This is a genomic window from Paraburkholderia sp. C35, from assembly GCF_003121405.1.
In the GTDB taxonomy this organism is placed as follows: Bacteria; Pseudomonadota; Gammaproteobacteria; order Burkholderiales; family Burkholderiaceae; genus Paraburkholderia.
Genome location: NZ_QBUY01000080.1, coordinates 1 through 42,289 on the forward strand (window position 1 = coordinate 1; position 42,289 = coordinate 42,289).

Genomic DNA, 42,289 nt, shown 5'->3' on the forward strand with positions numbered 1-42,289 from the left:
TCATGCCTGATGACCATAGCGAGTCGGTCCCACCCCTTCCCATCCCGAACAGGACCGTGAAACGACTCTACGCCGATGATAGTGCGGATTGCCCGTGTGAAAGTAGGTAATCGTCAGGCTCCTTACCCAGACAAGACCCCGCCCTCAAAAGCGGGGTCTTGTCGTTTAGGCTGCGTGAATTCGAGTTTGCGGCCTTCGCGCCATGCAGGCCTCGACTGTCGCAGCGACTCTGCTCCGGTTTCGGCCCAATCGCATCTGATCTTCGAAAAAAGGGTGCTCGCAGACGAGCGCGCCATCCTGACTCCACCAAATCTGACCCGCAGCTGTCATTCCGGCCTAGTGCGCCCTTCGCCGATATCTCAAGCGCTCTGCATTCTGTCAAATGCACGGCGAGCGCTCATCGAAGAAACTGCAAGCCCTCACCGATCACTTCTGTTCCAAGAACCTCTGCGCCAGTCGCACCCAATACGTGGCTCCGACGGTTAGCAACTCATCGTTGAAATCGTAGCTAGCGTTATGCAGCATGCACGGCCCGGCCCCATGGCCTGAATCGCGATGTCCACCATCGCCGTTTCCCAGAAACGCGTAGCAGCCTGGCTTCGCGAGCAGCATGAACGAAAAGTCCTCTGCACCCATGGTCGGCTCGACGGAATCGTCGACGTTTGCATCGCCGACGACTTCCTTCATCACCATCGCGGCGAATTCTGCCTCCTTCTTGCTGTTGATCGTCGGGGGATAGTTACGGTGGAAGGACATTTCGACTGAGCAGTCATACGCCTCAGCAGTCGCTTGCACGATCTTGCGCATGCGCGACTCGATCAGATCGAGCGTTTCCGTCGTAAATGTCCGGACGGTCCCGGCAAGCCACGCGCGATCCGGCACGACATTGACGGCATCGCCGGCGTGGATCTGGGTGATCGACAGGACAGCCGTGTCGATTGGCTTCTTGTTCCGCGTGATCACACTTTGCAGTCCATTCGCGATCTGCACCGCCGTGAACACGGGGTCGCGTCCGTTGTGGGGCAAAGCCGCGTGCGAACCGATACCCTTTATCTCAATGCGAAATTCATTGCTGGAAGCCATAATTGGCCCGACCGTGACGCCGAAATTACCCTCCGGCATACCCGGCCAGTTATGAATGCCGAACACGGCATCGACGGGAAAGCGGGTGAACAATCCATCGTCGATCATTGCCTGAGCGCCGGCGCCGCCTTCCTCGGCCGGCTGGAAAATGAACACGATGGTGCCGTCGAAATCACCATGCTTCGCCAGATGCCGCGCCGCGCCAAGCAGCATGGCGGTATGTCCATCGTGGCCGCAAGCATGCATCTTTCCTTCGTTCTTCGAGCGATGATCGAAGGAATTGAGCTCCTGGATCGGCAGTGCATCCATATCCGCGCGCAGGCCAATGGACTTCGCGCCCGTACCGCGCTTGAGCACGCCTACCACGCCGGTTTTTCCGATACCCTCATGCACCTCGATACCCCATTCAGCCAGCGATTTTGCGACCAATGACGCTGTCTGGGTTTCTTCGTATCGCAATTCTGGATTGGCGTGAATTGTTCGTCGAAGAGTCTGAATTTCGCCGCGCGCGGCTTGGATTTCAGGGATCAGTTTCATGATGGATTAAGTGTCTGACGGTGTGCAGTAGCGTCCGCAGAGTCGATTCCGGACGAGGTCGAAATCAATTCTACGCCCATCCCCATTTTTGACCGTCATGTGTCAGATCCCATCGCCGGAACGTAATAAAATCAATGTCTTCATCCCGTGCAGTTCTTCGATACCAACATGAACGCTCCCGCAGAATTCGCCCGTGCCGTCTGTCCGCACGACTGTCCTGATACTTGCGCGATGCGCGTGACGATCCAAAACGGTCGTGCGATCAAGGTCGTTGGCGAACCTGATCACCCGCCGACGCAAGGCGTGCTGTGCACCAAGGTCAGCCGCTACGCAGACCGCGTGCATCATCCGCGACGCCTGACGACGCCCATGCGACGTGTCGGGCGCAAGGGTGAGGGCAAATTCGAGCCGATCAGCTGGGACGAAGCGCTGCGCCTCGCCGCTGATCGCCTGTCGGAAATTGCGCAGCGCGCGCCGGAAGCGATCGTGCCGTACAGCTACGCCGGCACGATGGGCTTCGTTCAGGGCGACAGCATCGCGCAGCGCTTTTTCCACAAGCTCGGCGCGTCGCAGCTGGACCGCACCATTTGCGCGGCGGCCGGCGCGGCAGGCCTCAAATACACCTACGGCGCGAGCCTCGGCATGCTCACGGAGTTTTTCTCCGAAAGCGAAGTCATTCTGATCTGGGGCGCGAATCCGATCGCCTCGAACCTGCATTTCTGGACGCGCGCACAGGAAGCGAAGCGCAATGGCGCGCGACTGATCGCAATCGATCCGTACCGTTCGCTGACGGCGGAAAAATGTCATCAGCACATCGCGCTGAAGCCGGGCACCGACGGCGCGCTCGCGCTCGGCATGATGCACGTGCTGATCACGGAAGACATGCTCGATCACGCCTATATCGCTGACCATACGCTCGGTTTCGATCAGCTCAAGGCGCGTGCGATGGAATACCCGCCTGCACGTGTTGCGGAAATCTGCGGAATCGATGAACAGGTCATCGTCGATCTCGCGCGTCTATACGGCAGCACGAAGAAATCCGCGATTCGACTGAATTACGGGATGCAGCGCGTGCGCGGCGGCGGCACTGCCACGCGAGCGATCGCCTGCTTGCCTTCGCTGACGGGCGCGTGGCGCGAACGGTCGGGCGGTGCGTTGCTTTCGTCGTCGGGCTGGGCGCCCGTCGATTCGCACGCGTTGTCGCGCCCCGATCTGATGCCCGGCTGGCCGTCCAGGCAGCCGCGCGTCGTCAATATGAATGCGATCGGCGACGCGCTGTGCCATGCCGGCGATGCTGTCTTCGGCCCGAAGATCGAAGCGATCGTCGTCTACAATTCCAATCCCGTCGCGGTGGCACCTGACTCCGAGCGCGTCGCCGCCGGCTTTGCGCGCGAGGATCTGTTCACGATCGTGCTCGAACATTTCCAGACCGACACAGCCGATTACGCCGACCTATTGCTGCCCGCTACGACCCAGCTTGAGCACCTCGACGTGCACAAGTCTTACGGTCACACGCACGTGATGGTCAATTTGCCGGCGATCGCGCCAGTCGGCGAAGCGCGGCCAAACACGGAAATCTTCCGGGGTATCGCGCGCGCGATGTCCCTCGACGAACCGGCGCTCTATGAAAGCGACGAAACGGTGGCGTCATCGGCGTTTCGTTGGGATGATCCCTTGCTGCAAGGCTTCAATTGGGAGACGCTCAAGCGTGATGGCTGGGCGAAGCTGAACGTGCCGGATGCGCCCTTTGCCAACGGCGGTTTCCGCACGCCGTCGGGCAAGTGCGAGTTTTACAGCGAGCGTCTCGCGCAAGCGGGCCTCGAGCCGGTGCCGGATTATCTGCCGCCGTACGAATCGGCGGACGGCTCACCTGAACTCGCTGCCCGCTATCCGCTGGCCATGATTTCGCCACCGGCGCGAAACTTCCTCAATAGCACTTTCGTGAACGTCGAAAGCCTGCGGGCGACCGAAGGGCAGCCGCACCTCGACATCCACCCTGACGACGCGCGCGGACGCGCGATCAATGACGGCGATCAGGTGCGTATCTTCAATGATCGCGGCTCGATGCAGGCGCAGGCTCGCGTTACCGACAAGGCGCGCGTCGGTCTGGTGGTCGGTCTGTCCATTTGGTGGAAGAAGCTCGCGCCCGATGGTCGTAACGCCAATCAGGTCACGAGTCAGGCGCTGACTGATCTCGGCGGCTCCGCTACGTTCTACGACTGCCTCGTCGAAGTCGAACGGGCTTAAGTCGTCTGTTGCATGCGCAGCGGACACTTCCGCTGCGCCCTCTGCTGCCTGGTCCGCGCTTTCGAGTGCATCGTCTAACTGGGGGCTTATCCCGAATGTCGACGCCCATGCGCATGCTACGATGCGTTTTTTAGCACGACCATTCGAAAATCACGGAGGAGACGCCGTATGGAAAAAGTCTGGCTGAAATCGTATCCGCCCGGCGTGCCCAAAGACATCGATCCGACCCAATACGAATCGATCACCGAAATGCTGGAGGAGAGTTTCCGCGAAAATCGCGCGAAACCTGCCTTTGCCTGCATGGGCAAGCAGATCACGTACGGCGAGCTCGACAGCCTGTCGACCCGGCTTGCCGCCTGGTTTCAGTCGAAGGGCATCGCGCGCGGCGCGCGCATCGCGATCATGATGCCCAATGTTCTGCAATATCCCGTCGCGCTCGCCGCCAATTTGCGTGCGGGTTACGTGGTGGTGAACGTGAATCCGCTGTACACGCCGCGCGAGCTGGAGCATCAGCTGAAGGACAGCGGTGCGGAAGCGATTATCCTGCTCGAGAATTTCGCGGTGACGCTGCAGGCGATCGTTCGCAACACGGCCATCAAACACATTGTGGTCGCGGCGATGGGCGACCTGATGGGTGCGAAAGGTCTGATCGTCAATTTCGTCGTGCGCAGCGTCAAGAAGATGGTGCCGGCGTGGAGTCTGCCGGGTCACGTTCGCTTCAATGACGCCGTGTCCGCAGGAGCGCGCAGCCAGTTCACGCCCGTGAAGCAACGTCCCGACGACGTCGCGTTTCTCCAGTACACGGGTGGCACGACGGGCGTCGCAAAGGGCGCGACGCTGCTGCATCGCAATCTGGTCGCGAACGTGCTGCAGTCGCATGTGTGGGTCGAACCGGCGCGCAAGAAGCGCGGCGATATCGACCAGTTCGTCACGGTTGTCGCGCTGCCGCTCTATCACGTATTCGCGCTCACCGTGTGCGGCCTGCTGACGATCCGTACGGGCGGCCTCGGCGTGCTGATTCCGAATCCGCGCGATATCGCCGGCATGATCAAGTCGCTGCATGGCTACAAGATCACTACTTTCCCGGCCGTGAACACGCTGTACAACGCGATGCTCAATCATCCTGATTTCGCGAAGCTCGACTTCTCGAATCTGCTGGTCGCGAACGCGGGCGGTATGGCGGTGCAGGAAGCTGTCGCGAACCGCTGGTACGAGCGTACGCATGCACCGATTGTCGAAGGCTATGGTCTTTCAGAAACGTCGCCATGTGTGACCTGCAATCCGACCACGGTCACTGAATATAGCGGCACGATCGGCCTGCCGCTGCCGTCGACGGAAATATCGATTCGCGACGACGACGGTAACGAACTGCCGGCTGGCCAGGCGGGCGAATTGTGCATTCGCGGGCCGCAGGTGATGGCGGGCTACTGGAACCGCCCGGACGAGACCGCGAAAGTGATGACGTCGGATGGCTTCTTCCGCTCGGGCGACATCGCGACGGTGAATGAAGACGGCTTCGTGAAGATCGTCGACCGGAAGAAAGACATGATTCTCGTATCTGGCTTCAACGTCTATCCGAACGAGATCGAAGATGTGGTCGCGAAACATCCTGGCGTGTTCGAAGTGGCCGCCGTCGGCGTGCCGGACGAGCACTCGGGTGAGGCGGTGAAGCTGTACATCGTGAAGAAGGACGATGCTATTACCGACAAGGACATCTTCGCCTACTGCAAAGAACAGCTGACGGGCTACAAGCGGCCGCGCACGGTCGAGTTTCGCAAGGAACTGCCCAAGAGCAATGTCGGCAAGATTTTGCGGCGCGAATTGCGCGATGGAAGGGCCTGACGCAGATCGCTCGAATCAGCGTTTGGAAAGCATTCAGACGGGGAGACCGAGGGCGCGAAGACGGGGATAAAAGTCAGCGCATTACATCAGAGACGGCTCGACGGTTCACACCGTTGGGCCGTTTTTGTTTGTCCAGACGGGACACGACGGGACACGATAAAGCGGTTCGCGGAGGCACCAATAAAAAAGGGCGCCCTAAGGCGCCCTCGAGGGTAACTACGCTTTCACAACTTATTAGAACTTGTGACGGATACCGATGCGAGCCGTGAACTGGTTGTCGTTCGACGAAGCCGACAGGCCGTTGATCGCTGCGACAGCCGACTTGCCCGTCGAGTCCGTGCCCGAAGCGTGCTGGTACACACCCGTGATGTACACGTCCGTGCGCTTCGACAGGAAGTAATCGACGCCAGCCGAACCTTGGTGGTACTTGGCCGAATCGTTGCCGTTCAGGCTGCTGCCGCGCGTGTAGTCGTACGCTGCGCCAACCAGCAGGGCCGGGGTCAACTGATACTTGAAGTTGATTTCGCCGTTGTTGAACGTAGCCGTCTGGCCCGTGAACGTCGCGCCGCCGATGTCGTAGAACTTCACGTTCGAGTACGTTGCACCGATCGTTGCTGCGCCGATCGTGTACGCGCCGCCTGCACCGATAACCTGGTACGTATGAGCCGATGCGTAGCCCGAGTAAACCGGCGACGTGACAGTCGACAGCGTTGCCGTTGCCGTGTTGTTGCCGAACAGCGAAACGTTCGGGTTACGAACGTTCAAGTAACCAGCGCCCAAGACCAACGGACCGTTGTTGTAGCCAACGCCAGCCGAGAAGATCTGGTTACGCGAGTAGTCGCCAGCAACGCCGCCCAGGCTGTACAGACCGCCGAAGGTCAGGCCAGCGTAGTTTGCGCTCGTGAACTTGATCGCGTTGTTGACGCGGTACGCGTTGTTGAAGTTGTCCAGATCGCCCGGGTGAGCAGCGATGTAGCCGCCCCACTGGTCGCCTGCTTCGAGCGGGCCGACGTAGTCGACGACGGAGTCGTACTGACGACCCAGCGTGACCGTACCGAACTGGCTGCTCAGGCCGACGTAAGCCTGACGACCGAACATCAGGCCGCCTTGACCCAGCTTGCCGCTGTTCACGTCAAAACCGTTTTCCAACACGAAGACTGCCTTCAGGCCACCGCCCAGGTCTTCCGTGCCACGCAGACCCCAACGGCTGCCCTGCAGAACGCCGCTCGACAGGTTGTACAGGTGGCTGCCGCCCGAGTTGGTGTTGATGTTAAAACCTTCATCAATAATGCCGTACAGCGTCACGCTGCTCTGAGCGTGAGCGACGCCAGCAAACGCGCCCAATGCTGCGAGAGCGAGAAGCGACTTTTTCATCGAAAGATCTCCAAGGAATTGCGAATTATTTTCAAGCGAGGCAAGTATTTATGTGCGTTGCGACCTCGCGTAACTTCATTCAGAAGTTGCCGTGTAATGTAACAGCGACACCTAAGCGCACAAAGAAAAAGCAGGGCGGCAATCGGACCGCTGTTTCGTTTACGCAACATGATCTAAAATCCAGAATCGGCCATCGGGAACGCTTCGGAATTTTCTTTGCCATCGGCCGCAAAGCCTTGTTGGACAAGGGTTTGCGCGAAGCGGTCGGCGCGCCGGATCGTGGAGGCCACAATGTTGCTTGATGAGTTGATTAATGAGTTCGATCGGGGTTTACGCTCAATGACCGGGGTGTCGCGTATGTCGCGACCGCTACCCGTTCCGCCCGCATCTATTGAGCATGTCGAACTGACTGATGAAGAGCGTGCGCATGCAGCAGGACTGATGCGCGTGAACCACGTCGGTGAAGTGTGCGCACAGGCGCTGTATCAGGCGCAAAAACTGGCGACGCGTTCGCCCACGCTTAAAGAGGCATTCGAGCACGCTGCGCGCGAGGAAGAAGATCATCTCGCATGGACTTACAAGCGGCTGGAAGCACTCGATTCCCGTCCAAGTCTGCTCAATCCACTCTGGTATGCTGGCGCCCTCGCGATCGGTTTTGCGGCAGGCCGGCTTGGTGATCGGGTTAGCCTGGGTTTCATGGCGGAGACGGAGCGTCAGGTGGAGCTTCATCTGGATGGCCATCTCACTACGCTGCCCGAAGGCGATCACGAATCGCGTGCGATCGTCGAGCAGATGCGTATCGATGAAGCCGCGCATGGCAAGGCCGCGACGGACGCCGGCGGTGTCGAGTTGCCGTTCCCGGCGCGTGCGCTGATGCGGGCCGCGTCGAAGATCATGACCCGCACGGCCTATCGTGTTTAATCCGCGTTTGACCCACGTTTAACCCGGCCCATAGTTAATCTGTACGAAGTGGGAGGCGCACCTCGCGCCGCCCTGGAAATTCGCTCCAAACCTGCACATTTCCCGCGCTTTTCGTCCTCCAAGAACGCTTTCATTCCACGCTCTTCCCTCGGACTTTTCACGTATCACCTTCACAAGGTTCGTTAGTTCATTCATTTATAACGATTTTCTGTTTTTAGGCGCTACCTGAGCAGACGTCGCTAAGTCCTTGTTCTAGCAAACAAAATTCGTCAAAAAACCACGTGTCTCCCTTGACCGGTGTTGGGGGTTACTCTAAAGTGGGAGACAGTGTGAGAAAGTGTATTTTTGTGTGATCCAACGCGCTTTCTCCAGTAAATTTCCAGAATCGGGCGACATTTTTCGGCGCCCTGACAAAAGGGGAGTGAAGTGTTCCAAGGGGCGTCAGCGCTGACACTCGATGCGAAGGGGCGGATGTCCGTCCCGTCTCGCTATCGGGATGCGCTGCAAGGACAGGCAGAAGGCCGGGTGACCATCACGCGTCATCCGGACGGCTGCCTGTTGCTTTTTCCGCGCCCCGAATGGGAAGTCTTCCGCGCCAAGATCGTCGCACTGCCAATGGAAGCGAAGTGGTTTCAACGTATTTTTCTCGGCAGCGCCGCGGACGTCGATCTGGATACGGCCGGCCGCGTGCTCATCGCGCCGGAGTTGCGTCAGGCCGCCAAGCTGGAAAAAGAAGTGATGTTGCTGGGAATGGGAAGCCGGTTCGAGATCTGGGACAAGGAAACCTACGACGCGCAGGAACAGGCGGCGATGTCGCAGGGCATGCCCGAGTCTCTGAAGAACTTCACTTTCTGACCGCAGGTAAAAGATATGGCGCCTGCGATGGGTAACGGATTGCAGCATCGCACGGTGCTGCTCGATGAAGCGGTGAATGCGCTCGTCACGCGCACGGACGGTATCTATATAGATGGCACGTTCGGGCGTGGCGGACATAGCCGCGCGGTACTGGGAAAGCTGGGTGAAGCGGCGCGTCTGATCGCGTTCGACAAAGACCCGCTGGCTATCGCCACCGCGCAGCAAGTCGCCGATCCGCGCTTCGAGATCGTGCATGAGAGTTTCGCATCACTGCGCGACGCGATGAGCGAGCGCGGGGTAGGGCGTGTGTCGGGTGTGTTGCTGGATCTGGGCGTGTCGTCGCCGCAGTTCGACGACCCGGAGCGGGGTTTCAGTTTCCGCGCCGACGGCCCGCTCGATATGCGGATGGACCCGACGCGCGGCGAGTCTGCTGCTGACTGGCTGGCGCGGGCCACGGTGCAGGAAATGACGGAGGTGATACGAGATTATGGGGAAGAACGGTTTGCTTTTCAGATTGCAAAGGCGCTTGCTGCTCGCCGGGCAGAGTCCGACCGTCTTGGGCCTCTCGTCACCACGGGCGAGCTTGCCCAAATCGTGGCAAACGTCGTCAAAACCCGTGAGAAGGGTAAGGACCCGGCAACCCGCACCTTTCAAGCTATACGGATTCACATCAATCAAGAGCTTGCGGAGCTGCAAGTCGTACTAGAAGCAGCATTGTCGTTGCTGGAGCAAGGGGGGCGGCTGGTCGTGATCAGCTTTCATTCGCTCGAAGACCGGATCGTCAAGCGGTTCATGCAGACGCACTCGAGTGCGCCTGCCGTGGATCGCCGTCTGCCGATCCGCGCTGTCGATCTCCCCAGCCCGCCGCTCAAACTGATAGGCCGTGTATTCGCCAGCGACACTGAAGTCGCCGAGAACCCGCGCGCCCGTTCCGCCGTGATGCGCGTTGCGGAGCGGATCGCGCCATGAACCGTCTCAACATCTTCCTGCTGATCGTCGTCATGGGTTGTGCGCTTTCCGTCGTCAACGCGACCAATCAGCAGCGCCAGTTCTTTATCCAGTTGCAGCGCGCCCAATCGCAGGAGCGCCAGCTGCAGCAGGACTACTCACAGCTTCAATATCAGCAGAGCGCGCTGTCGAAGACCTCGCGCATCGAGCAGATCGCCACTGACTCTCTGAAGATGCAGGGCGCCACCACGGGCCGCACGCAATATCTGACGCTCGACGCCGGCGCTGCCAAGGCTGAAGACGCACCGATTCCCGTTTCGGCGCCGAACCCGGCGTCGGCCACGAAAGCGCGCGGGGTGACGCGATGAAGAAATCGTCGAACAAGAACAAGAGCGTCGCGTTCTCGGCGAATCCGATTCTGTCGGTGCGCCTGCCGATGTGGCGTTCGAAGCTCGTCGTCTTCATGCTGTTCATGGCGTTCGTCGCGCTGACGGCGCGCGCGTTCTGGATCCAGGGTCCGGGCAACGGGTTCTATCAAAAGCAGGGCGAAAGCCGCTATCAGCGCCGCCTGGAACTGCCCGCCACGCGCGGCAAGATTCTCGACCGTAACGGCCTCGTGCTCGCGACCAGCCTGCCCGTGCGCGCGATCTGGGCGATTCCCGAATCGGTGCCGGACGATCTCGGCGCCGACAAGCTCGCCGATCTCGCCAAGCTGCTCGACATGACGCAGCCGGAACTGCGCAAGAAGCTGTCGGAAGACAAGACCTTCGTCTACGTGAAGCGCCAGGTGCCTGTGGACGTTGCCGCGAAAGTGGAAGCGCTCAACATTCCCGGTATCTATCAGCGTAACGAATACAAGCGCTTCTATCCGGAAGGCGAGATCACGGCTCACCTGATCGGCTTCACGAACGTCGAAGACGAAGGCCAGGAAGGCGTCGAGCTCGGCGACCAGAAAATGCTTGCAGGCATGTCCGGCAGCCGTCGCGTGATCAAGGACCGTCTCGGCCATATCGTCGAGGACGTGGACGAGCAGGTCGTGCCGCACAACGGAACGGACGTCGATCTCTCCATCGACAGCAAGATCCAGTACATCGCGTACACGAACCTGAAAGCGGCCGTGCAGAAGTTCAAGGCCAAAGCGGGCGCGGCGATGGTGATCGACGTGCAGACGGGCGAAGTGCTCGCGCTGGTCAATTATCCGACCTATAACCCGAACGATCGCTCGCACCTGACGGGCGATCAGCTGCGCAACCGCATCCTGACGGACACGTTCGAACCTGGCTCGATCATGAAGCCGTTCACGGTGTCGCTCGCACTCGACCTGCATCGCGTTACGCCGACTACACTGGTGGATACAGGTGGCGGCCGCTTCGTGCTGGACGGCGCGCCGATCACCGACGATTCAGGCTTCGGCGTGCTGACGGTGGGCGGCGTGATCCAGAAGTCGAGCAACATCGGCGCGACCAAGATCGCGATGCAGTTGCGTCCCGAAGAGATGTGGAACATGTACACCAGCATCGGTCTCGGCCAGGCGCCGAAGGTCGGTTTTCCGGGTGCGGCGGCGGGTCGTTTGCGTCCGTGGAAGAGCTGGCGCCGTATCGAACAGGCAACCATGTCGTACGGCTATGGCCTGTCGGTGTCGCTGTTCCAGCTGGGCCGCGCCTATACGGCGATCGCACACGACGGCATGGTCATGCCCGTGTCCATCTTCCGCACGCCGAAAGACCAGCCCGTGGTTGGCTCGCAGGTTTTCTCGCCGACTACCGCGCGTGAAGTTCGCACGATGCTCGAGTCCGTGGTGTCGGCGCAAGGCACGTCGCCGGATGCGGCGGTGCCGGGTTATCGCGTGGGCGGCAAGTCGGGTACGGCGTACAAGCACGTGGGCCGCGGCTACGACCACAGCAAGTATCGCGCGTCGTTCGTCGGCATGGCGCCGATGCCGAATCCGCGCATCGTGGTGGCCGTGTCCGTCGACGAACCGACGGCGGGCAGCCACTTCGGCGGCCAGGTGTCGGGCCCCGTGTTCTCGTCGATCGCCGGCGATACGCTGCGCTCGCTGAATGTGCCGCCCGATCAGCCCGTCAAGCAGATGGTCGTATCGGACGAAGTGAATCCCGCCGCGGCTGCGGCAGCATCGCAGCCTGCCGCGAATGGTGCGAAGAAGCTGCCGACGCACGCCGCACCGAAAAAGCTGCAGATTTCAGACAACACGAAGAACCGCCCCGGAGTAGTTAGATGAGTGCGCTGCGTTCTTCTCATCCGGCGCAACAGCAGATTGCTGACGCGCTAGCCTGGCTGCGCGCACACGTGCAGCCAGGTGCACATTTGCACGCCGATACCCGCAAGATTGCGGCTGGCGACGTGTTTCTCGCGTACGCCGTCGATGGCGCGGACAACCGCGCGTTCATCGCGAACGCGATCGAGCGCGGCGCGGCCGCTGTGCTGGTGCAATCGGATGGTTTTGCCGGCGATATCGATGCCGCGACGACGCTCGCCGTGCCGCATCTTAACGAACTGGCAGGCACGATTGCGAGCGCGTGGTACGGCAATCCGAGCGACGCGATGCGCGTGATCGGCGTGACGGGCACGAATGGCAAGACCTCCTGCACGAACTGGATTTCGGCCGCGCTGACGGCGCTCGGCCAGCCGTGCGCGATCATCGGCACGCTCGGCAGCGGCATGCCGGGTCACCTCGTGCACACGGGCTTTACGACGCCCGACGCGCCGCAACTGCAGCACAGCCTCGAACAGTTGCGTGCTGCGGGCGCGAAAGCGGTGGCGATGGAAGTGTCGTCGCATGCGCTGCATCAGGGACGCGCGAATGGCACCGCGTTCAGCGTCGGCGTGTTCACCAATCTCACGCAAGATCATCTCGACTATCACGGCACCTTCGAAGCGTACGAAGCTGCGAAGGCACGCCTGTTCGCATGGCCGGAACTGAAGTCCGCCGTCATCAATGCCGATGACGAAGCGGGCCGTCGACTGATCGCGAGCACGAAAGGCCGCGCGAAGACGATTGCATACTCGCTTCAGCCGCACGCCGATGTGCAGGCCGACGCATCGATCGTCGCGTCGAAGGTGCGCGCGACGCCGACGGGTACGGCATTTCATATCGCGTCGGACTGGGGCAATGCCGACATCGAGGTCAACACGCTTGGCCTGTTCAATGTCAGCAATCTGCTCGGCGTGCTCGGCGCGCTGCTCGCCTCCGATGTGCCGTTCGACGCAGCCGTCGCGCAACTGACGAAGCTCGAATCGGTGAATGGTCGCATGGAGCGACTCGGTGGTCGCTTGCAGAACGATGAACCGCTCGTCGTGATCGACTACGCACACACGCCCGACGCACTCGAACAAACGCTGAAGGCGCTGCGCCCGATCGCGGACGCGCGCAGCGGCAAGCTGGTGTGCATGTTCGGCTGCGGCGGCGACCGCGATGCGACCAAGCGTCCGCTGATGGGCGCGATCGCGGAGCGCTGCGCCGACGGCGTAGTCGTCACGAGCGACAACCCGCGCAGCGAAGATCCGCAAAAGATCATCGATCAGATCGTGGCTGGCATGAAAGACGCGTCGAAGGCGCGCCGTATCGAAGACCGTGCGAGCGCGATCTTGCAAGCGGTGCGTTGTGCCGCGCGCGAAGACGTCGTCGTGCTGGCGGGCAAGGGTCACGAATCGACGCAGGAAATCATGGGCAAGAAGCGCGCGTTCTCGGATCAGGATCACGCACGGCTCGCGCTCGCGGCTCGCGCGACGCATGCACGCGGAGGTGCCGAATCATGATGTTCACGCTGCGTGAAGCCGCCGCGATGATTCCGGGCGCAACGGTGACGGGCGATGATTCGATCCGTTTCGAGCGCGTCTCGACGGATAGCCGCACCTGCGGTCCCGGCGATCTGTTTGTCGCGCTGAAGGGCGACCGTTTCGACGCGCACGATTTTCTCGCCGACGTTGCCGCGCGCAATGTGAGCGCCGTGCTCGCGGCGCGCACGCCGGACAACTTCAATGTGCCCGTGTTGCGCGTGACGGGCGACACGCGTGTCGCTTTGGGCGCGCTCGCTAACGGCTGGCGCCGCCGTTTCGATATGCCCGTCGTTGCCGTGACGGGCAGCAACGGCAAGACGACTGTTAAGGAAATGATCTCGTCGATCTTCGCGGCGGCTGTCGGCGAATCGGCGCGTCTTGCAACAGCGGGCAACTTCAACAACGACGTTGGCTTGCCGCTGACGCTGTTCCGTCTGAGCGATGTGCACAAGCTGGCCGTCGTCGAACTCGGCATGAATCATCCGGGTGAAACGGAACTGCTCGGCAAGATCGCCGCGCCGACCGTCGCGGTGGTCAACAACGCGCAGCGCGAGCATCAGGAATTCATGGCGACGGTCGAAGCCGTCGCGCTCGAACACGCAAGCGTGATTCACGCTCTGGCAAAAGATGGCATCGCCGTGTTTCCCGCAAACGATACGTACGCCGGCATCTGGCGCGTCGCGGCAACGGGCAACCGCATCATCGATTTCGCGCTCAATACCGACGAACGCACGACGGAAGCTGCTGTCCAAGGCTCGCTCGATGGCAATCAGTTGAGCATCGATACGCCGGAAGGTCATGTCGACGTCACGCTGCAAGTGCTCGGCGCGCACAACGCGCACAACGCACTGGCGGCGACGGCAGCGGCGCTCGCATCGGGTGTGTCGCTCGACGCGATCAAGCGTGGTCTCGAAGCATTTGGTGCAGTGAAGGGCCGCTTGCAGGTGAAGCGTGCCGTGCTCGGCACGATGGCCGGCGCAACGGTGATCGACGATACATACAACGCGAATCCCGATTCGATGCTCGCTGCCATCGACGTGCTCGCTGCACGTCCATCGCCGCGCGTGCTGGTGATGGGCGACATGGGTGAAGTCGGCGACAACGGTCCGGCGTTTCATCGTGAAGTCGGTGCGTATGCAAAGGAACGCGGCATCGACGCGCTGTACGCGATGGGCGACGCGTCGCGCGACGCCTGCGCCGCCTACGGTACCGAAGCACACCACTGCGACGACGTGAACACGCTCGTCGCGCAATTGCAGCAGGCCGGTTATGGCTCGGCTGCAACGTATCTCGTGAAAGGCTCGCGCTTCATGAAAATGGAGCGCGTGGTGGACGCCGTAACGAGTCCACAACCCGCTGCACCGGGCGCGACGCCCGGCGCACACTGAAAGAGAAGGACAGAAGCATGCTACTGGCGCTGGCGCAATGGCTGCAGAACGACGTAGGCTTTTTGCGCGTGTTCAGTTATCTGACGTTTCGTGCTGTCGCGGCGACGATTACCGCGCTGCTGATCGGTCTCGTCTGCGGCCCGTGGGTGATCCGGAAGCTGGCGCAGATGAAGGTCGGTCAGGCGGTGCGCAAAGACGGTCCGCAGACGCACCTGGTGAAATCGGGTACGCCGACGATGGGCGGCGTGCTGATCCTGATCGGTATCGCTGTGTCCACGCTGCTGTGGGCCGACCTGACCAACCGCTTTATCTGGATCGTGATGCTCGTCACGTTCGGTTTCGGCGTGATCGGTTGGGTCGACGATTACCGCAAGGTGGTCTACAAGGACCCGCGCGGCATGTCGTCGCGTGAAAAGTATTTCTGGCAGTCGCTGATCGGCCTGTTCGCGGCGGTGTATCTCGCGTTCAGCGTGTCGGAAGCGAGCAATGTGCGCGTGTTCGATCTGTTCATGGCGTGGGGGCGCAGCGGTTTGTCGATGGGCCTGCCCGCGCGCGCTGACTTGCTGCTGCCGTTCCTCAAGTCGATGACCTATCCGCTCGGCGTGTGGGGCTTCATCGCGCTGACGTATCTGGTGATCGTCGGTTCGAGCAATGCGGTGAATCTCACCGATGGTCTCGACGGTCTCGTGATCATGCCCGTCGTGCTGGTCGGTTCGTCGCTGGGTGTGTTCGCGTATGTGATGGGTAGCGCGGTCTATTCGAAATACCTGCTGTTCCCGCACATCGCAGGCGCGGGCGAAATGCTGATCTTCTGTTCGGCGATGGGCGGAGCAGGGCTGGCTTTCCTCTGGTTCAACACGCACCCGGCGCAGGTGTTCATGGGCGACGTCGGCGCGCTGGCACTCGGCGGCGCGCTTGGCACGATTGCTGTGATCGTGCGTCAGGAAATCGTGCTGTTCATCATGGGCGGGATTTTCGTCGCCGAAACCGTTTCGGTGATGTTGCAGGTCACGTGGTTCAAGTTCACGAAGGCTCGCTTTGGTGAAGGCCGCCGCATCTTCAAGATGGCGCCGCTGCATCACCACTTCGAACTGTCGGGCTGGAAAGAGACGCAGGTTGTCGTGCGTTTCTGGATCATCACGCTGATGTTGTGCCTGTTCGGTTTGTCCACGCTCAAGCTGCGTTAAGCCGCATTTAAAGCCGCACCAGAAGTCACACTTAGAGCCGTAAAAAGCAAGGGGAAGCAGTCGATGTTTGGCGAGAAGTTTCGGGATCGGCAAAAGCCGATGGTGCTCGTGCTGGGACTCTGTGAATCGGGTCTCGCGATGGCGCGCTGGTGCGCGCGGCACGGCTGCCGCCTGCGTATCGCCGACACGCGCGAAGTGCCGCCGAACCTGTCGGCGCTCGAAGCGCATGGCATCGACGGCAACTTCGTTGGTGGGCCGTTTTCCGAAGTGCTGCTGGACGGTGTCGAACTGGTGGCGATCAGCCCCGGTCTGTCGCCACTCGCCGCCGATCTCGTGCCGCTGATTGCCGCCGCACGCGAACGCGACATTCCCGTGTGGGGCGAACTCGAATTCTTCGCGCAAGCGCTGCGCACGCTTGGGGAAAGCGGCTACGCACCGAAGGTCATCGCGATCACGGGCACGAACGGCAAGACCACGACGACGAGCCTGACCGGCTTGCTGTGCGAACGCGCGGGCAAGAAGGTCGCCGTTGCGGGCAACATCAGCCCGGCTGCGCTCGACAAGCTCACGGAAGCCATCGACAACACCGCGTTGCCCGATGTCTGGGTGCTCGAACTGTCGAGCTTCCAGCTTGAAACCGCGCACACGTTCGAGCCGGATGCAGCCGTGATCCTGAACATCACGCAAGACCATCTCGACTGGCACGGCGGCCTCGATGCGTACGCGGCAGCGAAGGGCAAGATTTTCGGCAAGAACACGGTGCGCGTGCTGAATCGCGACGACGCGCGCGTGATGGCACTCAAGCCTTCCGAGCAAAGCGGCGCGCAACTGGTGACGTTCGGCGCGGGTGAGCCGACGCGCGACGGCGATCTCGGTCTGCTGCGCGACAACGGCATGATCTGGCTCGTCGATGCGCACGACCGCGATGCAACCGACGAACCCGTGCCGACGCGCCGCCGCAAGAGCGAATCCACGACGCCGCCCGACATCGGCCTCAAGCGTTTGATGCCGGCTGACGCTTTGCGCATTCGCGGCTTGCACAACGCAACGAATGCACTCGCCGCGTTCGCGCTCGCACGTGCGATCGGTCTGCCGGGCGCGCCGTTGCTGCACGGCCTGCGCGAGTATCGCGGCGAGCCGCATCGCGTGGAACTGATTGCATCGATCGACGGCGTCGATTTCGTCGATGACAGCAAGGGTACGAACGTCGGCGCGACCGTTGCCGCGCTCGACGGCCTCGCGCAACGCATCGTGCTGATCGCTGGCGGTGACGGCAAGGGTCAGGAATTCGACCCGCTCGCCGAGCCGGTGATGCGCTGGTGCCGCGCCGTGATGCTGATCGGCCGCGACGCGCCGCAGATTCGCGCGGCACTCGCGCACACGGGCATCGCAATGACCGATCACGCCACGCTCGAAGAAGCCACGCGCGCAGCCAGCGCCGTCGCGCAACCGGGTGACGCAGTTCTGCTGTCGCCCGCGTGCGCCAGCTTCGATATGTTCAAGGGTTACGCGCATCGCGCCGCTGTGTTCAAGAGCGCGGTCGAAGACATCGCTGCCGAACGGGGGACGATGATATGAGCTGGACAGAACGCTTCGGATCACAACTCGGCAAGCAGCGCGGCTCGGCAGGCGGCGCCGCGGCGACTGAGCGCGGCCCGCGTTCGGGTGGCCTGTCGAGCGCCGTCAGCGGCGTGCGTCCGCTGCGCTCGCGCATGCTCGATTACGACCACTCGCTGCTGTGGGTCGTCGTCGCGCTGCTCGGACTTGGCATCGTGATGGTGTATTCGGCGTCGATCGCGATGCCGGATTCGCCGAAGTACGCGTCGTATCGCGATTACGCGTTTCTGGTGCGCCAGATCATCTTCGTGGTGATGGGTTCGGTGGCGGGCGTGATTGCGTTCCGCATCCCTATTTCGACGTGGGACAAATACGCGCCGAAGCTGTTCCTGATCGCGCTCGTCGCGCTGGTGATCGTGCTGATTCCGCACATCGGCAAGGGCGTGAATGGCGCGCGCCGCTGGATTCCGCTTGGCATCACCAACATGCAGCCGTCGGAAATCATGAAGCTCGCCGTGACGATCTACGCGGCGAACTACACGGTGCGCAAGCAGGAATACATGCACAGCTTCGCCAAGGGCTTTCTGCCGATGGGTTTCGCCGTCGGCGTGGTCGGCATGCTGCTGCTGCTCGAGCCTGACATGGGCGCGTTCATGGTGATCGCCGCGATCGCGATGGGCGTGCTGTTCCTCGGCGGCGTGAACGGGAAGATTTTCGGCGGACTGGTAGCGACGGCAGTCGGTACATTTACGTTGCTCGTGTGGGCGTCGCCGTGGCGCCGCGAGCGGATCTTCGCGTACCTCGATCCGTGGGACGACCGTTATGCACAGGGCAAGGCGTATCAATTGACTCACTCGCTGATCGCGTTCGGGCGTGGCGAATGGTTCGGCGTCGGCCTGGGTGGCAGCGTCGAGAAGCTCAACTATCTGCCCGAAGCGCACACCGACTTCATCCTTGCTGTGATCGGCGAGGAACTCGGTTTTGTCGGCGTGCTCGTCGTGATCCTGATGTTCTACTGGATCGTGCGCCGTTCATTCGAAATCGGCCGTCAGGCGCTCGCACTCGACCGCACGTTTGCGGGTCTGGTGGCGAAGGGCGTCGGCATCTGGTTTGGCGCGCAGACCTTCATCAACATGGGCGTGAATCTCGGTCTTCTGCCGACCAAGGGTCTGACGTTGCCGCTCGTCAGTTACGGCGGCTCGGGCATTTTGCTGAACTGCATCGCGGTTGCGGTGCTGATGCGGGTCGATTACGAGAACCGTGTCCTGATGCGCGGGGGCAAGGTATGACGATGCAACAACGCACGCTGATGGTGATGGCAGGCGGGACCGGGGGACACGTGTTCCCGGGCCTCGCTGTCGCGCACCTGATGCAGGCGTGGGGCTGGCGCGTCGTGTGGCTCGGCAATCCTGCGGGCATGGAAGCGACGCTCGTCCCGAAACACGGCATTCCGATGGAGTACGTGCAATTCGGCGGCCTGCGCGGCAAAGGCATGAAAACGAAGCTGATGCTGCCGGTGAACCTGCTGCGCGCATGCATGCAGAGTCTGTCGGTGCTGCGTCGGGTGAAGCCCGATGTGGTGCTCGGCATGGGCGGCTACATCACGTTCCCGGCGGGCGTAATGACGGCTTTGAGCGGCACGCCGCTGGTGCTGCACGAACAGAATTCGATTGCGGGTCTTGCGAACAAGGTGCTCGCGAAGCTCGCCAAGCGTGTGCTGGTCGCGTTCCCGAACGCCTTGCCGAATGCCGAATGGACGGGCAATCCGATTCGTGAGGAACTTGCGCGCACGGCAGCACCCAAAGCACGCTACGCGGCGCGTAGTGGTCCGCTCAATGTGCTGGTCGTGGGCGGCAGTCTCGGCGCGGCGGCATTGAACGAAGTGGTGCCGCGCGCACTGGCGCAACTCGCGCCGGAGCAAAGGCCGCGCATCGTGCATCAGGCGGGCGCGAAGCATATCGACGCGTTGCGCGCGAACTACGAAGCAGCCGGTATCGCGGCGAGCGACGACGTGCAACTCGTGCCGTTCATCGACGACATGACGAGCGCCTACGCGAACGCGGATCTCGTGATCTGCCGTTCGGGCGCGATGACAGTCGCCGAGATCGCGGCGGTGGGCGTAGCGGCATTCTTCGTGCCGTTCCCGTTTGCCGTCGACGATCACCAGACAACCAATGCAGCGTTTCTCGCCGACAACGGCGCGGCGCTGCTCGTACAACAGCGCGATCTGTCGGCGGAAAAACTCGCCGACTGGTTGCGCAAGCAAACGCGGGCTTCGCTCGCGGAGATGGCCGAGCGTTCGCGCTCGCTCGCGAAACCCGATGCCACCGAGCAGGTCGCGCAGATCTGCGCCACGGTGGCAGGCGTGACCCCGAGCCTGAGCCCGGAAGGAAAGCAGCAATGAAACATATCGTCAAACACATTCACTTCGTCGGGATCGGCGGCGCGGGCATGAGCGGCATCGCCGAAGTGCTCGTCAATCTCGGCTATCAGGTGAGCGGTTCAGATCTGTCGCGCAACGCCGTGACGGAGCGCCTCGCCGCGCTCGGCGCGCGTATCGCGATCGGTCACGACGCAGAAAACATCGAAGGCGCGAATGCGGTCGTCGTATCGACGGCGGTGCGCAGCGACAACCCGGAAGTGCTGGCCGCGCGTCATCGCCGTATTCCCATCGTGCCGCGCGCCGTAATGCTCGCGGAACTGATGCGTCTGAAGCAGGGCATCGCGATTGCCGGCACGCATGGCAAGACCACCACGACGTCGCTGGTTGCGAGCGTGCTCGCAGCGGGCGGGCTCGATCCGACTTTCGTGATCGGCGGACGTCTGATCAGCGCGGGCGCGAATGCGCGTCTCGGCACGGGCGATTTCATCGTCGCCGAAGCGGACGAATCGGATGCGTCGTTCTTGAACCTGTTCCCGGTGATCGAAGTCATCACGAACATCGACGCCGATCACATGGACACCTACGGCCACGATTTCGCGCGGCTTAAGCAGGCGTTCATTGAATTTACGCACCGTCTGCCGTTTTACGGTATTGCCGTGCTGTGCGTCGACGATCCGAACGTGAAAGAGATCCTGCCGTTCGTGTCGAAGCCGATCATCCGTTACGGTCTCGCGCCCGATGCGCAGGTGCGCGCAGTGAACGTCGTGGCCCGCGAAGGCAAGATGCATTTCACAGCAATGCGTGAAGACGCAGCGCCTATCGACATCGTTTTGAACCTGCCTGGTTTGCACAATGTGCAGAACGCATTGGCCGCAATTGCAATTGCGACTGAACTTGAGGTGAAAGATGCCGATATCCAGCGAGCACTCGCGGATTTTAATGGCGTCGGCCGGCGGTTCCAGCGCTATGGCGAAGTGAGCGTAACGGGCGGCGGCGCCTACACGCTCGTCGACGATTACGGTCATCACCCGGTTGAAATGGCAGCGACGGTTGCTGCCGCGCGCGGTGCGTTCCCCGACAAGCGTCTGGTGCTGGCGTTCCAGCCGCACCGCTTCACGCGCACGCGCGATTGCTTCGAAGATTTCGTGAAGGTGCTGTCGACGGTCGATGCGCTCGTGCTGACGGAAGTCTATTCGGCAGGCGAAGCGCCTATCGTCGCTGCGGACGGCCGTGCGCTCACGCGCGCGATTCGCGTGGCGGGCAAGGTCGAGCCGGTGTTTGTCGAAACAGTGGATGAAGTGCCGGACGCGCTCAGTTCGATCGTGCGCGACGGCGATGTGGTGATCACGATGGGCGCAGGTTCGATCGGCAGTGTGCCGGGTCGGCTTGCCGGAAACGAAGGTGTGAAATGAGCGGTATCGATCCTAAATCTTTCGGAAAAGTTGCTGTGCTGCTCGGCGGTGTATCGGCCGAGCGCGAAGTGTCGTTGAATTCCGGTCGTCTCGTGCTGCAAGGTCTGCGCGATGCGGGCGTCGATGCACATCCGTTCGATCCGTCCGAGAAGCCGCTCGCGGCATTGAAGGACGAAGGCTTCGTGCGCGCGTTCAACGCGCTGCATGGCGGTTACGGCGAGAACGGCCAGATTCAGGGCGCACTCGATTTCTACGGCATCCGTTACACGGGCAGCGGCGTGCTCGGCTCGGCGCTCGGTCTCGACAAGTTCCGCACCAAGCTCGTGTGGCAACAGCTCGGCGTGCCGACGCCGCCGTTCGAAGCCGTGCTGCGTGGCGACGATTACGCGGCGCGCGCGAAGGACATCGTTGCGAAGCTCGGTTTGCCGCTGTTCGTGAAGCCGGCCAGCGAAGGTTCGAGCGTTGCCGTCATCAAGGTGAAGACGGCCGATGCACTCGTGCCCGCGCTCGAAGAAGCGGTGAAGTTCGACAAGATCGTCGTGGTCGAAAAGAGCATCGAAGGTGGCGGCGAGTACACGGCGTGTATCGCAGGCGATCTCGATCTGCCAGTCATTCGCATCGTGCCCGCTGGCGAGTTCTACGACTACCACGCGAAGTACATCGCCAACGACACGCAGTACCTGATTCCGTGCGGCATCGCGGCTGACGAAGAAGCGCGCCTGAAGAAGATCGCGCGTCAGGCGTTCGACGTGCTCGGCTGCACCGATTGGGGCCGCGCCGATTTCATGCTGGACGGCGAAGGTAATCCGTATTTCCTGGAAGTGAACACGGCGCCCGGCATGACGGACCACTCGTTGCCGCCGAAGGCTGCGCGTGCTGTCGGTATCAGCTATCAGGAGCTGGTGGTGAAGGTGCTTGCATTGACGCTGAAGGATTAAGGAAGAAGCCCCGGTCATGTGGAACAACGTTCGCCAGCTCAATCTCGCCGCCAACGCGTTGCACGCGTTGTTGCTGCTCGTGCTGCTGGCGGCAGGTGGTTACTGGCTGATCCAGCGCCCGAACTTCGCGCTGCGCGAGATTCGCATCGACGGCGACGTCGAGCACATCAACTCGCCGACGGTGCGCGCGGGCGTGGTCGGCAAGCTGAAGGGCAACTTCTTCACCGTCGATCTCGACACGGCGCGTACCGCGTTCGAGCAGATGCCGTGGGTGCGTCACGCAAGCGTGCGGCGTGTGTGGCCGAATGCGCTGGCCATCACGCTGGAAGAGTACAAGCCGCTTGGCACATGGGGCACGGATCAACTGGTGAGCACGGACGGAGAAGTGTTCACCGCGAACCAGGGCGAGCTCGAAGAAGAGTTGCCTGCGTTCGATGGCCCGGAAGGGTCGGCGAAAGAAGTCGTCGCGCGTTATCAGGACTTCAAGAAGTGGTTTGCGCCGGTTGGCGCAACGCCGGATGAAGTGACGCTGTCGCCGCGCTTTGCGTGGACGGTGAAGCTGTCGAACGGCATGCAGGTCGAACTGGGACGCGAGCGCAATCAGGACACGCTCGCCGACCGTTGCAAGCGGCTGACCGCGGCATGGGGCGCGGTGACGCAACGTTGGGGGAAGGACATCGAATATGCGGACTTGCGCTATCCGAACGGTTTCGCCATTCGTGCGGCTGGCATGCGCTTCATTACGGAACCCGACAAGGGCAAGAAGTAACAGGACATCACACGCAATGAGCACGCTATGAGTAAAGACTATAAAGATCTGCTGGTAGCCCTCGACATCGGCACGGCGAAGGTTGTCGCCATCGTCGCCGAGTTGAAGGGCGAAGGTCATTACGAGGTGATCGGACTCGGCCAGAGCGAATCGAAAGGGCTCAAGAAAGGCGTCGTGGTGAACATCGAGGCCACGGTGCAGTCCATTCAGCGCGCGCTCGAAGAAGCCGAGCTGATGGCCGACTGCAAGATCACGAACGTGTTCACCGGGATCGCGGGCAGCCATATCCGCAGCTTCAACTCGAGCGGGATGGTCGCGATCAAGGAAAAGGAAGTCACGCAGACGGACGTTGCGCGCGTGATCGAAACGGCCAAGGCGATCAACATTCCGACCGATCAGCAGGTGCTGCACATCCTGACGCAGGAATTCATCATCGACGGCCAGGAAGATGTGCGCGAGCCGATCGGCATGAGCGGTATCCGGCTGGAAGTGAAGGTGCACATCGTGACGGGCGCGGTGAGCGCGGCGCAGAACATCGTCAAGTGCGTGCGCCGCTGCGGCCTCGAAGTGAACGATCTGATCCTGCAACCGCTGGCGTCGTCGCTGGCAGTGCTGACGGAAGATGAAAAAGAACTGGGCGTGGTGCTGGTCGATATCGGCGGCGGCACGACGGACATCGCGATTTTCAGCGAAGGCGCGATCCGTCATACGGCCGTGATCCCCATCGCCGGTGATCAGATCACCAGCGATATCGCGATGGCTTTGCGCACGCCGACGCCGGATGCCGAAGACATCAAGGTCAGCTACGGCATCGCCAAGCAGGCACTCGCCGATCCGGACGAAATGATCGAAGTGCCGGGTCTGGGCGAGCGCGGCCCGCGCACGCTGTCGCGCCAGGCGCTGGCGGCCGTGGTCGAGCCGCGCGTCGAAGAACTGTTTTCGCTCGTGCAGCAGGTGGTGCGCGAGTCGGGTTACGAAGAGCTGCTGAGCTCGGGCGTCGTGTTGACGGGTGGCGCGTCGATGATGCCGGGCATGGTCGAGCTGGGTGAAGACATTTTCCTGAAGCCGGTGCGCATTGGCGTGCCGGAATACGCAGGCGGTCTCGCAGATGTCGTGCGCAATCCGCGCTATTCGACGGCGATGGGTCTGCTGGTCGAAGGACGTTCGCAGCGTATGCGTGGCCGCAAGGTCGCGGTGCAGTCGGGATCGATGGGTCAGGTGTTCACGAGGATGAAGGACTGGTTCCTCGGCAATTTCTAAGAAGAATTCGAAGTAAAAGGAAATTCGCGCTGGTGCCGGCGGCTGGCGCGCGACAGGAGGTTGCCCGATCTCCTGCCGAATAACGGCCGAGGAAGTGGTACTTTTTTTCTTGACGGAGGCAACATGGAATTCCAGATGCTGGAAACGGAAACCAACGGCACCATCATCAAGGTGGTGGGCGTCGGTGGTGCGGGCGGTAATGCAGTGACGCACATGATCAATCGCGGCGTGCAAGGCGTCGACTTCATCGTGATGAACACGGACGCTCAGGCGCTGTCGCGCTCGCGCGCACCGAACGTCATCCAGTTGGGCAATACGGGTCTGGGCGCTGGCGCGAAGCCGGAAATGGGCCGCTCGGCAGCAGAAGAAGCACGTGAGCGCATCGCTGACGCACTGCGTGGCGCGCACATGGTGTTCATCACGGCAGGTATGGGCGGCGGCACGGGCACGGGCGCAGCACCCGTGGTCGCGCAGATCGCTAAAGAAATGGGCATTCTGACGGTTGGCGTGGTCAGCAAGCCGTTCGAGTTCGAAGGCGGCAAGCGCATGCGCGTCGCTGAAGCAGGTTCGCAGCAACTGGAGGATCACGTCGACTCGCTGATCGTCGTTCTGAACGACAAGCTGTTCGACGTGATGGGCGACGACGCCGAAATGGACAAGTGCTTCCAGTGCGCTGACGATGTGCTCAACAACGCCGTTGCCGGTATCGCGGAAATCATCAACGTCGACGGTCTGGTGAACGTCGACTTCGAAGACGTGAAGACGGTGATGGGCGAGCAGGGCAAGGCAATGATGGGCACGGCGACGGTCGCCGGCGTCGATCGCGCGCGTCTTGCGGCAGAGCAGGCCGTGGCCAGCCCGCTGCTGGAAGGCGTCGATCTGTCGGGCGCGCGTGGCGTGCTGGTCAACATCACGTCGAGCCGTTCGCTGCGTTTGTCCGAAACGCGCGAAGTCATGAACACGATCAAGAGCTATGCTGCTGATGACGCGACCGTGATTTTCGGCGCGGTGTACGACGACGCGATGGGCGATGCGCTGCGCGTGACGGTGGTGGCAACGGGTCTGGGCCGCGCTGCGAAGAAGCAGCAATCGGCACCGATGACGCTGCTGCGCACGGGCACGGACAACCAGCCGGTCGGCGTGATGCAACATGCGTACACGCCGCAACACGCAACGACGGCGGACTACGGTTCGCTCGATACGCCGGCAGTGTGGCGTACGTCGCGTGACACGGCTGCTTCGCACGTGCAGGCGCTGCAGGAAAAGGGCGTCGATACGTACGACATCCCGGCCTTCCTGCGCAAGCAGGCAGACTGAGGCTCACGCAGGAGCGGGCTTTCTGCGGCGTAATCTTCTCTGTTGGATTACGCGCGGCAGAACTGCACGAGCGTGGCGGGTGGAATGGCGAACAGGCCGCGTTGGGTTGAGCGCGCGGCATGGACAGGTGCCCTCTTCGTGAAGACGAAGCGGTGTGGGCGACTGTCGCCAGATGAAATGTCCACTGCGGCACGAGACCGTGCGAGCGTGCTCCGCATCGATGCGAAGGAACGAGCATGATTCAGGTAGGTGAAAAGCTTCCCCAGACGACCGTTTACGAATTGATCGAAGACGAACGCGAGGGCTGCAGGATCGGGCCGAACAGCTTCGACGTGCACGAACAGACGGCGGGCAAGCGTGTGGTGATCTTCGGATTGCCGGGCGCGTTCACGCCCACCTGTTCGGCGAAGCACGTGCCGGGCTATGTCGAACAGGCAGAGAAGTTGCGCGCTGCCGGTATCGACGAAATCTGGTGCGTGTCCGTCAACGACGCGTTCGTCATGGGCGCGTGGGCTCGCGATCAGCGCACCTCGGGCAAGGTGCGCATGATGGCGGACGGCAGCGCGGCTTTCACCAAAGCGCTCGGTCTGGAGCAGGATTTGTCGGCGCGCGGCATGGGAATCCGTTCCCAGCGCTACGCGATGGTGGTCGACGACGGCGTGGTCAAGACGCTGCACGTCGAGGCACCCGGCAAGTTCGAAGTCAGCGATGCGGCCAGTATTCTCGCCACGTTGAGCCAGGCATGACGCGGCCTTGAAGGGCTTCGTCGCGGCTGCCGACCAACTCGCAAACGTTGGTTGTTGCGCTGCGGCAACGCTTTCATGACGCCGTTGTGACAGGCCGTAACGCGGGCCGATGACCGGAAACGCCTCCGTTCCGGGCATCGGCCCGTCACGCTTCCCGATTAGGTAACGTAGCGAAACAGATTGAAACGCCAGCGCAACGACGCTCCGGAGTCGATTGGAGTATACTTCGTGCTATGAATTAAAAAATCCTGATTAGGATTTTCAATCGAATAGAAGACCACCATGTTGAAGCAGCGCACTATCAAACAGATCGTCAAGACGGTCGGCATCGGCGTCCACTCGGGCCGCAAGGTTGAGTTGACGCTCCGCCCGGCGGCGCCGGACACGGGCATTGTGTTCTCGCGCGTGGATTTGGCCACGCCGGTGGACATTCCCGCGTCGGCGATGTCGATTGGCGATACGCGCCTCGCATCGGTGTTGCAGAAAGACGGCGCGCGCGTGTCGACGATCGAACACCTGATGTCCGCGTGCGCGGGCCTCGGGATCGACAATCTGTACGTCGACGTGACGGCCGAAGAAATTCCTATCATGGACGGCAGCGCAGCGTCCTTCGTGTTCCTGATCCAGTCGGCGGGCATCGAAGAACAGAACGCGGCGAAGAAGTTCATCAAGGTGACCAAGCCGGTCGAAATCCGCGACGGCGACAAGTTCGCACGTCTTGACCCGTATTTCGGCTTCAAGCTGAAGTTCACGATTGACTTCCGCCATCCGGCTGTCGATAAAACCGGCCAGTCGCTGGAAGTGGATTTCGCGAATACGTCGTATGTGCGTGAAATCGCGCGTGCCCGTACGTTTGGCTTTGCGCATGAAGTCGAAATGATGCGTGAGCTGGGTCTGGCGCGCGGCGGCAGCATGGACAACGCGATCGTGCTCGACGAGTACCGCATCCTGAACAACGACGGCCTGCGTTACGACGACGAGTTCGTGAAGCACAAGATGCTGGACGCAATCGGCGATCTTTATGTGGTCGGTCACCCGCTGCTCGCGTCGTATGACGCGTACAAGTCGGGTCACGGCCTGAACAACGCGCTGCTGCGCGAACTGCTGGCGCACGAAGATTCGTACGAAATCGTCACTTTCGACGATCCGCAGAAGGCGCCGCGCGGTTTTGCGTATGACACGCAGACGGCGTTTGCCTGAAGCGTCGAGCGGTAGAGCGCTACAGCGGTAAAGAAAAAGCGGCCTGAACGGCCGCTTTTTTCATTTCAGCGCGCGCCCGACGCACTCACTTCCGATGTCGCGCCGCCATGCGCGCCAACGCTTCCTGCAACGGCGACGGTTCCAGCGATTCGCTCAGTTCGTGGAGCGCGTCGGCACCTATACGCGACATGAGCGCCTGCTTGGCGCGCGGCGGCTCCTTCACTGCTTGCGGACGCACCCGAATTTTCAGCGCATTGACCGGCCAGCCGCGCTGCTGCAACTCCGCTAGCAGCCGCGGTTCGAGATGCCGAAGCCGCGCGGCAAGCGCATTGTGCGCGGCGAACAGCGCGAGCACGCCGTCCTTGATGAAACCGGGTTCGACGCTGGTGGCCAGATAGTCGGGCAGTAATTGCGCCAGATCGCGTTCGAGGGCAGCGACCTGCTCGACGCCGGCGCGTAGCGCGGCGAACGCGTCGGTGCGGTTCAAGACCTCGGCGACCGCCTGCGGGCGGCGCACGCCGAACGACTTCGAGCCCAGTTTTGGACCGGGCTTCAGTGACTGCCTTGAAAACGGTGAGAAACGGCTCATCTGGGACTTTGTTAGCAGCCCGCGCCCCGCGCGCGCTCGATGCCGCCATTGTAACGTGCGTACCGTGCGGCACCGATGCACATCGTCTGTTCGCGACGTGCCGGACGGTCTTGCCACGTGGCGCTCGCGCCCTGGCCGGATGGCCAGGCGTCTCGCCGCTGACACAGGCGTACGCGGGGGCGCGTGCTAAAATCCATGATTCGAATTTCTCTTGGACCTAAGCCGCCGAGGCCACTTCGACAACGGGTTGCAACAAGGTGAAAGGCGGTAAAAAGCCAGCCTTGCAACCCCGCCGAAACCGAGACGCAACCACGATCCGATGACCACCGGTTTTCTACAAAAGATTTTTGGCAGCCGCAACCAGCGGCTCGTCAAGCAATATCAAAAGACCGTCGCGGCGATCAATGCGCTCGAACCGCAGATCGAGCAGTTGACGGATGATCAACTGCGCGCGAAAACGACGGAATTCCGGCAACGCGTGAGCAGCGGCGAGTCGCTCGACAAACTGCTGCCCGACGCATTCGCGGTCTGCCGCGAGGCAAGCAAGCGCGTGCTGAAAATGCGGCACTTCGACGTGCAGCTGATCGGCGGCATGGTCCTGCACTACGGCAAGATCGCGGAAATGCGCACAGGTGAGGGCAAGACGCTCGTCGCCACGCTGCCCGTGTATCTGAATGCGCTGTCGGGCCGTGGCGTGCACGTCGTGACGGTGAATGATTACCTCGCGCAACGCGACGCCGAATGGATGGCGCGTCTGTACAACTTCCTCGGTCTGTCGGTCGGCATCAATCTGTCGCAGATGGACCACGGCATGAAGCAGGAAGCGTACGCCGCGGACATCACGTACGGCACGAACAACGAGTTCGGCTTCGACTACCTGCGCGACAACATGGTCTACGAGACCGATGCACGCGTGCAGCGGGCGCTGAACTTCGCGGTCGTCGACGAAGTGGACTCGATCCTGATCGACGAAGCGCGGACGCCGCTGATCATCTCCGGCCAGGCCGAAGATCACACCGAACTCTACGTGCGCATGAACGCGCTGCCGCCGCTGCTCGATCGTCAGATCGGTGAAGAGAAGGCGGACGGCACGGGCGTCGAAAAGCCGGGCGACTACACGCTCGACGAAAAAGCGCGCCAGGTGTTCCTGACGGAGTCGGGCCACGAGAAGGCCGAGCGTCTGCTCGCCGAGTGGGGCCTGATCGGTGAGGGCGAGAGCCTGTACGCGCCGCAGAACATCACGCTGATGCACCACGTGTACGCCGCGCTGCGCGCGCACACGCTGTTCTACAAAGACCAGCACTATGTCGTGCAGAACGGCGAAGTGGTGATCGTCGACGAATTCACGGGCCGTCTGATGGCGGGCCGTCGCTGGTCCGATGGTCTGCACCAGGCTGTCGAAGCGAAGGAACACGTGAAGATCCAGAGCGAGAACCAGACGCTCGCCTCGATCACGTTCCAGAACTATTTCCGCATGTACGCAAAGCTGTCGGGCATGACGGGCACGGCGGACACGGAAGCGTACGAATTCAACGAGATTTACGGCCTGGAAACGGTCGTGATCCCGACCAACCGCCCGCCGAAGCGGATCGACAAGCAGGATCAGATCTACAAGACGGCGCTGGAGCGCTACAACGCGGTGATTCGCGATATCCGCGAATGTTATGACCGCGGTCAGCCGGTGCTGGTCGGCACGACCTCGATCGAAAACTCCGAGCTGCTTTCGCAACTGCTGAACAAGGCCGGTTTGCCGCACGAAGTGCTGAACGCAAAGCAGCACGCGCGTGAAGCGGCCATCGTCGCGGAAGCGGGCCGACCGCAGCGCGTGACGATCGCGACCAACATGGCCGGTCGCGGTACCGACATCGTGCTCGGCGGCAACGCCGAGAAGCAGGCCGCGTTCATCGAAGCCGATCTGTCGATCCCCGAAGACGAAAAAGCGCCGCGCATCCAGAAGCTGCACGATGAATGGCAAACGCTGCACGATCAGGTGAAGGCCGCGGGCGGTCTGCACATCATCGGCACCGAGCGTCATGAATCGCGCCGTATCGACAACCAGTTGCGCGGCCGTGCCGGCCGCCAGGGCGATCCGGGTTCGTCGCGTTTCTATCTGTCGCTGGAAGATCCGCTGCTGCGCATTTTCGCGGGCGACCGCGTGCGCTCCATCATGGATCGCCTGAAGATGCCGGAAGGCGAGGCGATCGAAGCGGGCATCGTCACGCGTTCGATCGAATCGGCGCAGCGTAAGGTCGAAGCGCGCAACTTCGATATCCGCAAGCAGCTGCTCGAATACGACGACGTCTCGAACGATCAGCGCAAGGTGATCTACCAGCAGCGCAACGAACTGCTTGAAGCGCACGACATCACCGAAACCATCGGCGCGATGCGTCATGGCGTGATCACGGACATCGTCCGCCAGTTCGTGCCGGCGGGCAGTATCGAAGAGCAGTGGGATGTGCCTGAACTGGAAGAAGTGCTGCGCAACGACTGGCAGCTCGATCTCGCTATTCAGGAAATGATCAACGAATCGCAGCAGATCGACGCCGACGAAATTCTCGAAGCCGTCATCGCCGCCGCCGACGAAGCCTACGAGGCGAAGGTCGAGCAGGTAGGCCGCGAATCGTTCAGCGCGTTCGAACGCTCGGTCATGCTGCAGACGCTGGACCGCAGCTGGCGTGAACACCTGGCCGCGCTCGATCACCTGCGTCAGGGCATCCATCTGCGCGGCTATGCGCAGAAGAACCCGAAGCAGGAATACAAGCGCGAAGCGTTCGAACTGTTTGCCGCCATGCTCGACGCAGTGAAGCTCGAAGTCACGCGTATCGTGATGAACGTGCAGATCCAGTCGCCGGAGCAACTGGAACTGGCTGCCGAGCAGATGGAAGAGCAGGGCAGCCATCTGGTCGATAACGTCGAGTTCCGTCATGCGGACTACGCCGAAGGTGGCGCGGCAGTCGCAGCGGCACCCGTCGCAGCGAACGCAGCCGCGGCGATGATCGGCGACGCGATGACGCACGGTCAGGGCGCGGCCGCGCCGCTCTCCGGCGACAACGTGCCGAAGGTCGGACGCAACGACCCATGCCCATGCGGCAGCGGCAAGAAGTACAAGCAGTGCCACGGCAAGATTGCGTGACACACGAAGGCGGCGCGCAGTATGCGCGCCGCGTCGTTTGAAGCGTGCATTGCTGGGGATTTCGCGGTGGCGCAGGCCAATCCGGCGCCATCACTTTTGATCCCCAATGCCGGCGCACGCCGGCATTTCAGTCTCGACAGGTCGCAAACATGGCTGTCAATTTCCCCTCGATCGATCCCGCTCAACTCCATCCCGTCGCCGGCGTCACGCTAGGCTGGGCCGAGGCGAATATCCGCAAGCCGAACCGCAAGGACGTGCTCGTCATTTCCGTCGACGAAGGCGCGACGGTCGCGGGCGTGTTTACGTTGAACCGGTTCTGCGCGGCGCCTGTGACGGTATGCCGCGAGCATCTGGAAAAAGTACGCACCGGCGGCAAGGGCATCCGCGCGCTGGTCGTGAACACGGGCAACGCGAATGCAGGCACAGGTGAGCCGGGCATGGTGGCGGCGCGCGAAACGTGCGACGAACTGGCGCGTCTCGCGGGTATCGAGCCGCAGCAGGTGCTGCCGTTCTCGACGGGCGTGATTCTGGAGCCGCTGCCCGTTGACCGTCTGAAGGCCGGCTTGCCCGCTGCGCTGGCGAATCGTCAGGCCGCGCACTGGTACGACGCGGCGCAAGCCATCATGACCACGGATACCTTGCCGAAGGCCGTGTCGCGCCAGGTGAAGATCGACGGCCATACGATCACGATGACGGGCATCAGCAAGGGCGCGGGCATGATCAAGCCGAACATGGCAACCATGCTCGGCTTCCTCGCGTTCGACGCCAACGTCGCGCAGCCGGTGCTCGATCAACTGGTCAAAGAAGTCGCGGATCGCTCGTTCAACTGCGTCACGATCGACGGCGATACGTCGACCAACGACTCGTTCATCCTGATTGCGTCGGGCAAGTCGAGCCTGCCCGCGATCACATCGACGGATTCGCCGGCGTACGTCGCGCTGCGCGAAGCCGTGACGGAAACGGCGCAGACGCTCTCGCAACTGATCGTGCGCGACGGCGAGGGCGCGACCAAGTTCATGACGGTGCAGGTCGAAGGCGGCGCGAGCGTTGCTGAATGCCGCCAGATTGCTTATGCAATCGGCCATTCGCCGCTCGTGAAGACGGCATTCTATGCATCGGACCCCAACCTCGGCCGCATTCTGGCCGCGATCGGCTATGCGGGCGTGACGGACCTCGACGTTGGCAAGATCGATCTGTATCTCGACGATGTGCTGGTTGCGAAGGCTGGCGGACGCAATCCCGAGTACAAGGAAGAAGACGGGCAGCGCGTGATGAAGAAGGCGGAGATCCTGATTCGCGTCGTGCTCGGCCGCGGCGATGCGCAGGCAACGATCTGGACCTGCGATCTCTCGCACGACTACGTGAGCATCAACGCCGATTACCGCTCCTGATTCCCGCTTATCTCAATGGACAAACTCGAACAATTCCTGACTCGTGCCGAGGCCGTGCTGGTGCGGCTCGAAGCGATGCTTCCGCCTGCGGCGCCTGAAATCGACTGGTCGGCGGCCGTGGCGTTTCGCTGGCGCAAGCGCCAGGGGCGCGGTTATCTGCAGCCGGTGCCCGCCATTTCGCTGATTTCGCTCGACGACCTGCAGAACATCGATCGCCAGAAAAACCTGATCGAGCAGAACACGAAGCAGTTCGTCAACAAACAGCCGGCCAATAACGTGCTGCTGACGGGCGCGCGTGGCACGGGCAAATCGTCGCTGATCAAGGCGTGCCTGAACGCGTATTCGAAGGACGGCTTGCGTCTGATCGAAGTCGACAAGGACGATCTGCACGATCTCGGCGATATCGTCGATCTGATTTCAGCGCGCCCCGAGCGCTTCATCGTGTTCTGCGACGATCTTTCGTTCGAAGAAGGCGAATCGGGCTACAAGGCGTTGAAAGTGGCGCTCGACGGTTCGGTCGCCGCGCAGTCAGACAACGTGCTGATTTACGCGACGTCGAATCGCCGTCATCTGCTGCCCGAGTATATGAGCGACAACGAGACGTACAAGCACACGTCCGATGGCGAGATTCATCCCGGCGAAGTGGTCGAGGAGAAGATTTCGCTGTCCGAGCGCTTTGGCTTGTGGGTCAGCTTCTATCCGTTCAAGCAGGACGACTATCTGTCGATCGTCGCGCACTGGCTGCATCACTTCGGCTGCAACGATGCCGATGTCGAAGCGGCGCGCGGCGATGCGCTGATCTGGGCGCTGGAACGTGGTTCGCGTTCGGGGCGTGTGGCGTGGCAGTTCGCGCGCGACTGGTCGGGCAAGCGGGCGCAAGCATGAGCGATGCAGCGCAAAACGGCACCCGCGAGGTGAACGAAGCGGGCCGGCCGGTCACGGAAGTGGCCGTCGGTGTGCTCGTGCAGCCCGATGGTCGCTATCTGCTCGCGCAGCGCCCGGCGGGGAAGCCGTACGAAGGCTATTGGGAATTTCCGGGCGGCAAGCTCGAACCGGGTGAAACGGTGGAAGCGGCGCTGGCTCGTGAGCTTCACGAAGAACTCGGCATCGACGTGCAGGCGAGTCACCGTTGGCATGTGCTCGAGCATGACTATCCACACGCGTACGTGCGGCTTTACTTCTGCAAGGTGACGGCGTGGGATGGCGAGCCGCATGGACGCGAAGGTCAGGCGTTCGCTTGGCAGACCTTGCCGGCTAGTGTGTCGCCGCTATTGCCCGCAACGATTCCCGTGCTGGATTGGTTGGCGGCGGAGTGAATGGAAAACGGAGCCGTGAGCGGCTCCGTTTTTTTTCGTCGGCGAACGACGTGCAATGACCCCGTTCAGTGCGAGCGATGCTCGCCGGGTGCGTCGTCTGAGGGCGGTTCTTCGTCCGTGCCGCCGATCTTGTACTTTTCGGCCGCCCACGCGCCGAGATCGATCTGCTTGCAGCGCTCGGAACAGAACGGACGGAAGCGGTTCTCGGGAGTCCAGCGGACATCCTTTCCGCAGCTAGGGCATTTGACTACAGTGGCCATACGTTCAAGCGTTTAATCGCAAACTTTGAGACCACGCAAATGAGGGCATTTGCGTCGGATTAAAGACTACACAGCGTCAACTGGAACGGCACGTCGACATCGACGGCACGCGGACGCAAATCGCCGTCCTGCACCGTGAAGCGCACCCACAGCATGTACTTGTTGGCGCTCGCTTCCGGAATTACCCGCAATTCCGGTGCCACGCGCACCTGCATCAGCTGATAGGTCCGGCCCGACAACATCTGCTGATAACTGCCCTGCATCGCCATGACCTTCGACGCCTGGCCCGATTCGCGAGCCAGCCGCAATACGATTGCAGCCGCATCGCGCAGCGGCAAAAGTGGCATGACCCACTTGGCGATGTCCTGCCGACGCTGATCTGGATGCGTCTGCTGCCACGCGTAGTAAGACGGAAGATCGAACTTGCAGGTGCCGCCAGGAATAATGGCGCGGCTACGGATGCTGGCAAGCCATTCGTTATCAGCAAGATGTTGACCCGTCTTGCCCTGCATTTGCGTCAGCCCGGCGAGCGTCTGTTCGATTTCGCCGAGCACGGCTTCGAGCGCATTCTGCTCGATGCCGGGATTGCCACGAAACGGAGCGAGCGTTTGACGCTGCCGCTCCAGTTCTTTCATCAGATCGGATTTGAGATCCGCGCGGCCCGCGACTTCCGAGATTTCGAACAGCGTAGTCAGCGCGACGTGATGTTCCCTGGCATCTTCCTGAGTCAGAAAGAACGTGAAGCGCTCGAACAGATCTTCGAGGCGCAGCAGCGTCCGGATTCGCTCATTGAAGGGATACTCGTAAAGAATCAAGCGGGCTCGCCTCGGGCGTGGTCGGTGACGGAATTGCAGGACATTCTAATGCCGTGAGACTACCGTCGCAATCACACACTTTTTCGGCGAGCTTTAGACAATTTTTGCGCGGTATTACGCGCATTCGTTGCGTGCAGAGCGTGTTCCCGACAACATGCGTCCGCATTACAGACATCGGACAGAATCGCTCACGGCTTAGGCGCGCGCGAGCGAAACATACGTGTTGTGAAGGCGTTCGACATCGACATCGATGGCTTCGAGCGTGCGGTTATCGTTGACGATCACGTCGTCGGCAGCGGCGAGGCGAGCTTCGCGCGTGGCCTGGCGCGCGATGATCGCGAGCACCTGTTCACGTGTAAACGCATTGCGGCGTATGACGCGCGTAATCTGCGTTTCGACGCTGCAATCGACGGTGAGCACGCGATTCACGCGCGTTTTCCAGTTACCCGACTCGACCAGCAACGGCACCACCACGATCACATAAGGTCCGGATGCTGCTTCGCGCTGGCGTTCGGTCTCGGCGCGAATCAACGGATGCGTAATTGCTTCGAGGCGCTTGCGCGCTGTCTCGTCGCTGAACACGAGCGTCCGCATCTGGGCGCGATCGAGCGAGCCGTCTGCCGCGACGAACGAGGAGCCGAATTCCGCCGCGATGGGCGCCATCGCGAGACCGTGCGGTGCAGTGATGCTGTGCGCGATCACGTCGGTATCGACGAGTGTTACGCCGCGTTTGGCGAACAGATCGGCGACAGTGGACTTGCCGCTGCCGATGCCACCCGTCAGTCCAACAGCAAACATGCGTCAGCCTCCCAAAGCCATGTAAAGCGGTGTGCCCAAAAACAGCGTCACGGCGCCGCCTGCCGCGAGAAACGGACCGAAGGGCAGCGGCTCTTCAAAGCGCATGCGACCGATCCATGTCGCCACCAGCCCGACCACGGCACCCGTCACGGCAGCGATCAGGATGATCTGCGGCAACGCAGCCCAGCCGAGCCACGCGCCGAGCGCGGCCAGCAGCTTGAAATCGCCATAACCCATCCCTTCGACGCCGCGTACGAGCTTGAACAGCCAGTGTACGCACCACAGCGCCAGGTAACCGGCGATGGCGCCGATCACGGCATCCTGCAGGCTCGCGAACACCGTATTGAAGTTGACGATCAGGCCGGCCCAGAGCAGCGGCAAGGTCATCGAGTCCGGTAGCAGGTGCGTGTCGATATCGATTGCGCTCATGGCGAGCAGCGTCGCGCACAGGCCGAACGCAGCGAGCGCGGCACCCGTCGAACCGAAGGTGACGAGCGCGCCGAGCGCCAGCGCTGCGCTCAGCAACTCGATCAGCGGATAGCGAAAGCTCACGCGCGTCTTGCAGTGCGAGCATCGGCCCCGCAACAGCAGATAGCTGAGCACCGGCAGGTTTTCCCACGCACGCAAAACATGGCCGCAATGCGGACATGCGCTGCGTGGCAACCAGAGGTTGTAGCGCTCGGGCAGGCCGTCGTCGTCGAAAGCGTGATCCGTTGCGTCGCTCACTTCAGCGCGCCAGGCGCGTTCGAGCATGATCGGCAAGCGATACACGACAACGTTCAGGAAGCTGCCGATCACCAGGCCGAACACGATGACAAACGCAATCTGCGCACCCGCCGGCAATGTGCCGAACGTCGCGCCGAGGCTGTCCGCGAAACGTGCGAGCGGGCCGCTGAAGGAATGTTCTGACACGGACGTGAACGTGGTCGCCATGATTGATTGTGTGGATTCGGCTGCGATGCTACTACACCACGTTGCCGAGTTGGATGATGGGAAGATACATCGCGATCACGAGACCGCCGACCAGCCCGCCCAGCACGACGATCACGAGCGGCTCGCACAGGCTCGCAAGACCTGCGATCCGTTCGTCAACCTGACGATCGCTCAGCGAGGCCACGTCGAGCAGCATCGTATCGAGCGTGCCCGATTCTTCGGCGATGGCGACGGGTTGCACGATTTCTTCGGGAAAGCAGCGTGCCTCGCGCATGGCAGCCGCGAGCCGTACGCCGCGCCGAAGCTGCGCCGAGATGGCAACGGTCGCGCGATCGAACCAGGCATTGCCCGTTGCGTGGGTCAGCGAATCGAATGCGTCGGCGAGCGGCGTGCCCGCCGACAGCAAGGTGCCGAGCGCGCGGCTCCAGCGTGCCGCGCATAACGTTGTGAGCAGCGAACCGGCGACAGGCAGGCGCAGCGTCGCGCGGGCGAAGCGCAGACGTGCAGTTTCCGAACGCCTTAGTACGTGACGTGTCGCGAAGGCCAGCACGCATGCGCTGCCTGCGAGCGGCACGCTCCAGCGTCCAGCCGCCGCGGACAAGGCCAGTACGAGTTGCGTCGGCGCGGGCAGCTTCGCGCCGAATCCGTCGAAGATCTGCTTGAAGGTCGGCACGACCCACACGAGCAGCGCGGCCGTGATGGCGAGCGCGAGCAGCAGGATCGCGACGGGATACGTAAGCGCCGCTCGCACTTTGGTGCGTTGAGCGGCGGCGCGCTCGCGGTCGTCGGCGAGGCGCGCGAGAACGTTGGCCAACGCACCCGATGCCTCACCAACCTCGACCAGCTGGCAATAGAGCGCGCCGAACTGTGCCGGATGTCGCGCGAGCGCGGAGGAAAAGCCTAGCCCTGCCGTGATGTCGCGCGCGAGCGCACTCACGATGCGCGACATCCCTTTGTTACGCGCGTCGGTTTTCGAAGCATGCGCCAGCAGTTCGAGCGATGGCGCGAGCGGCAGACCCGCGCGCAACAGACTCGACAACTGGCGCGTGAAGAGCGTGACGTCGGCGGCGCGAGCGCGGGGCTTTGGCGCTGCACCGCGTGCAGTCCATTCGACGGCATAGAGTCCATCCTGTTTCAGCATGGCGCGCGCCGCGGGAAGATCGGGGGCGATCACCGTTCCGCGCAGGCGCATGCCTTGCGCATCGAACGCTCGCCATTCGAAGCGCTGTTCCTGGATTGCCGCGATCGTCATGCGACCTCCGTTGCGCTCAAGGCTTCGGCGAGACTCGTCGTGCCGTCGAACGCGCGAGCCAGCGCGGCTTCGCGCAAGGTCTGCACACGCTCGGCCTGAGCTTGTCGCGCAATCTCATGCGTGCCGGCGCGCGCCACGATGAGTTCGCGCATCGTGTCCGATACGGGCATGACCTGGTGAATGCCGACACGTCCGCGAAAGCCGATGCCGTGACATGCATCGCATCCCTGTTGAATGTACGGGCGCCAATCGGCGATCTGGTCTTCCGGCACGCCAGCCGAACGCAATGATGCAGACGTCTCGGACGAAGCGCGCCTGCACGCGACGCAGAGCCGCCGTACCAGTCGCTGCGCCGTGACGAGGCGCAACGCCGCCGCGAGGTTATAGGGCTCGACGCCAATGTCGATCAGACGCGCAATCGCTGCGGGTGCATCGTTCGTATGCAGGATCGAAAGCACGAGATGGCCCGTTTGCGCGGCTTTGACGGCGACGTCGGCGGTCTCTTCGTCACGGATTTCGCCGACCATGATGATGTCGGGGTCCTGACGCAGGAAAGCGCGCAGCGCGACAGCGAACGTCAGCCCGGCCTTTTCGCGAACACTGACCTGATTGATGCCGCCAAGCTGGATTTCGGCGGGATCTTCGACCGAACAGAGATTGCGCGATTCGGCGTTCAACAGTTGCAGGAAGCAATAGAGCGACATCGTCTTGCCGCTGCCCGTCGGTCCCGTGACGAGCACCAGCCCATGCGGCGAGTGGATCGATCCGTCGACAATGTCACGCTGCGCTGGCGCGAGACCCAGCGAATCGAGCGAAAGGTCGGCAGGCAGCGCTTCGAGCCGCCGCAGCACGAGCTTTTCGCCGAACAGCGTCGGCAGCGAGTTGACGCGATAGTCTTCGATCCGGCCCGCTGCGACGGGCAGGCGCAAACGGCCATCCTGAGGGACGCGCCGCTCCGCGATATCCATGCGCGCCAGCACCTTCACGCGCGTGATGAACGCGTCGCGCAAATGCGCGGGAGGACGCGCGAGCGCATGCAGTACGCCGTCGACGCGCAGCCGCATGCGCCAGCCGTGTTCCATCGGCTCGATATGCAGATCGGAGGCGTTGAGGCGTGCGGCTTCCTGCAGCGTGTCGGCGAGCAGACGCACGGCAGGCGGGCTGTCCGCGTCAGTGGTGACGGTTTGCAGCGCCGGTTTGTTCGCGGGGATGTGCGGCGTAGGCGCCGTGGTGTGGGAAGTAGTGCGCATCGAATACCGGCTGTGAGCCGCCTGTGAAACATGACGGCTTCATCTTCCGGTATCGAACTGGGTGTCGCTATTCGGCCAGATGGCCAGGTGTGCGCTCAGCGGCCGACCAGCCGCTTGATCTTCGATGTCGGTGGAGGACCGGGGCGAAACACCTTAACGGTTCTGATTGCCTGATCGTCGCTGCGCAAAACTTCCAGTTTGATGTCGGCAATCTTCACGCAGACATCGCCTTCAGGAATCTCTTCGAGAACTTCCAGGATCAATCCGTTGAGTGTTTTGGGGCCGTCGGTCGGCAGCTTCAACTGCAGCCAGCGGTTGAGTTCGCGCAGCGGCATGCTGCCCGCCACGATGCACTCGCCGTCCTCATTCCAGCCGCCACGCGACGAGGCGCTGCGCGGCACGGACGTCGTGAATTCGCCGATCAGCTCTTCAATGATGTCCTCGGGTGTCACGAGGCCCTGGAGTTCACCGTATTCATCGACGACGAGCGCCGTGCGATGGCGGCTTTCCTGGAAATACTGAAGCTGCTGGAAGACGGGCGTGCCCGTCGGCACGAAATACGGATCGGCGAGCAGTTCACGCAGCGTCTCGCGTTCCAGTTCCTGATTGTGCAGCGCGGACAGCGTCTTGCGCACGTGAAGCACGCCAAGCACGCGGTCGAAGTCACCCTGATAGACGATCAGCTTGTTGTGATAGCAGGTCTCGAGCTGATGCAGGATCTGCTCGAAGGGCGCGTCGAAATCGAGTGCTTCGATGCGGCGGCGCGGGATCATCACGTCATCGACGGTGATGTTTTCGAGATCGAACAGGTTCAGCAGAATGCTGCGGTGCTTGGTCGGCATGAAGCTGCCGGACTCGAGCACGATGGTGCGCAGTTCTTCCGGCGAAAGCCGCTGGTCGTGCGCGCCTTTGGTATTGATGTGCAGCACGCGCAGGATCGCGTTCGCGAACAGGTTGACGAACCAGATCACCGGCTTCAGCACGCGCATGAGCGGCGCGATCAGCAGGCTGGCGGGCAGCGCGATTTTTTCCGGAAAGGTCGCGCCGACGATCTTCGGCGTGATCTCGGCAAACACGATGATCAGGAACGCGACAATGCCCGTCGCCACCGACAGCACGATGCTATTGCTGCCGAACGTATGCAGTGCAATCGACGTGGTCAGCACCGGGATGATCGTGTTGAACAGGTTATTGCCGATCAGCACGGCGCTGAGCAGTTCATCGGTGCGCGCGAGCAGGCCTTGCGTGGTCTTCGCGCCGAGCGCGCCCTTGGTCGCGAGATGTTTCAGACGATGGCGGTTGATCGCCATCATCGCTGTCTCGGTAATGGAAAAAAAGCTGGAGCAGATGAGAAGCAGGACGACGGCGCCTATTTGCGCCCATAAGGGAAGTTGTTCCACGCGACGTGAATAAGAGAAGGGGAGGGATGAGGAGAATATAGCAGAGGGGCCGGGAGCCCTCAGTGGGCGGACGAGTGTGTTGGCCGTATGGCCGATCACCGCGCGATACGGGCGATATAAGCCGCTTCCGGAATGACAGACGAAAAAAAACCGCGCGATGCGCGGTTTTTTCAAGAATCTGGTCGGGGTGAGAGGATTCGAACCTCCGGCCTCTACGTCCCGAACGTAGCGCTCTACCAGGCTAAGCTACACCCCGATTTGTACTGCTTCACTCGATTCAGACTGATTCGACGTTTCAGTCTTGTTTAAGACTGCCTCGTCGTCGAGTAAGAACATAATTCTAGCAGGCTTTCTTTGTAAATGGAATCAGGAAACGAAGAAATTGCTGCAGCTGCCGCCTGCGCTTCCTGTTTTGCGCACTCGAGCGTGTGGTCGAGCGCGCCGGAACGCGTGATCGCTTCGAAAATCTCATCGAATCGGTCCGTGCCGCCCTGCTCGATGGCTTCGCGCGCGAGCGCCGACTGTTCAGGCGTGCCACGTTCGATCAGATAAATGAGCGGCAGCGTTGGTTTGCCTTCGCGCAGGTCATCCCCGGCGTTCTTGCCCATCGATTCCGGCGTGCCCGTGTAGTCGAGCCAGTCGTCCATGATCTGGAATGATGTGCCGATGCGCCGGCCGAATTCGGCTGCAGCAGCTTCGATAGTTGCGTCTGCACCCGCCAGCACGGCGCCCAGCTGCGCTGCCGCTTCGAACAGCTTGGCTGTCTTGTAGCGGATCACCTGCATGTAGCGCGCCTCGTCGACGTCGGCGTCATGCATGTTCAGCAGTTGCAGCACTTCGCCTTCGGAAATGATGTTGGTCGCTTCCGAAAGAATTTCCATCACGCGCATCTTGCCCACGCCGACCATCATCTGGAACGAGCGGGAATACAGAAAGTCGCCGACCAGCACGCTCGCTGCGTTGCCGAACAGCGCGTTGGCCGTCTGACGGCCACGGCGCAGATCGGACTCGTCGACGACGTCGTCGTGCAGCAGCGTGGCCGTATGGATGAACTCGACCACGGCCGCAAGTTCGTGACGATGCCCCGTCCGGTCGCCGAGCGCGCCCGCCACGAGCAGGAGCAGCGCGGGCCGCAGGCGCTTGCCTCCGGCACTGATGATGTACTCGGAGATCTGGTTGATCAGCATCACCTCGGACGCCAGACGGTGCCGGATGACGCGGTTCACCTGCTGCATGTCTTCGGCGATCGGAGCGAGCAGATTGGCTGCGTTAGGGGTGGGGGCTGTCTCTTATCCACGTCTCCGCGCCCACGAGACGGCCTCCTAGAGCGTATGCAGTAGACTGCGTGACAAATACCCGGGGGGGGGGGGCGGGGGGGGGGGGGGGGGGG

At 61.9% G+C, this 42,289-nt stretch carries 36 protein-coding genes, 1 tRNA gene and 1 rRNA gene; 26 read left to right on the forward strand and 12 right to left on the reverse strand.

Features of this window, described 5'->3' with window-relative positions; translation table 11 throughout:
- Positions 1 to 5: 5 nt before the first annotated feature.
- Positions 6 to 119: ribosomal RNA gene (gene rrf / locus DK391_RS32025) — 5S ribosomal RNA — on the forward strand.
- Positions 120 to 426: 307 nt separating this feature from the next.
- Here rrf and DK391_RS32030 read toward each other — a convergent pair.
- On the reverse strand, positions 427 to 1,620 hold the full coding sequence (locus tag DK391_RS32030; RefSeq protein WP_109482021.1) for a M20 aminoacylase family protein: 1,194 nt from the start codon (positions 1,618 to 1,620) through the stop codon (positions 427 to 429).
- 168 nt (positions 1,621 to 1,788) lie between these two features.
- On the opposite strand from DK391_RS32030, the gene DK391_RS32035 reads away from it, so the two are divergent.
- Both DK391_RS32035 and DK391_RS32040 read left to right on the forward strand, forming a co-directional pair.
- Positions 1,789 to 3,867 carry a molybdopterin oxidoreductase family protein gene (locus DK391_RS32035; RefSeq protein WP_109482052.1) on the forward strand — a complete coding sequence of 693 codons (2,079 nt, stop codon included), beginning with the start codon at positions 1,789 to 1,791 and terminating at the stop codon, positions 3,865 to 3,867.
- A 168-nt stretch (positions 3,868 to 4,035) separates the two neighbouring features.
- Entirely contained in the window at positions 4,036 to 5,709 is a 1,674-nt protein-coding gene (locus DK391_RS32040) for a long-chain fatty acid--CoA ligase (protein WP_109482022.1), read from the forward strand.
- A gap of 234 nt (positions 5,710 to 5,943) precedes the next feature.
- On the opposite strand, the gene DK391_RS32045 is transcribed toward DK391_RS32040, so the two are convergent.
- Positions 5,944 to 7,083 carry a porin gene (locus DK391_RS32045; RefSeq protein WP_109482023.1) on the reverse strand — a complete coding sequence of 380 codons (1,140 nt, stop codon included), beginning with the start codon at positions 7,081 to 7,083 and terminating at the stop codon, positions 5,944 to 5,946.
- A 50-nt stretch (positions 7,084 to 7,133) separates the two neighbouring features.
- On the opposite strand from DK391_RS32045, the gene DK391_RS44525 reads away from it, so the two are divergent.
- The 19 genes from DK391_RS44525 (at position 7,134) to lpxC (ending at position 27,762) form a co-directional block, all read left to right on the forward strand.
- Positions 7,134 to 7,385 carry a hypothetical protein gene (locus DK391_RS44525; RefSeq protein ID WP_162600963.1) on the forward strand — a complete coding sequence of 84 codons (252 nt, stop codon included), beginning with the start codon at positions 7,134 to 7,136 and terminating at the stop codon, positions 7,383 to 7,385.
- Positions 7,375 to 8,004 (forward strand): 2-polyprenyl-3-methyl-6-methoxy-1,4-benzoquinone monooxygenase, encoded by a 630-nt coding sequence (coq7, locus tag DK391_RS32050; RefSeq protein WP_109482024.1) that lies wholly within the window; start codon positions 7,375 to 7,377, stop codon positions 8,002 to 8,004. Before DK391_RS44525 ends, coq7 begins: the two co-directional genes overlap by 11 nt.
- Positions 8,005 to 8,430: 426 nt before the next feature.
- Positions 8,431 to 8,859 carry a division/cell wall cluster transcriptional repressor MraZ gene (mraZ, locus tag DK391_RS32055; protein WP_009771045.1) on the forward strand — a complete coding sequence of 143 codons (429 nt, stop codon included), beginning with the start codon at positions 8,431 to 8,433 and terminating at the stop codon, positions 8,857 to 8,859.
- Positions 8,860 to 8,874: 15 nt separating this feature from the next.
- Positions 8,875 to 9,828: a 16S rRNA (cytosine(1402)-N(4))-methyltransferase RsmH gene (gene rsmH, locus DK391_RS32060; RefSeq protein ID WP_109482025.1), complete on the forward strand. Its 954-nt coding sequence runs from the start codon at positions 8,875 to 8,877 to the stop codon at positions 9,826 to 9,828.
- A complete protein-coding gene (ftsL, locus tag DK391_RS32065) occupies positions 9,825 to 10,175 on the forward strand; it encodes a cell division protein FtsL (protein WP_109482026.1) in 351 nt (116 codons plus the stop codon). Before rsmH ends, ftsL begins: the two co-directional genes overlap by 4 nt.
- Positions 10,172 to 12,046 carry a penicillin-binding protein 2 gene (locus tag DK391_RS32070; RefSeq protein ID WP_109482027.1) on the forward strand — a complete coding sequence of 625 codons (1,875 nt, stop codon included), beginning with the start codon at positions 10,172 to 10,174 and terminating at the stop codon, positions 12,044 to 12,046. The genes ftsL and DK391_RS32070 overlap by 4 nt, the downstream gene beginning before the upstream one ends.
- Entirely contained in the window at positions 12,043 to 13,584 is a 1,542-nt protein-coding gene (locus DK391_RS32075) for a UDP-N-acetylmuramoyl-L-alanyl-D-glutamate--2,6-diaminopimelate ligase (RefSeq protein ID WP_109482028.1), read from the forward strand. The genes DK391_RS32070 and DK391_RS32075 overlap by 4 nt, the downstream gene beginning before the upstream one ends.
- On the forward strand, positions 13,581 to 14,993 hold the full coding sequence (murF, locus tag DK391_RS32080; protein ID WP_109482029.1) for a UDP-N-acetylmuramoyl-tripeptide--D-alanyl-D-alanine ligase: 1,413 nt from the start codon (positions 13,581 to 13,583) through the stop codon (positions 14,991 to 14,993). The genes DK391_RS32075 and murF overlap by 4 nt, the downstream gene beginning before the upstream one ends.
- Before the next feature lie 17 nt (positions 14,994 to 15,010).
- A complete protein-coding gene (mraY, locus tag DK391_RS32085; protein WP_109482030.1) occupies positions 15,011 to 16,180 on the forward strand; it encodes a phospho-N-acetylmuramoyl-pentapeptide-transferase in 1,170 nt (389 codons plus the stop codon).
- Between the two features lie 63 nt (positions 16,181 to 16,243).
- The gene (gene murD, locus DK391_RS32090; protein ID WP_109482031.1) at positions 16,244 to 17,758 is read left to right on the forward strand and encodes a UDP-N-acetylmuramoyl-L-alanine--D-glutamate ligase; all 1,515 of its coding nucleotides are present in this window, start codon (positions 16,244 to 16,246) and stop codon (positions 17,756 to 17,758) included.
- Positions 17,755 to 19,026: a putative lipid II flippase FtsW gene (gene ftsW / locus DK391_RS32095; RefSeq protein ID WP_109482032.1), complete on the forward strand. Its 1,272-nt coding sequence runs from the start codon at positions 17,755 to 17,757 to the stop codon at positions 19,024 to 19,026. The genes murD and ftsW overlap by 4 nt, the downstream gene beginning before the upstream one ends.
- Positions 19,023 to 20,141 (forward strand): undecaprenyldiphospho-muramoylpentapeptide beta-N-acetylglucosaminyltransferase, encoded by a 1,119-nt coding sequence (murG, locus tag DK391_RS32100; protein ID WP_109482033.1) that lies wholly within the window; start codon positions 19,023 to 19,025, stop codon positions 20,139 to 20,141. Before ftsW ends, murG begins: the two co-directional genes overlap by 4 nt.
- Positions 20,138 to 21,532: a UDP-N-acetylmuramate--L-alanine ligase gene (gene murC, locus DK391_RS32105; protein ID WP_109482034.1), complete on the forward strand. Its 1,395-nt coding sequence runs from the start codon at positions 20,138 to 20,140 to the stop codon at positions 21,530 to 21,532. The genes murG and murC overlap by 4 nt, the downstream gene beginning before the upstream one ends.
- Entirely contained in the window at positions 21,529 to 22,470 is a 942-nt protein-coding gene (locus tag DK391_RS32110; protein WP_109482035.1) for a D-alanine--D-alanine ligase, read from the forward strand. The genes murC and DK391_RS32110 overlap by 4 nt, the downstream gene beginning before the upstream one ends.
- A 16-nt stretch (positions 22,471 to 22,486) precedes the next feature.
- Positions 22,487 to 23,239 carry a cell division protein FtsQ/DivIB gene (locus DK391_RS32115; protein ID WP_109482036.1) on the forward strand — a complete coding sequence of 251 codons (753 nt, stop codon included), beginning with the start codon at positions 22,487 to 22,489 and terminating at the stop codon, positions 23,237 to 23,239.
- A gap of 27 nt (positions 23,240 to 23,266) precedes the next feature.
- The gene (gene ftsA, locus DK391_RS32120) at positions 23,267 to 24,499 is read left to right on the forward strand and encodes a cell division protein FtsA (RefSeq protein WP_028371745.1); all 1,233 of its coding nucleotides are present in this window, start codon (positions 23,267 to 23,269) and stop codon (positions 24,497 to 24,499) included.
- Between the two features lie 123 nt (positions 24,500 to 24,622).
- Entirely contained in the window at positions 24,623 to 25,816 is a 1,194-nt protein-coding gene (ftsZ, locus tag DK391_RS32130) for a cell division protein FtsZ (protein WP_109482037.1), read from the forward strand.
- 236 nt (positions 25,817 to 26,052) lie between these two features.
- Entirely contained in the window at positions 26,053 to 26,562 is a 510-nt protein-coding gene (locus tag DK391_RS32135) for a peroxiredoxin (RefSeq protein ID WP_109482038.1), read from the forward strand.
- Positions 26,563 to 26,844: 282 nt separating this feature from the next.
- Positions 26,845 to 27,762 carry a UDP-3-O-acyl-N-acetylglucosamine deacetylase gene (gene lpxC / locus DK391_RS32140; RefSeq protein ID WP_109482039.1) on the forward strand — a complete coding sequence of 306 codons (918 nt, stop codon included), beginning with the start codon at positions 26,845 to 26,847 and terminating at the stop codon, positions 27,760 to 27,762.
- Positions 27,763 to 27,847: 85 nt separating this feature from the next.
- Here the strand turns inward: lpxC and DK391_RS32145 are convergent, their stop codons facing one another.
- Entirely contained in the window at positions 27,848 to 28,351 is a 504-nt protein-coding gene (locus DK391_RS32145; RefSeq protein ID WP_109482040.1) for a DUF721 domain-containing protein, read from the reverse strand.
- A 319-nt stretch (positions 28,352 to 28,670) separates the two neighbouring features.
- On the opposite strand from DK391_RS32145, the gene secA reads away from it, so the two are divergent.
- From secA to DK391_RS32165, 4 genes are all read left to right on the forward strand, one after another.
- The gene (secA, locus tag DK391_RS32150) at positions 28,671 to 31,484 is read left to right on the forward strand and encodes a preprotein translocase subunit SecA (protein WP_109482041.1); all 2,814 of its coding nucleotides are present in this window, start codon (positions 28,671 to 28,673) and stop codon (positions 31,482 to 31,484) included.
- 149 nt (positions 31,485 to 31,633) lie between these two features.
- On the forward strand, positions 31,634 to 32,875 hold the full coding sequence (gene argJ / locus DK391_RS32155) for a bifunctional glutamate N-acetyltransferase/amino-acid acetyltransferase ArgJ (protein ID WP_109482042.1): 1,242 nt from the start codon (positions 31,634 to 31,636) through the stop codon (positions 32,873 to 32,875).
- A gap of 15 nt (positions 32,876 to 32,890) precedes the next feature.
- Entirely contained in the window at positions 32,891 to 33,760 is an 870-nt protein-coding gene (locus tag DK391_RS32160; protein WP_109482043.1) for an ATP-binding protein, read from the forward strand.
- Positions 33,757 to 34,191, forward strand: a complete 435-nt coding sequence (locus DK391_RS32165; protein WP_109482044.1) for an NUDIX domain-containing protein — start codon at positions 33,757 to 33,759, stop codon at positions 34,189 to 34,191. The genes DK391_RS32160 and DK391_RS32165 overlap by 4 nt, the downstream gene beginning before the upstream one ends.
- A gap of 65 nt (positions 34,192 to 34,256) precedes the next feature.
- Here the strand turns inward: DK391_RS32165 and DK391_RS32170 are convergent, their stop codons facing one another.
- The 9 genes from DK391_RS32170 to DK391_RS32210 all read right to left on the reverse strand — a co-directional run bounded on the left by DK391_RS32170 (position 34,257) and on the right by DK391_RS32210 (position 42,134).
- Positions 34,257 to 34,451, reverse strand: a complete 195-nt coding sequence (locus tag DK391_RS32170) for a DNA gyrase inhibitor YacG (protein WP_109482045.1) — start codon at positions 34,449 to 34,451, stop codon at positions 34,257 to 34,259.
- A 59-nt stretch (positions 34,452 to 34,510) separates the two neighbouring features.
- Positions 34,511 to 35,266 (reverse strand): cell division protein ZapD, encoded by a 756-nt coding sequence (gene zapD, locus DK391_RS32175; RefSeq protein WP_007747120.1) that lies wholly within the window; start codon positions 35,264 to 35,266, stop codon positions 34,511 to 34,513.
- 195 nt (positions 35,267 to 35,461) lie between these two features.
- Positions 35,462 to 36,064 (reverse strand): dephospho-CoA kinase, encoded by a 603-nt coding sequence (coaE, locus tag DK391_RS32180; RefSeq protein ID WP_109482046.1) that lies wholly within the window; start codon positions 36,062 to 36,064, stop codon positions 35,462 to 35,464.
- Between the two features lie 3 nt (positions 36,065 to 36,067).
- Positions 36,068 to 36,997, reverse strand: coding sequence for an A24 family peptidase (locus tag DK391_RS32185; RefSeq protein ID WP_109482047.1), 930 nt, complete (start codon positions 36,995 to 36,997; stop codon positions 36,068 to 36,070).
- Positions 36,998 to 37,028: 31 nt separating this feature from the next.
- The gene (locus DK391_RS32190) at positions 37,029 to 38,249 is read right to left on the reverse strand and encodes a type II secretion system F family protein (RefSeq protein WP_109482048.1); all 1,221 of its coding nucleotides are present in this window, start codon (positions 38,247 to 38,249) and stop codon (positions 37,029 to 37,031) included.
- On the reverse strand, positions 38,246 to 39,499 hold the full coding sequence (locus DK391_RS32195; RefSeq protein ID WP_109482049.1) for an ATPase, T2SS/T4P/T4SS family: 1,254 nt from the start codon (positions 39,497 to 39,499) through the stop codon (positions 38,246 to 38,248). Before DK391_RS32195 ends, DK391_RS32190 begins: the two co-directional genes overlap by 4 nt.
- 95 nt (positions 39,500 to 39,594) lie before the next feature.
- On the reverse strand, positions 39,595 to 40,899 hold the full coding sequence (locus DK391_RS32200) for an HlyC/CorC family transporter (RefSeq protein WP_109482050.1): 1,305 nt from the start codon (positions 40,897 to 40,899) through the stop codon (positions 39,595 to 39,597).
- A 179-nt stretch (positions 40,900 to 41,078) separates the two neighbouring features.
- Positions 41,079 to 41,155, reverse strand: a tRNA-Pro gene (locus DK391_RS32205).
- Between the two features lie 49 nt (positions 41,156 to 41,204).
- Positions 41,205 to 42,134 (reverse strand): polyprenyl synthetase family protein, encoded by a 930-nt coding sequence (locus DK391_RS32210; RefSeq protein WP_239483009.1) that lies wholly within the window; start codon positions 42,132 to 42,134, stop codon positions 41,205 to 41,207.
- Between the last annotated feature and the right edge of the window lie 155 nt (positions 42,135 to 42,289).

Coding starts and splice junctions, on each gene's coding strand:
- DK391_RS32210 (WP_239483009.1), bottom strand. CDS start 42,134: ATGCAGCAGGTGAACCGCGTCATCCGGCACCGTCTGGCGTCCGAGGTG.
- coaE (WP_109482046.1), bottom strand. CDS start 36,064: ATGTTTGCTGTTGGACTGACGGGTGGCATCGGCAGCGGCAAGTCCACT.
- DK391_RS32070 (WP_109482027.1), top strand. CDS start 10,172: ATGAAGAAATCGTCGAACAAGAACAAGAGCGTCGCGTTCTCGGCGAAT.
- ftsA (WP_028371745.1), top strand. CDS start 23,267: ATGAGTAAAGACTATAAAGATCTGCTGGTAGCCCTCGACATCGGCACG.
- DK391_RS32075 (WP_109482028.1), top strand. CDS start 12,043: ATGAGTGCGCTGCGTTCTTCTCATCCGGCGCAACAGCAGATTGCTGAC.
- DK391_RS32035 (WP_109482052.1), top strand. CDS start 1,789: ATGAACGCTCCCGCAGAATTCGCCCGTGCCGTCTGTCCGCACGACTGT.
- DK391_RS44525 (WP_162600963.1), top strand. CDS start 7,134: ATGTGCGTTGCGACCTCGCGTAACTTCATTCAGAAGTTGCCGTGTAAT.
- murD (WP_109482031.1), top strand. CDS start 16,244: ATGTTTGGCGAGAAGTTTCGGGATCGGCAAAAGCCGATGGTGCTCGTG.
- DK391_RS32160 (WP_109482043.1), top strand. CDS start 32,891: ATGGACAAACTCGAACAATTCCTGACTCGTGCCGAGGCCGTGCTGGTG.
- argJ (WP_109482042.1), top strand. CDS start 31,634: ATGGCTGTCAATTTCCCCTCGATCGATCCCGCTCAACTCCATCCCGTC.
- murC (WP_109482034.1), top strand. CDS start 20,138: ATGAAACATATCGTCAAACACATTCACTTCGTCGGGATCGGCGGCGCG.
- DK391_RS32045 (WP_109482023.1), bottom strand. CDS start 7,083: ATGAAAAAGTCGCTTCTCGCTCTCGCAGCATTGGGCGCGTTTGCTGGC.
- DK391_RS32185 (WP_109482047.1), bottom strand. CDS start 36,997: ATGGCGACCACGTTCACGTCCGTGTCAGAACATTCCTTCAGCGGCCCG.
- ftsL (WP_109482026.1), top strand. CDS start 9,825: ATGAACCGTCTCAACATCTTCCTGCTGATCGTCGTCATGGGTTGTGCG.
- ftsW (WP_109482032.1), top strand. CDS start 17,755: ATGAGCTGGACAGAACGCTTCGGATCACAACTCGGCAAGCAGCGCGGC.
- DK391_RS32170 (WP_109482045.1), bottom strand. CDS start 34,451: ATGGCCACTGTAGTCAAATGCCCTAGCTGCGGAAAGGATGTCCGCTGG.
- DK391_RS32195 (WP_109482049.1), bottom strand. CDS start 39,499: ATGCGCACTACTTCCCACACCACGGCGCCTACGCCGCACATCCCCGCG.
- coq7 (WP_109482024.1), top strand. CDS start 7,375: ATGTTGCTTGATGAGTTGATTAATGAGTTCGATCGGGGTTTACGCTCA.
- DK391_RS32030 (WP_109482021.1), bottom strand. CDS start 1,620: ATGAAACTGATCCCTGAAATCCAAGCCGCGCGCGGCGAAATTCAGACT.
- lpxC (WP_109482039.1), top strand. CDS start 26,845: ATGTTGAAGCAGCGCACTATCAAACAGATCGTCAAGACGGTCGGCATC.
- DK391_RS32190 (WP_109482048.1), bottom strand. CDS start 38,249: ATGACGATCGCGGCAATCCAGGAACAGCGCTTCGAATGGCGAGCGTTC.
- DK391_RS32145 (WP_109482040.1), bottom strand. CDS start 28,351: ATGAGCCGTTTCTCACCGTTTTCAAGGCAGTCACTGAAGCCCGGTCCA.
- mraY (WP_109482030.1), top strand. CDS start 15,011: ATGCTACTGGCGCTGGCGCAATGGCTGCAGAACGACGTAGGCTTTTTG.
- DK391_RS32135 (WP_109482038.1), top strand. CDS start 26,053: ATGATTCAGGTAGGTGAAAAGCTTCCCCAGACGACCGTTTACGAATTG.
- murG (WP_109482033.1), top strand. CDS start 19,023: ATGACGATGCAACAACGCACGCTGATGGTGATGGCAGGCGGGACCGGG.
- secA (WP_109482041.1), top strand. CDS start 28,671: ATGACCACCGGTTTTCTACAAAAGATTTTTGGCAGCCGCAACCAGCGG.
- DK391_RS32040 (WP_109482022.1), top strand. CDS start 4,036: ATGGAAAAAGTCTGGCTGAAATCGTATCCGCCCGGCGTGCCCAAAGAC.
- ftsZ (WP_109482037.1), top strand. CDS start 24,623: ATGGAATTCCAGATGCTGGAAACGGAAACCAACGGCACCATCATCAAG.
- DK391_RS32165 (WP_109482044.1), top strand. CDS start 33,757: ATGAGCGATGCAGCGCAAAACGGCACCCGCGAGGTGAACGAAGCGGGC.
- rsmH (WP_109482025.1), top strand. CDS start 8,875: ATGGCGCCTGCGATGGGTAACGGATTGCAGCATCGCACGGTGCTGCTC.
- DK391_RS32110 (WP_109482035.1), top strand. CDS start 21,529: ATGAGCGGTATCGATCCTAAATCTTTCGGAAAAGTTGCTGTGCTGCTC.
- DK391_RS32115 (WP_109482036.1), top strand. CDS start 22,487: ATGTGGAACAACGTTCGCCAGCTCAATCTCGCCGCCAACGCGTTGCAC.
- murF (WP_109482029.1), top strand. CDS start 13,581: ATGATGTTCACGCTGCGTGAAGCCGCCGCGATGATTCCGGGCGCAACG.